The organism is Paenibacillus radicis (ex Gao et al. 2016) (genome assembly GCF_014641555.1).
In the GTDB taxonomy this organism is placed as follows: Bacteria; Bacillota; Bacilli; order Paenibacillales; family Paenibacillaceae; genus Pristimantibacillus; species Pristimantibacillus radicis.
On sequence record NZ_BMHY01000011.1, the window covers coordinates 6711 to 64381 of the forward strand.

The 57671-nt window shown below is 49.1% G+C and carries 53 protein-coding genes and 1 pseudogene (1 of these 54 only partly in view); 49 read left to right on the plus strand and 5 right to left on the minus strand.

Translation table 11 applies throughout. The features are described from left to right. Window positions 1–40 precede the first annotated feature (40 nt). The 8 genes from rsmB (at window position 41) to spoVM (ending at window position 7971) form a co-directional block, all read left to right on the plus strand. Window positions 41–1636 carry a 16S rRNA (cytosine(967)-C(5))-methyltransferase RsmB gene (gene rsmB / locus IEX98_RS22550; protein ID WP_229692332.1) on the plus strand — a complete coding sequence of 532 codons (1596 nt, stop codon included), beginning with the start codon at window positions 41–43 and terminating at the stop codon, window positions 1634–1636. A 104-nt stretch (window positions 1637–1740) separates the two neighbouring features. Beyond that, window positions 1741–2787 carry a 23S rRNA (adenine(2503)-C(2))-methyltransferase RlmN gene (rlmN, locus tag IEX98_RS22555; protein ID WP_188891718.1) on the plus strand — a complete coding sequence of 349 codons (1047 nt, stop codon included), beginning with the start codon at window positions 1741–1743 and terminating at the stop codon, window positions 2785–2787. 6 nt (window positions 2788–2793) lie between these two features. Beyond that, entirely contained in the window at window positions 2794–3570 is a 777-nt protein-coding gene (locus IEX98_RS22560) for a Stp1/IreP family PP2C-type Ser/Thr phosphatase (protein WP_188891720.1), read from the plus strand. Continuing rightward, on the plus strand, window positions 3567–5732 hold the full coding sequence (pknB, locus tag IEX98_RS22565; RefSeq protein WP_188891722.1) for a Stk1 family PASTA domain-containing Ser/Thr kinase: 2166 nt from the start codon (window positions 3567–3569) through the stop codon (window positions 5730–5732). Before IEX98_RS22560 ends, pknB begins: the two co-directional genes overlap by 4 nt. After that, window positions 5719–6645, plus strand: coding sequence for a ribosome small subunit-dependent GTPase A (gene rsgA / locus IEX98_RS22570; RefSeq protein ID WP_188891731.1), 927 nt, complete (start codon window positions 5719–5721; stop codon window positions 6643–6645). The genes pknB and rsgA overlap by 14 nt, the downstream gene beginning before the upstream one ends. 4 nt (window positions 6646–6649) lie before the next feature. Further along, complete coding sequence (gene rpe, locus IEX98_RS22575; protein WP_188891733.1) at window positions 6650–7294, plus strand: ribulose-phosphate 3-epimerase; 645 nt, start codon at window positions 6650–6652, stop codon at window positions 7292–7294. Between the two features lie 11 nt (window positions 7295–7305). Continuing rightward, window positions 7306–7614, plus strand: coding sequence for a hypothetical protein (locus IEX98_RS22580; RefSeq protein ID WP_229692333.1), 309 nt, complete (start codon window positions 7306–7308; stop codon window positions 7612–7614). A gap of 276 nt (window positions 7615–7890) precedes the next feature. Then, window positions 7891–7971, plus strand: a complete 81-nt coding sequence (gene spoVM / locus IEX98_RS22585) for a stage V sporulation protein SpoVM (RefSeq protein WP_010345573.1) — start codon at window positions 7891–7893, stop codon at window positions 7969–7971. A gap of 109 nt (window positions 7972–8080) precedes the next feature. Here the strand turns inward: spoVM and rpmB are convergent, their stop codons facing one another. Further along, window positions 8081–8269: a 50S ribosomal protein L28 gene (gene rpmB, locus IEX98_RS22590; RefSeq protein WP_042160148.1), complete on the minus strand. Its 189-nt coding sequence runs from the start codon at window positions 8267–8269 to the stop codon at window positions 8081–8083. A 398-nt stretch (window positions 8270–8667) separates the two neighbouring features. On the opposite strand from rpmB, the gene IEX98_RS22595 reads away from it, so the two are divergent. From IEX98_RS22595 to IEX98_RS22615, 5 genes are all read left to right on the plus strand, one after another. Then, on the plus strand, window positions 8668–9027 hold the full coding sequence (locus IEX98_RS22595; RefSeq protein WP_042160150.1) for an Asp23/Gls24 family envelope stress response protein: 360 nt from the start codon (window positions 8668–8670) through the stop codon (window positions 9025–9027). Window positions 9028–9056: 29 nt separating this feature from the next. Continuing rightward, entirely contained in the window at window positions 9057–10862 is a 1806-nt protein-coding gene (locus IEX98_RS22600) for a DAK2 domain-containing protein (protein WP_229692334.1), read from the plus strand. A 34-nt stretch (window positions 10863–10896) separates the two neighbouring features. Next, the gene (locus IEX98_RS22605; RefSeq protein WP_188891735.1) at window positions 10897–11751 is read left to right on the plus strand and encodes a DegV family protein; all 855 of its coding nucleotides are present in this window, start codon (window positions 10897–10899) and stop codon (window positions 11749–11751) included. Between the two features lie 11 nt (window positions 11752–11762). Continuing rightward, window positions 11763–13814, plus strand: a complete 2052-nt coding sequence (gene recG, locus IEX98_RS22610; RefSeq protein ID WP_188891981.1) for an ATP-dependent DNA helicase RecG — start codon at window positions 11763–11765, stop codon at window positions 13812–13814. A 71-nt stretch (window positions 13815–13885) separates the two neighbouring features. Next, window positions 13886–14173 (plus strand): stage VI sporulation protein F, encoded by a 288-nt coding sequence (locus IEX98_RS22615; protein ID WP_188891737.1) that lies wholly within the window; start codon window positions 13886–13888, stop codon window positions 14171–14173. Window positions 14174–14278: 105 nt separating this feature from the next. Here the strand turns inward: IEX98_RS22615 and IEX98_RS22620 are convergent, their stop codons facing one another. After that, window positions 14279–14995, minus strand: coding sequence for an SOS response-associated peptidase (locus tag IEX98_RS22620; protein ID WP_188891739.1), 717 nt, complete (start codon window positions 14993–14995; stop codon window positions 14279–14281). 256 nt (window positions 14996–15251) lie between these two features. Between IEX98_RS22620 and IEX98_RS22625 the strand changes: the two genes are divergently transcribed. Both IEX98_RS22625 and IEX98_RS22630 read left to right on the plus strand, forming a co-directional pair. Beyond that, on the plus strand, window positions 15252–15581 hold the full coding sequence (locus tag IEX98_RS22625) for a hypothetical protein (protein WP_188891741.1): 330 nt from the start codon (window positions 15252–15254) through the stop codon (window positions 15579–15581). 289 nt (window positions 15582–15870) lie between these two features. After that, window positions 15871–16785, plus strand: a complete 915-nt coding sequence (locus tag IEX98_RS22630; protein WP_188891743.1) for a serine/threonine protein kinase — start codon at window positions 15871–15873, stop codon at window positions 16783–16785. A 142-nt stretch (window positions 16786–16927) separates the two neighbouring features. On the opposite strand, the gene IEX98_RS22635 is transcribed toward IEX98_RS22630, so the two are convergent. After that, a complete protein-coding gene (locus IEX98_RS22635; RefSeq protein ID WP_188891745.1) occupies window positions 16928–18979 on the minus strand; it encodes a VWA domain-containing protein in 2052 nt (683 codons plus the stop codon). 429 nt (window positions 18980–19408) lie between these two features. Here IEX98_RS22635 and IEX98_RS22640 point away from each other — a divergent pair, with 429 nt between their 5' ends. The 27 genes and pseudogenes from IEX98_RS22640 (at window position 19409) to IEX98_RS22770 (ending at window position 48050) form a co-directional block, all read left to right on the plus strand. After that, a complete protein-coding gene (locus tag IEX98_RS22640; RefSeq protein WP_188891747.1) occupies window positions 19409–21577 on the plus strand; it encodes a transcriptional regulator in 2169 nt (722 codons plus the stop codon). Window positions 21578–21693: 116 nt separating this feature from the next. Next, window positions 21694–22119, plus strand: a complete 426-nt coding sequence (locus IEX98_RS22645) for a hypothetical protein (protein WP_042160167.1) — start codon at window positions 21694–21696, stop codon at window positions 22117–22119. A gap of 96 nt (window positions 22120–22215) precedes the next feature. After that, entirely contained in the window at window positions 22216–22662 is a 447-nt protein-coding gene (locus IEX98_RS22650) for a J domain-containing protein (RefSeq protein WP_188891749.1), read from the plus strand. A gap of 15 nt (window positions 22663–22677) precedes the next feature. After that, window positions 22678–23253, plus strand: coding sequence for an FHA domain-containing protein (locus IEX98_RS22655; protein WP_188891752.1), 576 nt, complete (start codon window positions 22678–22680; stop codon window positions 23251–23253). Window positions 23254–23323: 70 nt separating this feature from the next. Then, window positions 23324–23851, plus strand: coding sequence for an FHA domain-containing protein (locus tag IEX98_RS22660; RefSeq protein WP_188891754.1), 528 nt, complete (start codon window positions 23324–23326; stop codon window positions 23849–23851). Between the two features lie 13 nt (window positions 23852–23864). After that, on the plus strand, window positions 23865–24722 hold the full coding sequence (locus IEX98_RS22665; protein ID WP_188891756.1) for a PP2C family protein-serine/threonine phosphatase: 858 nt from the start codon (window positions 23865–23867) through the stop codon (window positions 24720–24722). A gap of 50 nt (window positions 24723–24772) precedes the next feature. Further along, a complete protein-coding gene (locus IEX98_RS22670; protein ID WP_188891758.1) occupies window positions 24773–26428 on the plus strand; it encodes a PP2C family protein-serine/threonine phosphatase in 1656 nt (551 codons plus the stop codon). Between the two features lie 32 nt (window positions 26429–26460). Further along, window positions 26461–27753 carry a normocyte-binding protein gene (locus tag IEX98_RS22675; protein ID WP_188891760.1) on the plus strand — a complete coding sequence of 431 codons (1293 nt, stop codon included), beginning with the start codon at window positions 26461–26463 and terminating at the stop codon, window positions 27751–27753. Beyond that, complete coding sequence (locus IEX98_RS22680) at window positions 27744–28439, plus strand: iron-dependent peroxidase (protein WP_188891762.1); 696 nt, start codon at window positions 27744–27746, stop codon at window positions 28437–28439. Before IEX98_RS22675 ends, IEX98_RS22680 begins: the two co-directional genes overlap by 10 nt. A 233-nt stretch (window positions 28440–28672) precedes the next feature. Further along, window positions 28673–31246: a molecular chaperone gene (locus IEX98_RS22685; protein WP_229692344.1), complete on the plus strand. Its 2574-nt coding sequence runs from the start codon at window positions 28673–28675 to the stop codon at window positions 31244–31246. A gap of 16 nt (window positions 31247–31262) precedes the next feature. Beyond that, on the plus strand, window positions 31263–32054 hold the full coding sequence (locus tag IEX98_RS22690; protein ID WP_188891765.1) for a DNA and RNA helicase: 792 nt from the start codon (window positions 31263–31265) through the stop codon (window positions 32052–32054). Window positions 32055–32229: 175 nt separating this feature from the next. Then, complete coding sequence (locus IEX98_RS22695) at window positions 32230–32820, plus strand: hypothetical protein (protein ID WP_188891768.1); 591 nt, start codon at window positions 32230–32232, stop codon at window positions 32818–32820. Then, a complete protein-coding gene (locus IEX98_RS22700) occupies window positions 32817–34232 on the plus strand; it encodes a contractile injection system protein, VgrG/Pvc8 family (RefSeq protein ID WP_188891770.1) in 1416 nt (471 codons plus the stop codon). Before IEX98_RS22695 ends, IEX98_RS22700 begins: the two co-directional genes overlap by 4 nt. Then, window positions 34229–34837 (plus strand): hypothetical protein, encoded by a 609-nt coding sequence (locus tag IEX98_RS22705; protein WP_229692335.1) that lies wholly within the window; start codon window positions 34229–34231, stop codon window positions 34835–34837. Before IEX98_RS22700 ends, IEX98_RS22705 begins: the two co-directional genes overlap by 4 nt. A gap of 2 nt (window positions 34838–34839) precedes the next feature. Continuing rightward, window positions 34840–35364 carry an imm11 family protein gene (locus IEX98_RS22710; protein ID WP_188891772.1) on the plus strand — a complete coding sequence of 175 codons (525 nt, stop codon included), beginning with the start codon at window positions 34840–34842 and terminating at the stop codon, window positions 35362–35364. 16 nt (window positions 35365–35380) lie between these two features. Continuing rightward, window positions 35381–35776 (plus strand): DUF4280 domain-containing protein, encoded by a 396-nt coding sequence (locus IEX98_RS22715; protein WP_188891774.1) that lies wholly within the window; start codon window positions 35381–35383, stop codon window positions 35774–35776. A 202-nt stretch (window positions 35777–35978) separates the two neighbouring features. Beyond that, on the plus strand, window positions 35979–38369 hold the full coding sequence (locus IEX98_RS22720; protein WP_188891776.1) for a hypothetical protein: 2391 nt from the start codon (window positions 35979–35981) through the stop codon (window positions 38367–38369). A 3-nt stretch (window positions 38370–38372) separates the two neighbouring features. Continuing rightward, entirely contained in the window at window positions 38373–38900 is a 528-nt protein-coding gene (locus IEX98_RS22725) for a hypothetical protein (RefSeq protein ID WP_188891778.1), read from the plus strand. Between the two features lie 275 nt (window positions 38901–39175). Further along, window positions 39176–39676 (plus strand): annotated as a pseudogene (locus IEX98_RS22730) (ankyrin repeat domain-containing protein); the annotation flags it as partial. Between the two features lie 271 nt (window positions 39677–39947). Further along, window positions 39948–40742: an Imm47 family immunity protein gene (imm47, locus tag IEX98_RS22735; protein ID WP_188891782.1), complete on the plus strand. Its 795-nt coding sequence runs from the start codon at window positions 39948–39950 to the stop codon at window positions 40740–40742. A 155-nt stretch (window positions 40743–40897) separates the two neighbouring features. Further along, window positions 40898–41164 carry an SMI1/KNR4 family protein gene (locus IEX98_RS22740; protein WP_188891784.1) on the plus strand — a complete coding sequence of 89 codons (267 nt, stop codon included), beginning with the start codon at window positions 40898–40900 and terminating at the stop codon, window positions 41162–41164. 148 nt (window positions 41165–41312) lie between these two features. Further along, the gene (locus IEX98_RS22745) at window positions 41313–41675 is read left to right on the plus strand and encodes a hypothetical protein (RefSeq protein ID WP_229692336.1); all 363 of its coding nucleotides are present in this window, start codon (window positions 41313–41315) and stop codon (window positions 41673–41675) included. A 119-nt stretch (window positions 41676–41794) separates the two neighbouring features. Further along, on the plus strand, window positions 41795–43294 hold the full coding sequence (locus IEX98_RS22750; RefSeq protein WP_188891786.1) for a hypothetical protein: 1500 nt from the start codon (window positions 41795–41797) through the stop codon (window positions 43292–43294). Between the two features lie 331 nt (window positions 43295–43625). Continuing rightward, window positions 43626–44636 (plus strand): DUF3829 domain-containing protein, encoded by a 1011-nt coding sequence (locus IEX98_RS22755; protein ID WP_188891788.1) that lies wholly within the window; start codon window positions 43626–43628, stop codon window positions 44634–44636. Window positions 44637–44689: 53 nt separating this feature from the next. After that, window positions 44690–45700, plus strand: a complete 1011-nt coding sequence (locus IEX98_RS22760; protein WP_229692345.1) for a DUF3829 domain-containing protein — start codon at window positions 44690–44692, stop codon at window positions 45698–45700. A 375-nt stretch (window positions 45701–46075) separates the two neighbouring features. Further along, window positions 46076–46681 carry a hypothetical protein gene (locus IEX98_RS22765; protein WP_188891792.1) on the plus strand — a complete coding sequence of 202 codons (606 nt, stop codon included), beginning with the start codon at window positions 46076–46078 and terminating at the stop codon, window positions 46679–46681. A gap of 94 nt (window positions 46682–46775) precedes the next feature. Next, window positions 46776–48050 carry a DUF2515 domain-containing protein gene (locus tag IEX98_RS22770; protein WP_229692337.1) on the plus strand — a complete coding sequence of 425 codons (1275 nt, stop codon included), beginning with the start codon at window positions 46776–46778 and terminating at the stop codon, window positions 48048–48050. 44 nt (window positions 48051–48094) lie between these two features. On the opposite strand, the gene IEX98_RS22775 is transcribed toward IEX98_RS22770, so the two are convergent. Together IEX98_RS22775 and IEX98_RS22780 are read right to left on the minus strand one after the other, a co-directional pair. Further along, window positions 48095–48568, minus strand: a complete 474-nt coding sequence (locus tag IEX98_RS22775; RefSeq protein WP_188891794.1) for a hypothetical protein — start codon at window positions 48566–48568, stop codon at window positions 48095–48097. Next, entirely contained in the window at window positions 48565–49818 is a 1254-nt protein-coding gene (locus tag IEX98_RS22780) for a DNA polymerase IV (protein WP_229692338.1), read from the minus strand. Before IEX98_RS22780 ends, IEX98_RS22775 begins: the two co-directional genes overlap by 4 nt. A gap of 942 nt (window positions 49819–50760) precedes the next feature. Between IEX98_RS22780 and IEX98_RS22785 the strand changes: the two genes are divergently transcribed. The 7 genes from IEX98_RS22785 to IEX98_RS22815 all read left to right on the plus strand — a co-directional run. Further along, window positions 50761–51498: a hypothetical protein gene (locus IEX98_RS22785; protein WP_188891796.1), complete on the plus strand. Its 738-nt coding sequence runs from the start codon at window positions 50761–50763 to the stop codon at window positions 51496–51498. A gap of 8 nt (window positions 51499–51506) precedes the next feature. Beyond that, window positions 51507–53192 (plus strand): vWA domain-containing protein, encoded by a 1686-nt coding sequence (locus IEX98_RS22790; RefSeq protein ID WP_188891798.1) that lies wholly within the window; start codon window positions 51507–51509, stop codon window positions 53190–53192. 27 nt (window positions 53193–53219) lie between these two features. Further along, window positions 53220–54359 (plus strand): toxic anion resistance protein, encoded by a 1140-nt coding sequence (locus IEX98_RS22795; protein WP_188891800.1) that lies wholly within the window; start codon window positions 53220–53222, stop codon window positions 54357–54359. A 765-nt stretch (window positions 54360–55124) separates the two neighbouring features. Next, the gene (locus IEX98_RS22800; protein WP_188891808.1) at window positions 55125–55880 is read left to right on the plus strand and encodes an ABC transporter ATP-binding protein; all 756 of its coding nucleotides are present in this window, start codon (window positions 55125–55127) and stop codon (window positions 55878–55880) included. A 42-nt stretch (window positions 55881–55922) separates the two neighbouring features. Then, on the plus strand, window positions 55923–56615 hold the full coding sequence (locus IEX98_RS22805; protein ID WP_188891810.1) for an ABC transporter permease: 693 nt from the start codon (window positions 55923–55925) through the stop codon (window positions 56613–56615). Beyond that, a complete protein-coding gene (locus IEX98_RS22810; RefSeq protein ID WP_188891813.1) occupies window positions 56612–57547 on the plus strand; it encodes an ABC transporter substrate-binding protein in 936 nt (311 codons plus the stop codon). Before IEX98_RS22805 ends, IEX98_RS22810 begins: the two co-directional genes overlap by 4 nt. Before the next feature lie 30 nt (window positions 57548–57577). Further along, a protein-coding gene (locus IEX98_RS22815) for a DUF427 domain-containing protein (RefSeq protein ID WP_188891815.1) crosses the window boundary here: on the plus strand, window positions 57578–57671 show its 5' portion. 734 nt of this gene lie beyond the right edge of the window; 94 of the gene's 828 nt are visible here — the first part of the coding sequence; its start codon is at window positions 57578–57580; the stop codon falls past the right edge of the window.

A 57671-nucleotide genomic window follows, 5' to 3' on the forward strand; every position in this document is an offset into this window, starting at 1 on the left:
CGAAACTGGCAGCCGGAACTGTATTTGGCGGTGAAGCGTAATGAGCAGCGGAGAGCAAATGAACGGTAACAAAGGCGGCGGCGCAAACGCTGCCCGTTCCGCAGGCGGCAAAGGCCGCTCCAGCTCCGGCCGTCATGCTGGTGCCGGACAAGGGCGCGGCGGACAAAGCCGCGGCAAAGGTCAAGGCAGAAACAATGGTCAAGGCAACGGCAATGCTCCTCGTGAGACTGCCGGAACCCGCGCCCCAGTTCTACGTGCCGGCAGAGCACCTCGCACGCCGAGGGAGCTGGCGCTGGATACGCTGGTTAAGGTCGCCGAGACCGGTGCGTATAGCAACCTGCAGTTGAATCGCGCCCTTCAGGACGCACAGCTGCAGCGTGCGGATGCGGCACTAGCAACAGAGCTTGTATACGGCACGATTCAGCGGCAGCTTACGCTGGACCATTGGCTGAGCAAATTTGCCGCCAAAGGTTTGCACAAGCTGGAGCCGTGGGTGCATCAACTGCTGCGCATGAGCGCTTATCAGCTGTTGTACCTCGATCGAATCCCGGCCCATGCAGCGGTGAATGAAGCGGTGACGATCGCCAAACGGCGCGGACACCAAGGCATCTCGGGAATGGTCAATGGCATTCTCCGCAGCATAGACCGTAATCGAGCTGAGCTGACAGTATCAGCGATTAACGATAAGGATCCGGTCGCGAGAATCGCGCTTCGCCACTCTTACCCGGAGTGGCTGGTGCAAAGATGGATAGAGGCTTATGGCGAGGAAGCAGCCGAAGCGATTTGTGCGGCAGGCAATGAGCCCCCTCACGCCAGCCTGCGGATCAACCCGCTGCGCGGAGCGAGGGAAGAGGCGCTCCGGCAATTGACGGAGCAAGGCTTCGACGCTTCGGCCTCGGTTATTGCCCCGGCAGGTATTGCGGTTCGCCGCGGCGGCAACTTGGCCGATACGGAAGGCTTCCGTCAGGGCAAATGGACGGTACAGGATGAGAGCTCCATGCTCGTGGCCGAGGTGGCTGCACCACAGCCGGGCATGCAAGTGCTGGACTGCTGTGCTGCGCCTGGCGGCAAATCGACGCACTTGGCTGAACTAATGGAAGGCAAAGGCAAAGTATGGGCCAATGATCTGCATCCGCATAAGCGGCCATTGATCGAGGCACAAGCAGAGCGGCTGGGGCTGAACAATATCGAGGTCATTACCGGCGATGCCGGGGCGCTCGATGAGCGGTTCCCGGAGTCTTCCATGGAAGTCGTATTGCTTGACGCGCCATGCTCCGGTTTTGGTGTCATTCGACGCAAGCCGGAGATCAAATGGACGAAGACAGCCGGCGATGTTGCGGAAATAGCGGCAATTCAGCGCAGGCTGCTCCGGGCTGCGGCCAATCTGGTCAAACCAGGCGGGACGCTCGTCTACAGCACTTGTACGATCGAGAAGGCGGAGAATGAGCAGCAAGTGGCAGCTTTTCTGTCGGAGCATTCCGAGTTCGAGCTGGACGCCGAATGGCCGGAAGCTGTGCTTCGTCCGTTACGGCAAGCAGGAGCGATCGATGAAAGCTTCGCCGGACAGGCGCAGCTGCTGCCCCAGCATTTTGACAGCGACGGCTTCTTCATCGCCCGCATGCGCAAGCGCGCTTAAGCCGTTTGTGGCTGTGCATGGGCGTTTGTGGTAAAATAAATCATCAGCGGAGCAGGCACTGCCTGCCATCCGCGCCAATTCAGAGTCAGGTGTGATAAAAAACGATGAAACCTATTATTTATGACTATACGCTGGAACAGCTTCAAGATTGGATGAAAGAGAACGGGGAGCCCGCATTCCGGGGCGGCCAGCTGTTCGATTGGCTGTACGTGAAGCGCGTCAATAGCTTCGAAGACATGTCGAATTTGCCAAAAGCGCTGCGCGATAAGCTGGAGAACCATTTCCAATTCGTGACGCTGACTGAAATTACGAAGTTCGAATCGAAGGACGGCACCGTTAAGTTTCTGTTCGGCCTGCATGACAATCACGCGATCGAGACCGTTATTATGCGCCATGATTACGGCAACAGCATATGTGTAACGACGCAGGTTGGCTGCCGGATCGGCTGTACGTTTTGCGCTTCGACGCTGGGCGGCTTGAAACGGAATTTGACGGCCGGCGAGATCGTCGCTCAGGTTGTAACGGCGCAACAAATGCTGGACGCAACGAATGAGCGCGTATCAAGTATCGTAATCATGGGCTCCGGCGAGCCGTTTGAGAATTATGACGCTACGATGGCTTTTCTGCGTATTATGATACACGAGAAGGGTCTGAACATCGGACAGCGCCATATTACCGTCTCGACGAGCGGCATTGTGCCAAGCATGTATAAATTTACGGAAGAAAACACGCAGATCAATCTGGCGATTTCGATTCATGCGCCGAATGACAAGCTGCGCTCGAAGCTGATGCCGGTTAACCGCCGCTTTCCTTTCGAGGATGTTATGGCCGCGTGCCGCAACCATATTGCGAAGACAGGTCGCCGTATTACGTTCGAATATGCGTTAATCGGAGGCGTAAATGACCGCCCAGAGCATGCACAGGAGCTGGCGGATGTGCTGCAAGGGATGCTGTGCCACGTTAACCTCATTCCGGTCAACCATGTACCGGAACGCAATTATGTACGTACGCCGCGCGAGGATATTTTCGAATTCCAGCGCATTCTGGAACGCAACAAGATCAACGCGACGATCCGCAGGGAGCAGGGCCATGATATTGCTGCCGCATGCGGTCAATTAAGGGCGAAACATATGGAGTCCACGACGGGGTGATGACGGTTGTTAATTACGGCAAGCCGAAGTGATATTGGACGTATTCGTCAAATTAATGAGGACCGCTCTTGGGTAGGGCAGCTGGCAAACGGCATTACGCTGGCGATCGTTGCCGATGGCATGGGCGGTCATCAGGCGGGTGACGTCGCCAGTCAGCTGGCGGTCAATTCATTCCGCGATTCGATGGAACAAAAAGCGGGTAAAGACGGATTGACGCTGCAAGAGGGGAAAATGCTCATTCGGCAAGCGATTGTCGGAGCCAATGACGTTGTCTACGATATGGCTTCCCGCAATGAGCAATATTACAATATGGGGACGACTGTCGTTGCGGCGATGCTTATTGGCATGGAGACGATTATCGGCCATATTGGCGACAGCCGCGTATATCAGATTGCCAAAGGGAAGATTATGCAGCTGACTGAGGATCATACGCTCGTTAACGAGCTGTTCAAATCCGGTCAGGTAAGCGCAGAGGAAGCCGCCAATCATCCCCGCCGCAACGTGATTACCCGCGCGGTAGGAACGGATGCTCAGGTGGAGGTTGATATTTTGACTACTGCTCTGGAGCCGGACGACGTTCTTCTGCTATGCAGCGACGGCTTGACCAATATGGTCAATGACGAGCAGATTTTGCAGGCCGTTCTGGAAGAGGGATCGGATCTGTCCGATAAAGCGGAGCGCCTCGTCCAAATGGCGCTAAGCGCGGGCGGAGACGACAATATTACCGTTGTGCTTATCCAGGATACCGCGGGCGCTTCGAACCAAGGGGGTGACAACGGATGATCGGACATGATCTTGGCGGACGCTACGAAATATTGACCCGGATCGGCGGAGGCGGGATGGCGCTGGTGTATAAAGCGCATGACGTCCTGCTGAACCGGAACGTCGCAGTCAAAGTGCTGCGGCAGCAATTCGTCCATGACGAGGAGTTTATTCGCCGTTTCCGGCGCGAGGCGCAATCAGCTGCGTCACTATCGCATCCCAACGTTGTCAGCATCTATGATGTCGGACAAGAGGACGATACGCATTATATCGTCATGGAATATATCGAAGGTCATAATTTAAATGAAATTATTCAAGAGCGAGCGCCGCTGCAAACCGATGAAGCGGTGCGAATTGCCGTGCAAATATGCGACGCGCTCGACCATGCGCATCAGAACCATATTATTCACCGCGACATTAAGCCGCATAATATATTGATCGGTAAGAACGGAAGAGTAAAGGTAACGGACTTCGGCATCGCGAGAGCTGCTACAGCATCGACGATTACGCAAACGGGCTCGGTTATTGGCTCCGTTCATTACTTCTCTCCCGAGCATGCCAAAGGCGTCAATACCGGAGAGAAATCCGATCTCTATTCGCTCGGCATCGTCATCTACCAGATGCTGACCGGCAAGCTGCCTTTTTTAGGAGAAAGCCCGATCAGTGTAGCGCTTAAGCATTTGCAGGAGGATTTCGAATCGCCGAGAGTCGTGAATCCGCATATTCCGCAAAGCGTGGAAAATATCATTCTGAAGGCTACGCGCAAAAATCAGTCAGAGCGTTACAACTCTGCGCATGAAATGCTGCTGGATCTGGACTCCTGTTTAAAGCCGGAGAGGCTGAATGAGCCAAAGGCAACGTTCGTAAGCGACAGTGACTTGGATGAGACGCGCGTCATGCCGGCAATACGGGGAGATTTCCGTCCTTCGCCGCCACCGCCATCTATGACTCCGCCGCCGGTTGAAAGGCTGGAGCGGGATCGGTCGTCGGCGCAGCCGAATGACAGCAAGCGGAAGGAAGAGTCCGCTGCGACTAAGAAGCCTATGAGCTGGAAGCGGACTACGTCTATTGTTGTCATTACGCTCGTTGCACTGGCTTTAATCGTCTGGGGCTTCACAGCCGTATTGAAAAAGCTGGATGTGGCAGAGGTGAAAGTTCCTTACGTAGTTGGCAAGCAGTTGAAAGAAGCTAGAGAAGAGCTCGAGGCTGCCGGATTGAGCGTCGAGGACCCGGTTACGGAAGAATTTAAGGCGGACATTCCAGCCGGACAGGTCTATGAGCAGACGAAAGCCAATATGCTGGTGAAGAAAGGCTCATTTATCCACCTTTCCGTCAGCAAAGGTGCAGAGCTGGAGAAGCTTTCTGAATATAAAGGCCAAAAGCTGCAGGTCGCTAAAGACGAGCTTTCTGCGCTTGGCGTCGACGTAGAAGATCGTTCCGTATTTAAAGTTGAGGAATTGTACAGCGATCAGGATGCCGGCACGATTATCAACCAGACTCCTGCAGCGGGTACTGAATTTAATCCCAAAGATGTTCAGTTTACCTTTATGGTCAGCAAGGGCCGTGAGACGTTCCCTATGCCGAACTTGGTCGGAAAGACGGTTGCTGAGGCGAAAGATGAAATAAGGGCGTATGAGCTTGTGCTGAACAATGACGACATATTGTATGAGCCGAGCTACGACGTGAAGAAAGGAATCGTCATCGATTCCGACCCGTACAAATACAAGGACCCGGTGTCGAAAGGCAAGCGAATATCCATCCGGGTCAGCTCCGGTCCTCCTGCGGATGCGAAGGAGCATCAGTTCAACATTACGATCTCGCCAACGCTGGCAGGTAAGACGAGTGAAATCCGAATCGTTTATTCCGATGCTCAAGGAGAGACAGTGGAGTGGGGCAAACGACAGATTTCAGATACGCAGACTTTCCCGGTTAAGGTGCTCGTGAGGCCGGACGGAGAAGCGACGGTATTCGTATATCGGGATGGGCAATATGTCGATAAGAAAACGATCACCTATGCAGAAATTACGAAAGGCTCTGGTTCGACGACGGTGACAATACCGGGAGCGGACCCGACTCCACCTCCAGTAATAGAAGTGCCTACGGATACTGATCCTGTAGAAACGCAAGGGCTGCAAACCGGCAATAACGGCGGAGATGGAGAACACACAGATGAGCAGCACTAAGCAGTTGAAAGGTCGCATTGTAAAAGCGCTAAGCGGTTATTATTACGTGCTGCCGGTCGAGGAAGGTCCTTCCGGCCAGACAGTGCAGTGCCGAGGCCGAGGCGTTTTTAAGAAAAAGGGGATTAACCCCCTCGTCGGCGACGAGGTCTATTACAGCCTTACGGAGAACGGCGAAGGAACGGTGGAGGAGATTTTGCCCCGTTCCTCCGAGCTCATTCGCCCGCCTGTCTCCAACATTGATCTGGCGATTCTGGTCTTCTCCGTTACGGAGCCGACCTTGAATCTGCAATTGCTGGACAAGTTTCTTGTTCATATCGAGCATACGGGAATTGAAGCCGTGCTTTGTCTCAGCAAGCAGGATCTGGAGAAGGACGGCAGCGAGACGAAAGAGGCATCGGAGGCAGCTGCCGCCGTTAACCGGATTTATTCGGCAATCGGCTATGAAGTATATGGCACGAGCTCGCGGCTTGGCGAAGGCGTTGAGGCGCTGCATGAACGGCTGCAAGGCCACCTTGCCGTATTCGCCGGTCAATCCGGCGTCGGCAAATCCTCGCTGCTTAACGCAATCGTACCGGGACTTGAGCTGGAGACGAACGCGATCAGCAATCGGCTGGGCCGGGGCAAGCATACGACCCGCCATGTGGAGCTCATCGATATCGGCGGCGCATATGTAGCCGATACGCCGGGCTTTAGCCAGCTGGACTTTGCCGAGCTTGGCATCGAGGATCTCGGTTATTGCTTCCGCGAGATGCGGGAGCTGTCGCCGGATTGCAAATTCCGGGCTTGCAACCATGTACATGAGCCGGGCTGTGCCGTGCTGAAAGCGGTCGAGGAAGGGCGGATCGAACAAAGCCGCCACCAGCATTACTTGCTGTTTATGGCGGAAATGAAAGAGAAAAAACGGAGGTACTAACCTAATGGCATTAATCGCACCTTCTATTTTGTCGGCGGATTTCTCCCGCCTGGGCGAGGAAATCAAGGAAGCAGAGCGGGCAGGAGCCGATTGGATTCATGTTGACGTCATGGACGGCTTGTTCGTTCCGAATTTGACTTTTGGTCCTCCTGTAATTGGCGCCGTACGTTCGGCAACGAAGCTGCCGTTCGATGTGCATCTGATGATTGAACGCCCGGAGCTGTCTATTGCGAGCTATGCGGCTGCTGGAGCGAATCGGATTACGGTACACGCGGAAGCTTGCCTTCATTTGCATAGAACGATTCATCAAATTAAAGAGCTGGGCTTGCCGGCAGGCGTGGCGCTTAATCCAGCGACACCGATATCGGTTCTTGACTGCATCATCGATGATGTAGATCTCGTATTGATTATGACAGTCAATCCGGGCTTTGGCGGCCAATCCTTCATTCCTCATTCGCTGCAAAAGCTGCGCCAGCTGCGCAAGCTGCTGAGCGAGCGCGGTTTGGATCATGTGCATGTACAGGTAGACGGAGGCATTAACAGCGAAACTTCTAAGCTGGTTACGGAAGCCGGGGCGAATGTCCTCGTTGCAGGAAATGCCGTGTTTGGCGAAAGTGACCGCGCTGCAGCAATTGCGGCACTGCGTTAGGAGGCGGACCTGTGACAGAGCCTATGGATTTGGACTTGGATGAGTACGAAGAGCCGAGATGGAAGAGCATCCTTTGGATTTTGCTTTATTCACTGGTATGCGGTTTACTGCTTATGGCCTTTTCGCTCATCGCGTCGATCGTAAAGTTTGTCTTTTCGCTTGCGGCGTTATTTCTAATTATCCGGTTTTTCAAACGTTATGAGCGTTGGGGCGCGAGGGGTGCCTTCATTGCACTGACGGTTGTCTTTTATTTCTTATCCGCGGTTATAGCGGCTTTCTTCATTTATATGCAGCAATACGGCCCGGCTGCTTCGGGCTAATAGAGAAGGGCTAATGCGGGCGTCTTGCAATGGAATAGGACGACTGTACGCCGCATAGGATGGTTACATGAACGAAGGTTCGTGTAGCCATTTTTTTTATGGAGATAAGCAAGCTTGAATTCCGGCACAGCTGCTTGTTTTTCGCAGGCTGCACCTAGCTTCGCTGCCAAAGGACGACGCATAGCGGATACAATCGGCTAATCAGGCAATTGCCGATGAAGGAAGGGAACTAAGCTTAAATCAACGTTTCGACGAGTGTCTGGGGAGGGATGGGGCATGAAATTTTACACGATCAAGCTGCCGAAATTTTTGGGCGGATTCGTCAAAGCCATATTGAATACGTTCCAAAAAAACTAGGTTCGCAGTAGCAGCCTCCATCGAATGATCGTGGTTATACGAAAAAAAAGCACCTGGGTTCAGGTGCTTTTTGTCTACCGCCGGAAAACTCCATGCGGATGTTGTTATACTATACACGAGTGATTTTGCCGGATTTCAGCGCGCGTGTGCTGACGTAAACGCGTTTCGGTTTACCATCAACCAAGATGCGAACTTTCTGCACGTTTACACCCCAAGAACGACGGTTTTTGTTATTCGCGTGGGAAACGTGGTTACCTGTACCAGGCGATTTGCCTGTAATGAAACATTTGCGGGACATGAGTACACCTCCTTCAAAAGCCTACTTCGTTAGCATGCGCTTTAAGTTTTGCTTCTCATAGCTTGCAATCATCGTCCAGGACGACTGAAGCAGCTGTCTGCAGCAAAAATGCTTGGTTGCATAAGCGGTAAGTCCGTGCGTGCTGCATTCCAATCTAAAGCAACCATGGCTTGTATTAGCCGTAATAAAGCCTACACATAAACACACTTGAATATCGTATCACAATTATGATGGCTCAGCAACTTAAAAGTACGCAAATAGCGAACATTTTCCGAGGCCAGTATCGACTTTTTCAGATGATAGATGTCATGGTTTTACACGCTGCCCTTCTATATCCGTGCCGTTTATAGTACAATGGTTTATAGTCCATAATATATACCGTAAAGGAGTGTATTTCCATGCCACTGCAGCTTAGCACTGAACTTGGCCAAATATCCGTAACCGATAACACCATCGCCGTCATAGCAGGCTCCGCAGCCATGGATTGTTATGGACTTGTCGGGATGGCGTCCCGCAAGCAACTGAAAGACGGCATTGCCGAGCTGCTCGGCCGCGAGAATATGTCGAGAGGCGTCGAAGTACGAAGAGACAACGACAGTCTGCAGATTGATCTGCACATTATTGTGAGCTACGGAACGAAAATTTCCGAGGTGGCCCACAATATTCAAACTAAAGTTAAATATGTTCTAAATGAGGTTATTGGTTTACAAGTGGATCAGGTTCATATATTTGTACAAGATGTTAGGGTAATAACTTAGTAGCATAGTAGCAGGAAGGGGAATTTTCGTTGAGTAAGCGCTCCATTAACGGATCTGATTTTACCGCCATGGCACTGCTCGGTGCGGAAATGTTGCAACAAAACGTAGACCGGGTAAATGCATTGAATGTGTTTCCGGTGCCAGACGGGGATACGGGAACGAATATGAATCTTACGATTGCATCGGGGGTTCGCGAGCTGCGGAGCAAGCCTTCCGATCAGCTAGGCAAGGCGACGGAGGCCATGTCCAAAGGACTTCTCATGGGAGCAAGGGGCAACTCCGGGGTCATTCTATCCCAGCTGTTCCGCGGCTTTTCCAAAGCGCTCGCTAATCTGGACGAAGCAGGCACGACGCAAGTGGCTGCCGCATTCCAGCAGGGTGTAGACATGGCTTACAAAGCGGTGGTCAAGCCGGTAGAGGGCACCATTCTGACGGTTGCCAAAGAAGCTGCCAAGCATGCGGTTCAGCATGCCCGCCGTACGAATGATGTTGTCGAGCTGATGCGCGAGGTACATGCCAAGGCGCATGAGGCGCTGCAGCGCACGCCGGATTTGCTGCCGATATTAAAGCAGGTTGGCGTCGTTGATTCCGGCGGACAAGGGCTTGTCTTCATTTATGAAGGGTTTGTCCGCAGCTTGACTGAAGGCAGCCATTCGCAAGATGCATATGCGTTTCAATCAGAGGCGGCAGCGCCTGAGGAAGTTGCAGTTGCCCAGCCGGTCGTGGAGCCAAGACGTACCTCTTCACCGTCCGCGACATCAGCGCAATCGCGCCTGTCTACGGAAGACATTGAGTTTCTATACGATATGGAATTCTTTATTAAAAGGAATGTGAGCGGGAATCGTGTGCCGTTTTTTGATGAATACGCTTTCAAGAAAGCGTTGGAAAAAGACGGCGATTCCATCCTTGTCATCGTCGAGGACGATATCATTAAAGTGCATGTCCATTCCCGCAAGCCGGGAGATGTGTTTAATTTGGCATTGCCTTACGGTGAGCTTACCGATATGCACATTCTGAACATGCGCGAGCAGCACCGCGAGCTCCTGATTCAAGAGGGGGATACTCCGGCATTTGCGGCGGTTCCTGAATATGCGCTCAGCGGCGACATCTCGTCGGCGCAGCTGCTGGCAGGTACCGATTCACAGCAGGTCGTGCCGCCGGGACAGGTTCATGAATGGGCGCCTTTTGGCATCATTGCGGTTGCGATGGGAGAAGGCATTACGAATATTTTCCTCGGCAACGAGGTGGATATCGTCCTCTCCGGCGGGCAGACGATGAATCCAAGTACGGAAGATTTTCTAAAGGCGATTGAATCATTGCCTGCTGAGCATATTTATTTGCTGCCTAATAACGGCAACATCATTCTTGCCGCCGAGCAAGCGGCTGAGCTGAGCGAACGGAACGTGACCGTGATTCCGACCAAGACAATTCCGCAAGGGTTGTCGGCTATTCTGGCCTTCAAGGAAGAGGAGTCGGCGGAACGCAATGCCGCCTGGATGAAGAACGCGGCCGAGCAAGTGCTCTCCGGCCAAGTCACTCATGCTGTGCGTGACACTTCAATTGACGGTGTGGACATCCGGGAGGGCGATTATATCGCCATTAAGGAAAAAGGAATTATTGCCGCATCGAAGGAATTGCAGCAGGCATGTCAGCTGCTGATTGCCAGCATGATGGAGCAGGGCGGCGATCTGCTGACGGTGTTGACCGGCGAGGATGCAGAGGATACCGACATTGGTGCGCTTAGCGCTTGGATGGAAGAAACATATCCGGATGTCGAACTGGAGCTGCTTGAGGGCGGGCAGCCGCTGTATCCGTATTTATTTGCATTAGAGTAATGTTTTTGTTGTTGATTAAGAAGGGGGATGGCTTATGGGGAAGATTCGAATCGTTGTCGACAGCACATGCGATATTCCGCTGCCAGTTCGGGAAGAGCTGGGGATTGAAATGGTGCCGTTAAAGGTGCTGTTCGGCGAGGAGACGTATTTGGATTATGTGACCATCGGCTCTGAGCAATTCTACGAGAAGCTGGCCGCATCGTCGGCGCTGCCGACAACCTCCCAACCGTCTCCGTCGGAATTTCAAGCCGTCTATGAACGCGTGCTTCAGGAAGATCCCGGTGCATCCATCATTTCGATACATTTATCGGGCGCGGTCAGCGGTACTTATCAGTCTGCAGTTATTGGCAAGTCCATGCTGGAGGAAGAAGCGGACATTACGGTCTATGACAGCAAGTCGGCTTCTTACGGAGCTGGTATGCGTGCGGTAGCAGCAGCGAGATTGGCGGCAGCAGGCCGTTCGAAAGAAGAGATCATTGCGGAGATCGAGCGTCTGGAGCGGGAGACTCAGCTTTATTTTCTCGTCGATTCGCTGGAATATTTGCATAAGGGCGGCCGGATAGGCCGAGCTTCGGCGTTGATTGGTTCGCTGTTGAACATCAAGCCGATTCTATCGCTGGATAAAGAAGGTGCAGTCTACTCGGTAGACAAGCAGCGGGGGACGAAAAAAGCGATACAGCGTATTATCGAGATGCTGGATCAGTCTTTTGGCAGTGATCCTGTGGCGATTACCATTGCCTGGACGCAAGGAAATGCCATCGCGATGGATTTGTGCGAGCAGGTGAAGAGCAAGTTTAATGTGCAGTCGGTTGATTTTACGACGATTGGGGCGGTTATCGGGACGCATGTGGGTCCGGGTACCTCTGCCGTGTTCATGTATAGAGTGTGAGGTTGATAATGATGACGCTGGATCAAATTTCCGTCCGGCAAATTAAAGGCGTGAGCGCTCCTAAAGAGGAAGAGCTTCACGCCTTTGGCGTTCAGACTGTCGCCGATTTGCTGGACTACTTTCCCTATCGATATGAGGATTATCGCATTCGCGAGCTGTCCGAAGTGAAGGACGGCGAAAAAGTAACGGTGCAAGGCACGATTCGCGGCAACGGCATACTGCAGCGTTACGGCCGCAGTAAATCGAGGCTGACGTGCAAAATTGAAATCGAGCATATGCTGGTGACCGCGGTATGGTTCAACCGGCATTTTCTGCAAAGCCAGCTTGTGCCCGGCCGAGAAATCGTACTGACCGGCAAGTGGGAGCAGCAGCGGCTGCAAATGACGATCTCCGAGTCCGAGTTTCCCGACAAGGCGGGAGCTCCGAAGTCGGGGACCCTGCAGCCGGTCTATTCCGTGGGAGGCGGTATTACACAGCCCTGGATGCGCAAGACGGTTGGACAGGCATTGGCGCAGTATGGCGCAATGATTGAAGAGGTGCTGCCGCATTCACTTGTGGAACAGCATGGACTGATGTCGCGGCGTGATGCCGTGCTGCACATTCATCAGCCTGGCGATGTGCGGGAAGGGCAGGAAGCGCGGCGGCGGATGGTCTATGAGGAGCTGTTCCTGTTTCAGCTCAAGCTGCAGGCTTACCGTTCGCTGAACCGCAAACGCGGAGACGGCATCGCTCATAAGGTAAATGGAGAGACGATCCGGTTATTCGCTCAAACGCTGCCCTTCGAGCTGACAGACGGGCAGAAGAAGGTCGTAAACGAAATTATGTCGGATATGCGCCAGCCTGCCGCGATGAACCGATTGCTGCAAGGCGACGTTGGCTCCGGCAAAACGGTAGTGGCCGCAATCGCTCTATACTGCACGGTCAAGGCGGGACATCAAGGTGCGCTAATGGTGCCAACGGAAATTTTGGCGGATCAGCATTTGCGGTCGCTGCAGAAGCTGTTTGCGGATGCGGGTATTGAGGTCGGGCTGCTGACCGGCAGCATGACGGAGCGCCGCCGCCGTGATGTGCTTGCAGGCTTGCAGATGGGGATGATCGACATCATCGTCGGGACGCATGCGCTTATTCAGGACGGCGTGTTTTTCCGCAGTCTGGGACTTGTCGTGACGGATGAGCAGCATCGGTTTGGCGTTAACCAGCGGAGCGTGCTACGCCGCAAAGGGCTGAATCCCGATGTGCTGACGATGACAGCGACACCGATCCCACGAACGCTGGCGATTACGGCGTTTGGCGATATGGACGTGTCGACGATTCGCGAGCGTCCGCATGGGCGGAAGCCGATCAAGACGTATTGGGTGAAGCATGGCATGATGGACCGCGTGCTGGGCTTTATCCGCAAAGAGGTGGATGAAGGCCGGCAGGCTTACGTCATTTGTCCGCTGATTGAAGAATCGGACAAGCTGGATGTGCAGAATGCGATCGACGTATTCGTGCAGATGCAGCAGGCTTTCCCGGATTTGAAGGTCGGGCTGCTGCATGGACGGTTGACCGCCTCGGATAAAGATGAGGTCATGAGCAGCTTCAGCGAGAATGAGACGCAGCTGCTTATCGCGACGACGGTAGTCGAGGTTGGCGTTGACGTGCCGAATGCAACGCTCATGATTATTATGGACTCGGAGCGGTTTGGGCTGTCGCAGCTTCATCAGCTTCGCGGCCGTGTCGGGCGCGGCGAGCATCAATCGCATTGCATTCTTGTCGCCGATCCGAAGTCAGAGACGGGCCGTGAGCGGATGAAGGTAATGACGGAGACGGACGATGGCTTTGAGGTGGCGCGTCGAGATCTCGAGCTGCGCGGGCCGGGCGACTTCTTCGGAACGAAGCAAAGCGGACTGCCGGAGTTCCGGGTTGCGGATATGGCCGCCGATTTCGAGACGCTGGAATTAGCCCGGGACGATGCAGCTGAGCTGTGCGCGAAGGAGGAATTTTGGACTGAATCCGCTTATGCGCGGGTTCGGGCTTACTTGCAGAAGGATCAAATTTTTCAGGGCGAACAGCTGGATTAAGCAACATCTCCTCCATTGCGGCATATAGTTTAACGATTAGATTGGAATGCCGGATGGAGGTGTCCTAGCTCGTGAGTTACCAAAAGTACGGCATTCGGCCGCAACTGGTCGAACGCGTCAAGATCAAGATGAAAAATCCGGTCGTCAAGGACCGGATACGTCTGTTGTTGGGTAATGTGACGAAGTATGATTTGCAGGACCGCGTCAAGGTGAGAAAGCTGGTCAAATCGGCGGCCGTTATTTTGCAGGAGCAGTTGACGGAAACGCAAGAGGAGCAAGTCATCGCATTTGTACTGGGTCAAAAAATAGATCCGAACAACACGTTTCACCTGCTCAAGCTGTGGAGCATGTTCCGATAACGGATCGGATCATTGGTGGAGAAAAAGGGCAGCACCTTGCAAAATTTGCAGGGTGTTGCCCTTTTTCGATATTAGCCATGCAACACATCTGCACTTGTCTGCCGCCTACCACAGTCCCAGCTGTTCGTCTTGCGGGCTGGGCTCCAGTGAAATTGGCTCGATGCAATTCGGCTCGTCATGGCGCACATTGCCGACTGCAGCTGCGACGGGATAGGCCTCCAGCTCGTCCGCTGGAAAAGGCTGCAGCAGCTGATACAGCTCCTGCGGCTCTTGAATGCTGCGGTCTAGCCAAAGCCTCTCGTCGTCTTGATGCAAAATGACCGGCATTCGGTCGTGAATGGGTGCCATCAGCGTATTGGGGGCAGTCGTCATGATCGTACAGCTGTTGACCGTCGTTCCGTCGGGCGCAGTCCATGTCTCATACAAACCTGCCATACTGAAGATCGAGCGGTCCCTGCGGACGATGCGCATCGGCTGCTTGCCTTTGCCTGCTGCGTCTTTCTTCCATTCATAAAAGCCGTCTGCCGGGATGAGGCAGCGCTTGCGGCGCAGCGGTGTCTGGAACGCGGGCTTGGCGGCCGCCGTCTCGGAGCGGGCGTTCAGCATCATATAGCCGACCTTGGGGCTGTCAGCCCATGGCGGGATCAGGCCCCATTTCAGCTCGCCCAGCCGGTTCTGTTTGCCGTCATTGACGATGGCAAGCACCATCTGTCCCGGTGCTACATTATATTTCGGCTGATGATAAGGGACAGTTACCGCTCCGATCATATAGCGGATCATCAGCTCCTCCAGCGTCACTGCGATCGTATATCTTCCGCACATGGCAGTCGCCTCGCTTTCCTTCCGTTTAGAATAAATAGTTATACCTATTATGCATGGATACTGGGTGATCGGCAAATCCGTGATGGCTATTATACAAACTAAACTCCAGGATAGTAGTCGTACCCTAATCTATATATTTATTTAGTTGTTTTTTCGTATGGATTCGATCGAACTGCAGGAACATTTTTTTATAATATAGAATTAGTTCAATTAAGAAATAATCCAGATGTCACCCATATTAATATAAGGCAGGTGCATGATGCAAAATAGCTATACCTCATTTTTTACTATACAATCCAATGGTATAAACGAAATGAGTTATGAGGACCCTGCTTGTGTCGCTCTCATTCATATAGCTGATTTCCGTGATCCGGTTTGGTGGGCAGCCATAACCAAGGTGATAAGTAAAAGTGAAAATGAAAATAGTATAGTAAAGCCTACTCTTGAACAAAAAAGGGAAATTTATAAGAGGATATGCGCGCATAAAATGTTGGACAGCATGAATGGGATATTTACTTCTGAATTTGATTTTATTGAAGTCAGTATCAATGATATTGATTATAAGAAAAGTATATTAGATTTGTAGGAGGCTTAAGAGCAGCGGAAACGTTAGCCGGTTTTAAGTTGGAGATGTTTAAGTTTGTTACGATAATGGACGATATAGTATTTCATAGAATCGTAATTCCCGCATTTACAGGAAATTCAAAAGCGGTATTGAATTTCGTAAGAACTTAGAAAGATTTGTGAAAATAGGGATTGATCTAATACCACTAGAATATCTTGTCGGTCATACAAATATAGGGTATGATTTCAATATTATACTCCGGCCGGTCTGCTTCCAGCATCTACCGTTGCCGATACAGCGAGGTAGCGATGTGAAGGCTGAGACGATAAACACTTCATTAATGGATATGGATGAACTAGGCCGCAATACACGGATAGGGAACAAGTACCAGATTAAGAGGACGATTCATCAAAGCGAGCTGTCCATCGTCTATAAGGCAAGGGAGACGGATACAGGCGAGACGAAGCTGATCAAGGAGTTTTTCCCTCGTCGATTGGCGGTGCGCGGAGATAACCGGACTTCGGTTATGACGAGAAAGCTTCATGCTGAAGCTTTCGAGGAGCTGAGACTGCTGTTCGAACGCGAGGCAGCAATTCTGAAAGCGCTCAATCATCCAGGCGTTATAGCCTATTCAGATTATATCGAGATGAATGGCACCGCCTATATTGTGATGGAATATTGCAGGGGCATAACGCTGGAGCAATATATTAAGCAGTCTGAAGTGTCCCAAGCTGAGATTGCTGTTATCCTGCGCGCCGTCGTGGACGCGCTCGCTCATGTTCATGAGCGCGGCTTCCTGCATCGGGACATCAAGCCTGCCAATATTATGTTGGAACCAAATACTGGTGTGACCAAGCTAATCGATTTCGGTTCAGCTATTCCGAGCGGCAGTTTGAATAAACAAGCGATATTGACTTCTACCGGTTACTCGCCGCTGGAGTTTTATTCCGAGACTTCCCGGCAAGGTGTAACATCTGATATTTACAGCTTGGCGGCTACGGTTTATTTTACTTATACCGGACAGGCGCCGGTTGATGTGAAAAGGCGATTGTTCGAGGATGAATTACAATCGCTTCGTACGCAGAATCGGCGCGCAGGCTTTGTTCTAAGCCAGCTCATTCATTGGGGGCTCCGAATGTCCCCTGAGAAGCGCTGCAGCTCGCTCCGCTGGATTGAAGCGGGCTTGCGATGGGAGAGTATGACAGGCAGCTGGAAAAAAGGCTGAAACGGCGTTAGCCGGCCCAATGGGATGGCTGCCGCACATAAAAGTAGTAAATAAGGAATTGAAACACAACAATAGCTGTAACAATACAACAGGGGCTGTCTCTCTGGTCGTAACCGACCTTTGAGATAGCCCCTGTTCCGTTTTATTCTGGCCTTGTGAAAATATTAGTCGATGGTTTGATCGGTTTGTACCGAAGCTCAAGCTCGGTCACCCCGTCCTCAAACGTAATATAAAGCTTGTCCCCGTACTGCATAAGCTCCGTACGATCCTTGCGCAGCATCGTTTTGCCGCGAATGAGTGTTGCACGGGAGCTGTTCTTCACATAAAGCGTCTCGTTCTTTCCGGCCTGGAAGGAGATTTGAGCTGCTTCCGGCAGCGGTTCGTTGATCTGCAAAGCCCGGAACAGCTGCAACAGCGTTACATTACTGTTCGAGAATGAGGTTAATGGCCAATAGGTTACTGGTATTTCGTTTCCGCTTGCCGTATTCAAGAAGTACCCTTCCAGTCTGCCGGTGAAAGCAGGCTTAGGCTTCAGGTAATAGAAGAGAGCGATGCCTATTATAATAACGCCAAGAACAATTAGCCCGATACGGATAACCGGGGTCCAGGTGGAATGAACGTTAACGGTGAACTCACGCGTAACGCTGCCGCCTTCCGGATCGATAGCGCGAATTTTGAATGTTGTGCTGCCGGTTTTGACAAGCGAAAGGGCAAGCGCATCTTCTGTGAGGCTGGCCTTCACGGCTTTGCCCTCTGAATCCGGCAGTATTTCATACGTTAATGGATCATTGTTCGGATCGGTGAACAACGTATCCAGCTTGATTGCTGCGGTTTTATCTTCTTTCCTTAAAGCGACGCTGTCCGGTGCGTTTCCTTTCACTGGAGGCAGATTGCCTAGTTCCAGCTTGGTTCCGGGCAGAATACGGTAAAAATCGCTGCCTTCGACCCGAACGCTCCAGCTGTAGGAGGCAGATGCGGGGAAGGTATATTCGGTTTGCAATTTGCCGTCACGATATGCCATTTCCGTCTGGACGCTTTGTCCGTCGCTATCGTTGGTTACCGTTAAAGTCGCTTTGACCGATTGATAGACGTCGGTATCCTTCAGCGGGGATCCGTCAGGCAGAAACAGCTCCGCTTCGAAATGAGCAGGCTGTCCTTTGATCGCCTCGGCTTTAGCATCCTTTGGCGGCACGATCTTTGCCTGTCCATGAAACTCGTAATTGGATAAGATATAGATTTTGACCAGATCGCCAGAGGAGCCGCGGAACTTCATGTTGAATTTGCCCTTCTCCGGAGAAGCGATTTTTAGAATCGTATATTTATTCGAGTTGTACATGCGAACGTTGGTTGATTGATAGAACAGCTGCGTTTCGGTGATCGGATGCTCAGATATAAGAATAATATTGGCTTCGCTCATACTGCCGTTGGTCATGGTCACCGGTATTTCCTGCAGCGATCCCGATGCGGTCAATGCGGCTACCGGTACTAATATCGATTGTGCCTGATCTGCGTAAATTTGATTGAATAACTCCGGCAAATCTTCCGCGCTGCTCGTCATATAGGACTTGCCTCCGGTCTCGGCGGCGATTCGTCTCAGCTCTTTCTCATTTACTGTGCCATCGTGGTTCAAGCCGATTGTATAAATCGGGAATTGCTTTTTCTTCGCGAGTGCAATTGCAGCCGATACATCCTTATCGGAATCGCGGTTCGTTCGTTTGGAGTTGGAGCCGATATCGGTCGCACCGTCAGAGAGCAGAACGACGTAGCCGCGGCTGCCCTCCCGCTGCTGCTCAGCCAGCATATTCGTCCCCTTTAACAGCCCCAGGCCAACATCGGTCGAGCCCCGGCGGCGCAGCGATTCCAGATCGGACTTGAGCCTGTTGCGCTTATCCTTCACCGAAATGTCGGTTAGCGGCTGGGCCGCAACGATGCTGTGATTGTAAGCAACATAGCCAATTCGGGTTCGTTCCGCCTCGCTCATATCCATCAGCATATGAATGACCTCGGCCGACGTATTGTCGGGGTCGGTTGTTGTCATCGAGAAACTTGTATCCAGCACAAACATCGTATCGAAACGCGGTGCGGGAGGAGGAGCTTCCGCCGCTGCAACAGGAGACGACAGGGAGAGCATGCTCGATAAATAGATAGAAAGTAAAGAAGTTAACAGTAATAGCTTCGTCGTATATATTTTCATTTATTGCATTCATTTCCTTTCTGTAATCGCAATAGATATTGATTTTATTGGATATTATGGGTCAACATGTTTAAGGCATTCAGCATGTACTAGGACGTAGTTCATACTAGCGGTCATAGGCGTTTAGGTCATTCGAGACATTCCGCTATGAATATCGTCGGAAGAAGCAAGGGAAAAAGTAATAGTTTGTTGTAAAAAGAGGTCTTTTGGTCTAGTAATGACTTAAAAATGAGAAAAAAGGAGCAGTTTCAAATTATTGACAAGGAAATATATAACTGTTTAAGATTATCCGTGTACTGATAAATATTTGTAAGTTTATGTATTTTAATTTTGCATTCATAGAAAGGAGGGGCGTGCGATTGCATCCGTTAAGGCGACTTTAGGTCTCTGTTCTCAGAAGCCTTGCGATGCAGCTTGCCGCCATGCCGAATGGACATTATTAACCAGACGAACCGCACGATTCTGTTCGAGGAGATCAATCCGGAGAAGCTCGATTTGATCACGCTCGTAGGAGACGTGAAAGGAATCGACAGCTTAAGCGATGACAAAATCAAAGAAATCAACAAACAATTGCTAGTCCGCAGCTTTGACGAATTCCTCGACAAATTTTCGCCAAGCGTATATTCGTTTTTTAACGCCGCGAATCAAAAGGTCGTATATGCACTGAAAAGGCCGGAAGGCCTTGAGGAGAATGCCGTTTCGGAAATCAAGATCGATCAGCACAATGATTTCTTGAAAATGCTGTTTACCCTCATCGATACGAAAAGAAGTCAAGGCATCTCTAATGTCGATTTCAAATTCGAGCATTTGCTGGACATGATCTCACCGAAGAAAGTGATGGACGATATCCGCCAAGTGCGTAAGGAAATTCATTACTTGTACAGCCAGTATGAGAAGCTCGACGAGGGCGATCCTAAGAAGCTGGATATGGGGGACAAGCTGAACGTATTGTTCGAAGAGGCAAGCAAAAACTATAACAACGTAATGGCGATGCTGCCGCTTGCGATCGAAGACATTAAGACGAGACTGCTGCTTGGCGGCTCCCAGGAAGAGAATCAGGCGGAAGCCATTCAAATCGGGATGCTGACGATCGGCGAGAGCGGCGAGCTCAAAATCATCGAAGCGCCGAAGAGCGACAGCACGGAATTGATGCTGCTTGACGATCAAGCAGGCAGCGGGCTGCCGGAAGTGTTCGCCGACGATTACGGCTCGATCACGGATACCCCTTCTGCCTACGTAAAAGATCTCGTTGTACGCACGTTCTCGCCGCTGCCAGCGGTACAGAGCGATGTCGACACCTCGACGGAAGTAAGCAATTACAACACGTACCTCGAGTTCTATAAGAATGCGAAGGACGATTTCGTCAAAACGGTAAAGCCGCTCGTGGAAAAAATATTGGGCGTCAAAATGTTCTTTGACCAATACGCGAGTAAAAACAAAGGCATGTCGCCAACGCTGCTCATTACGAACAGTAAGCTGGATATGACCGTTAAGAGCGGCAATATTCCGCGCCTGGAGACTTATCTGAATACGGTCAACTCGAAAAATGACTTTGCCGATACGATCTGGTACGGCATCGTGCCATCGGTTGAGCTGGAGACGGCGGGCAAAGTGAAAGTTTCCCGCGAGCGCTTCAGAGGCAACGAGAAGCAAGTGAAGGAAGACGGCAACAGCATGGAGTCGCTTTCGATGCTGCTGCAGGTTGTCAGCGAGTACAAGGTGCAGGTATTCTTCAGCTTCGAATCCGGCGAGGAGACGACGTTCAGCAGTATCGCGACGGCGGGTATCGACAAGTATGTTGATAAATGCTCCGTTCTCGTCCGCAAAGGCTTCAGCGAGTTTGCCATCCCTTGTGTACCTAACTTCACGATTATTCCGAAGGACAAGTCGGGCGTCGTCATCGACAGCCGGATGCTGCAGACCGAACACGGCGTGCAGCTGTCTCAGGAGAAGGAAGATATTTTGAAGCTGTGGATCGAAGGCGTTTATGTCGGAGCCTCGTATGTAGCGGCGGGTATCGTAGCGGCTTATCAATGTCCGGAATATTTGCGGGAGCAGTTCAAGACAGTCAGTAAAGATTATCCGGGCGTACGCTTCGATATTGAAGCGGGCGACAACGGCCTGCGCGTCGTAACCTCGATGGCGAAGGAAATTTCCGGCTTTACGAACAACATCAAAGATTCTATCAACCGTAAAAACTTTGGCTTCGTCTTCTCCTCGGAGAATGCTCAGCTGCAGGACAAAGACATTCGTCGAATCACGGTGTATAAGGCAAGAAGTCTGGCGATGTCGGAGGATGGCTTCGACTCCATCTACAAGACGCTGGTCAGCACGTATATCGAGCGTATTCTTCGCTTCCAGACGGGCGACTTCAAGCATGAGAACATCGTGAAGTTCTTCAGCAACAATCCGAGCAGCCAGAAGAGCAAGTGGCTTGGCGCGCGCGGATATATCAACTCCGTCATTCAAGACGGCGACGATATGAGCTACATCATCGATGAGAAGAGCAATATGTGCCATATCGACCTCGTATTCAACGGCAACGTGAAAAATCTCGAGGTCATGATTACCAAAGGAACAACGCCGGTTAAGGCGTAGTCCAGGCAATAACCCATTCCGGGTGTTAAAGGTTTAAGCTCCATCCGGGGCTTGCCTTTCAACATATATAATTCACACAGCCATTGGCTGAAACAAATTCGAGGAGGCAATTATTCATGGGATTCAGATTGAAAGTAGAAGGCGCAGAAACAATCGAGCTGGGATTGGACAATATTCAAAAGGTTAAGTACGACACGGATACGCCGGATGATTCCAACGCGCGTTCCACAGACGTTGGCGCTACGCTGCTCTTGAGCGGCAAAATTATTACAGCTACGGACGGCGACAGCGCTGACGACACGCTGAAGCTTGCGACTTGGTCGCTTGTACCAGCTGAGAAAGCTGATGCTTACCGTAAAGTGACGCTGGAAGTTATCGCAGCTGATCAAGTGGTGCGCAAAGTGTACTTCCCGAACGCCTTCGTGGTGGATTACACCGAAGAGTTCGGCGATACGGAAGGCGTCGGCACGTTCAGCCTGTACATCAAGCAGAAGAAAGACAAAACCGAGTTTACGAAAATCGAAGGCGGCTACTCCGTTTAACCGTTGACAGCCAACGAATGAATGGACGGAGTGCCTTGCAAAAGGCACTCCGTCTGTTATATTTACCAATCCAACGTAAAGAGTTGATTTCAAGCGATGGCTACTTATTACGATCTATTGGAGATTCCGCGGCAAGCGACGCCGGATCAGATAAAGCAAGCTTACCGGAAGCTCGCCAAGCGGCATCATCCCGATGCAAACGGCGGCAGCCGAGAGGCGGAGAAACGATTTAAAGAAGTGCAGGAAGCCTATGAAACGCTGGGCGATCCGGGCAAAAGAAGCGCTTATGACGAGCAGCTGTCTGCCGGAACCCATCGGGCGTCAGGAGGTGGACCGCAAAAGACGGGAAGAACGGCCGATGCTGGAGCAGGTGCAGGCAACAAGGCTGGGGCGGACTTCGATATCAATCAAATGTCGCAGCAGTTCGAGCAGTTTTTCGGTTTCCATCCGAAGAACAAAGCGGACGGAATCGGCAAACCGCTGAACAAGAAGAGCAATCCGCTGGATACGACCGATTTGTTCAATCGTTTTTTCGGCAAATAAGGAGTGAACTATGGGATGACGGCGCAGGCAACGACGGCGGATAAAGGTCATGACCGGGGCGGCAAATCGAAAGGGATCATTATTATCGACATCCTTATTCTGATAACTGCGATAGAGGCACTATATTACGCTTTTTTTATTAATACAGACGAGCAGGTCATGTGGGCGGCTGCTATTGCCGCATTAACGGCGCTGCTTATCTTTTTGGGAATCAAGCTAAGCAAGAGGAACGGAATGAAGCGCAAGACAGAACCCATAGCAAAGCTCGTGCTGCTGGACGAAGAGGGCGAGCGAATGAAGGAATGGTACATAAACGGGGAAACTTCCTTGCTGATCGGCAAAAGCTCAGGCCGCAGCGAGGTTGACATAGACTTATCCGATGCGGAGTACGCATCGATTATCAGTCCCCAGCATGCGGTGCTGAACTATGCGCAGGGCGCCTGGTATGTCGAGGATCTTGATTCTCGCAACGGCGTCGGCCTGAGAAAGTTCAATCGCAGCGCGGTCACAAGGCTGGACAACGAGCAGCCGTACAGGCTGGACGCGGGGGATTTGCTCCTGATCGCGAACACAAGATTGCTGGTGAAATAATAACGATGAATTTGCCGCGGATCGCCGCTTGAAAGGCGATGACGCTCAAATAGATGGAGGATCGATCACGATGAGTTTGACGAGATGCCCAAACGGCCACATGTTCAGTACGCGAAAGCATGGCAACGTTTGCCCTTATTGCAGCTCCAGCGTTGAATTCCAGGGGGCAAAAGGCGGAGAGAAGAGACCGGTGCAGCAGGTGGAAGAGGATGAGAAAACGATGCCGTATATGGGCGAAGTGAAGGGGATCGATCCGGTTACCGGATGGCTCGTCTGTATCGAGGGTCCTCAGCTTGGCCAAGATTACCGCATTATGGCGGAGAAAAACTTTATCGGCCGCTCTGAGGAAATGCATATCCGCATAATTGGCGACAATTCCGTCTCCAGGCGCAATCATGCCGTTATCGTCTACGATCCGAAGAAACGGAATTTCTATCTGCTGCCTGGCGATGCTTCGGGGCTTGCATACCATAACAATGAAGCGGTCTATTCCCCTGTCGAGCTGACCGCTTACGACGTTGTGCAGCTGGGAAGGAGCAAGTTTATATTCATTCCGCTCTGCGGCACGCACTTTGAATGGGAAGACAGCGGGGCTTAACGGGATGATGCTTATGCAGATTGTCCAACTTCCTCCGCTTGTCATTCTGCTCGCTTTTATCCTTGTTATTGTCGTTCTGTTGTTGATTCGCCGGCGTTTGGCGGCCAGGGGAGGCCCCGTCGTCCGGCAACAACCGCCTGCCGTGCAGATCGGTAACGGTCAGACAATTGGCGCACGGGAGGAGCAGGATGATTATTTCGCAACAGCGGAGACACCGGCAGGAACGATAGCCGTGCTAGCAGACGGCATTAGCGGACTGGCAAACGGCAGAATGGCAAGTACAACCGCCGTATCGACGTTCATCAGGCAGTTCATGAACGTGAATAGCGAGCGGGAAATCGCGCCTTTTCTGAGTCAAGCTGCACGACAGGCGAATGGCGATATATTGCGCCAGCTTAGCGGCTCGAACGGCGGGACAACCGCCGTCGCCGCCATCATCTGCGGCGACGCTCTTCATTGGGGAGCGGTCGGCGACAGCGTCATTATCATCTACCGGAAAGGTGAATTCATCCCGGTGAACCGAAAGCATATATTAGCGACGGTGCTGGAGGAACGCTGCCTTTCAGGTGAAATAACAGCGGATCAGGCGCGGGGCAACCCGATGCGCAAACGGCTTATCAATTACTTGGGCTATGAAAGCTTCGAGAGTATGGATATTTGCGAGGAGCCGTTCCGCTTGAAGCCAAAGGATAAAATATTGCTTTGCAGCGACGGGCTTTACAACGGCCTGACAGAAATTGAGATGGATGAGGTTCTTGGCAAGGGAATGCCGCCGTATGAAGCCGCGGAGCAGCTGATCGAAGCTATTGAACGGAAAAGACTGAAGAATCAGGACAATGCGACGATTGTTATTTTGGAGCCGGCTTTGTAACGGTATGAAGATCAGCCAAGCGAGGAACGGCATGTAAGCGGAGGTCAACGATGAGAAAGGACAACAGCAACTTTAAGACAGAATTTCTGTCCGAAGCAGGCAATTTTATGGAGAACAGAGATTACTTCGCTTACGTCGAGCTGGACGATATGGCCTGCTGGGTCGCTGTGGACGGCTGCGATACGGACACAGAGGTCAACAGTGCGGAGATGGCTGTGCAGTGCGTGCTGGAGAACTTTTCCGAGCAGCCGACAATGTCCCGCAGGAAGCTGAGAGAGTATGTGCTTGAGGCGCATGAATGGCTGCGGTATGAGAGCCGCCGCGTTCGGCTTAAGGCGAGCATCATCGTCGTTGTGACGGATTATACCCGCACTGTATGGGCAGTTGCGGGCAATGCGAGACTGTATCACTTTCGCGGGGGACGGCTGCTGGCCAGAAGCAAAGATACTTCGCTGGCGCAGACGATGGCTGACAGAGGGAATTTATCGGAATCCGCAATTGACCGTCATGAAGAGCGGCATAACCTGCTGCAATACTTGGGCAACCCCGAGGGGTGCGAGCCATTCCTATCCAAGAAGACGCCGCTTCACGATGGAGATGTGCTGCTGCTTGCTACACAGGGGCTTTGGGAGGGTGTTGACGTTCCGGAAATGCTCGACGCCCTTGAGGAAGCGCAAGAACCGTCCCAATTGGTCGATTTGCTGGAGGATGTACTGCTTAGCAAGCAGCGGGCGTCGATCGGCAACTATACAGTGGCTGCTGTCTACGCGGACAAGGTGTATAAGGAAGACAAGAAAAAACGGAGCAAGTGGATTAAACGGATTGCGATCGCGATGATCCCGGTCCTTATCGCAGGCGGTATGGCGATTTACTTCAAAGGACGCGCCGCTGCAAGGGTCGCGGAGAGCGTCGTCAATATGCAGGAATACGGAAGCAATGGAGATACCTATGTCGAGGAGCAGAATTACGCGCAGGCGATGAAGTCGTATAGCGAAGCGCGTAATGAAGCGAAGAAGATTAAAGATAAACTGCATGTTGCATTGTATGGAAAAAGCTACAAAAAAGCCGAGCTGATTGTGGCGGGTGACGACTTTCTGCGCGACGGCAAGTACGATAAGGCGCTCACGCAATATAAGAAGGCGAAGGAAGAGACGAAGGGCGATGACAAGTATGATCCCAAGCAGCTGGATCAAAGAATCGCCAGTATCGATGAATATATTCGGATCGGGGAAACGGTGCAGAAGGCGGATTTGCAGGCCGAGTCGCGTGATTACCAAGCGGCCCTTTTGCTCTACAGGGACGCTCATAAGGCTGCGCTTAATGTCTCCTATTCCGGGGTGAAGGACATTAAGACGAAGCTGGACGATATGGAAGCAAAGATTGCGGAGCTGGAGAAGGAGCAGAAGAAGCTGCAGGCTGAAAGTCTGGAGAAGCAAGGCAACCGGAATCTGGCAGCGGGGAAATATGCAGCTGCCATCGATGCTTTTTCCCAGTCGCAGGCGGTGTATCAGGAGATCGGGATGCTGGAGTCTGTGCTTAAGCTGGAGAGGAGCATTACCAAGGCGGAAGACAAGCTGAATCCGATTCCTCCGGCAAGCGCTGCCGGGGCAGGCGGCTCCGGGCAGGAAAGTTCGAATGGTGATTTGCCGGCTTCTGTCAATGACAGCGGCAATACAGAGAAGAACGAATCTGCAAGCAATGGCTGAGGAACGGGCGAGAGAGGGGAAGACGGAAACGGATGAAGGATATCGTAGCGGACCGGCTCAGCCGGATGGAAGATTTGGAACAGCGCAAGCAATTGAAGCAGCTTATGAACGGGCTCTTCCTCGGGATGGTCGATTACCAGGAGAAGATGAACGCCGCGCTGGAGCGAAGGGTATTCGAGGAGCTGGAGGACGGCGAGGACAAGCATGATATTTTTGTAACCGTGTGCGCTCGCGACGACTTTGATCCCATTCATGATTTCCTGTACCCGATGCTCCCTGAAGATGTGAAGCTGCCCTCCATTGCACTCAACCGGATTGTAGAGAGCTTAAGTCGAGGTGAAGAGACGAAGCTGTATACGTTGTTCATGCAATGCGGCAATCCGGAGCTAAATGAGCTGCTGACTGGGAAACGGACATTCGGCGGCGTTCTGGAGACGACAGGCGGCCGTTACGCCATCGAAGCAAGAGTGGAGCGAAGCAGCCGGTATACGTCGCAGATCGAGCGTCTTTATGATGTTTTTCAGAAAAACGGGGTAGCTTGGAAGACAGTCAATCATCCGTATGCCTACAAGTTCATCGATGTCATACTGACCGGCAGCGACCGAATGCCGGCAGTAGCAGAGGAAGTGCTGGAGCTCAGCGTCGACTTGGAACAATACGAGCATTACAAGCGGACGGATATTATTCCGCTATGGAATATTGAGCAGCTTGAGCTGAAGAACAGCGGGTTTCCGGTGCCTGCAGCGGACCGAATCAACTTCGAGCATGTCATGTCTCTGCGCAAGACCGGTTCCGAACATGGCTATCTCGTCGACGGGGATGAGGAAAATATCCGTTATATTAAACGCTCTGCCGAAGAGCTGACGATTGTCAGCCCGCAGGAGCGGTCGGGCGTGTGGAATGTATGGAAGCTGACGCAGCCGGTGCTGACACAGCAGGGCAAGCTGGAATACCCGCTCTATTCGAACCGCCGCAAGGATGGTTTTATTGGAAAATATGCACGTAAGCAAACGATGGTCGTACGTGCGACAGGCGAACTGATGCGAATCGTCCATTCCTTCGAAGCGGCCCAGTGGCTGGAGCTGGCGGAAGCGGCGGTGGACAGCGTTCCCTCAGGCGGAGCAAAAGGCCGGACGTATGGCATGAATCCGTTCATCAGCGACAATATCCGCTCGGAAGCGGGGAAGAAGCGGCTTAAGCTGACGTTCCGCCCGAGGGGCGGGCAAGACCAGCATGATTATATGCTGTGCGATCTGATGAGCTTTCTCGTGTCCGAGATCCAGATGTATTTTCCGGAATACAGATGCGAAGGGGAATGGGCTTGAATTACATATGGGACTTAATGGTCAAGGCTCAGCGTTCGGGCAAGAGCAAGAAAGGTATTTACTTTCAGCCTGCCAAGGTGTACTCGCCGTACATGGAGCTGAGCCTTGTCGACATCAATGCCATGCATATCGAGCGGGAAGTCGAAGTGAATCCTTACTATCGGTTTTACGATATTTTTCTCGACATGTTCACGCTCGACAACGAGGAATCTGAAGAGCTGCGCAACGCGCTGTTCGATATTATGATTCATTTTTTGGCGGACATCGATCTGATGCAGGGAATGAACAGGCGGGAGTATTGTATCCGGTTTGTTCTTAAGGATATGGAGGAATGTCTGTTCGGGGAGGATGTGAAACGCGGTCTGGCATTGTTTAACCGGGATGAAAGGGAAATCATTGCTGTCAATGTGCTGCGTCTTTACGAGACTGGCGAAGCCGTCTATCTGCTCAAGGATACGATGAGGAAGCTGTTCCGCCGTTCGACGATCTATGTGAACTGTGAGGAGAAGGATGAGCTGGTCTTCTATGTCGGGCAGAAGGAATCGGCGGAGACGAAAGCGCGAATCGAGCTGGTGCGGCGAATTTTTCTGCCGATCCGCTTCGATACGGAAATTTACTGGGAGCATCATTTCGGCATACAGGGCTATGAAGAAACGATGCGGATTGATCGTATCGCCTTGTATTAGGCAGGGAAGGAGGGGGAGCGACATTGCGAGGCTATACATACAAAATTTATAAACCAGGCGTTGATGAGCAAGGCAGAAGCGGGCAGGGCAACGCTTCGGATGGCGCTTCACAGCAGTTCGGTTCTGCATTCGGCAATGGCATAGTTCATGGCGAATCCGGTTCTTCTAGTTCCGGGTTCGGGTCCGGTTCCGATGCCGGCTCTAGGCGATACGGGCGGGATGAGCTAGAGGAGATGACGACGCATCAGCTGCGCCGCATCTGCCACGAGGAGCGGCTGGTCAAAGGCGTTGTGGAGTCGCAGGATCGCGGCGAGCTGATTCGGACGGTATTGAAATATCGGGGAGCTGCCGACCGCCTATTCATCCGCAGCCTGCGGGATGGCGGTATCCAGCGCATCGAGCATGCGCTGCGAAGCTATTTGAACAGTCCGCAGCTTGGGGCGGAAACGATTCAGGTGCCGGCCAAGCTGACCCTATATGCCGGTCTAAGATTGGACGGGAGCGACGGCTACCGCGTTCGGACGGGGCAGGCGTCGGGTATTGGCGAATCGAATGTGCTGATCGTCAATGAGCGGGATGAGCTATGCGGCATTATGAATCTGGTCAAGGACGAGAAGGAACCGGGCGCATATACGCTTCAGTTCGATAAGCAGACGGAGCTGAGCCGGACGTCCAACCGCAATTATAGCCTGTTGTTTTTCCGCAAGCAGGATTCGGATTATTTGTATAAAGCGTATTACAGCGAAAGACCGATGCCGCCGACCAATCTTCATTATTGGCGATTGCCGGTAGCCGAGCTGGATATCCGTCAATTGGAGGCTACGCAAGCGGTATTGGCGATTGACTTCGGCACATCCAATACTACGGCTGGCGCTTATCTGGACCATGGGTATATCGCATCGCCCAACAGGCATGATTTGCTGAATGGGAGCTTGAAGCTTGGTGCAATCAATTATGTGTCATTCGCTAGTGAAAGCGGCAATTGGATCGAAATGCTGCCGACGGCAATCGGTGTGACGGATTGTTCCGATTCTTCGGCAATTGTCTATTGTTACGGCTATGAGGCGTTACGCCAATTAAAGAAAAACGGCTACGCCAGCCGGGCATCCGTCTTTCTGGGCATGAAACGCTGGGTGAACGGAAGGGACAAGCTGGAGGAAGTAACCGACGTTCACGGCAATACGGCAACGGTTAAGCGCGGCGATATTATTCGAGCGTATTTGCTGCATGTGATCGAGACGGCCGAGCATCGCTTCAAGTGCCGGTTCAATCAGCTGCATTTCACGACGCCGGTTAAGCTGAAGGAATCATTCCTGGAAATGTTCTCCGCTATCCTGCCGGAATATGAGATTGAACGGGAGCATGCGGTAGATGAAGGAATGGCGGTGCTGTACAACACCATCGCCGATCAGATCGAGCAGAACCGTTATATCGACGGTGAAACGTATGATGCTCTCGTCATCGATTGCGGCGGCGGAACGACGGATTTGTCTTCCTGCCGGTTCCAGATCGAGGAGGGGCGTATTTCCTATAAAATCGATATCCGCACCGCCTATGAGAATGGCGATACCAACTTCGGAGGCAATAATCTCACCTATCGGGTGATGCAATATATGAAAATCGCATTCGCCGACTATTACTTAGGAATCCGTTCCGGGGGGGATATCGACGAACTAATTGAAGTAGCCGGCGTTGATCTGTTCCGGTATGTCGATGATCAGGGAACAGCCAAGGTCTACGAGCAGCTGGAACGCCGCTATGCCGAAGCGGAGCGAGTGTTGCCTACAAGATTTAGAGAATACGAGAATCGTACGGGTGACGAATATTGGCGAGTGCGCCGCAACTTTTATTTTTTGTGGGAGCTGGCCGAGGCGATGAAGGTTGAGTTTTTCCGCCGGACGGGCATCGTTCGCAGAAGATTCGAAGCCGAGCGGACTTCGCGCTCTTCAGGCGTACTGGACAATGATCTGCATGTGACACCGGTCGAGCGATGGAGCTTGTCGCTTCGGGGGGAGGACGGGCGCTTGGCTGATCGTCACGACAGTCCGGATATCGTCTTCACGGTCAATGAAATGACCAAGCTGCTGAAATCGGATATTTATGCGGTCATAAGCAAGTTTCTCGAAGGCTTCTATCTGGACGGAAGGCTGCAGCAGTATCAAATCTTGAAGCTGACGGGGCAATCCTGCCGGATTGACGTTTTCCGCGAGGCGCTTAAGGAATTTGTACCGGGACGAAGCATCGAGTTCCGGCAACGGTCAGAGGACGCAGATAAGGTGCCTGATTTGAAGCTAAGCTGCTTGAGAGGCTCGATTCGGTATTTGACTGCGCGCAAGCTCGGGCAGATTGAAGCGAATATAACACGGGTCGCGCCGGTTGTTCCATACACCGTAACCGCGTTTACTCATCAAGGCGGCGAGAAGGTGCTCATTAACAGCATGGAGCGGTTGAGCGGGTTGCGAGGCGGCGTTTCGAGGCCGAAAGCGGTGTCCGAAGTGGAGTTCTACTTGAAAGGCGGGGATGAACGCATGCTTCGCAAGTATGTATACGCCAATCATCCAGAGGGCTATAAGCCAGCGCTGTATGAGGAGATTGCCGGCTTGTATGGCGATCAAATTCCGCAGGAGGAGACGGATACGATCGTCAATGGGGAGTCGAAGTTTTTCGTTGTGACGGGTGACAATCAGTGGGGCTTCTTCATTGTGCCGGTCGCACGGGTGAACGAGCAGCTGCAGCTGGGCGAGAAACGGCTGTTCACGTTCGAAGATGACCTGTCAGAGCTGGACTTCTTCGACGGAATGAAATAGAGAGGAGGCTGCATCCATGTTCATTGATCGGTATCCGAGTTTTACGAAGGGACGGATTCTGAAGACGGAGATGCTCGACAGTCTTCGGGATTATCCGCGTCATATGCTGGATATTTATTATGCCGGTTATTCGGACGGTATTCTGACAGGCGCAGATATATCGGTCGGAGAGCATACGCTAACGATTAGCCGGGGAATTGTCAAATATGGCGGCAGGCTATACGTGCTGGAACAGGAGCAGGAGCTGCGCTATGAATCGACGGGCAGGGAAACGGTCATCAAGATCCGTTTCGCCGAAGAGCCGGTTGTCCGAAGCGATATGACCGCTTATACGGCGGATATTGTGCTGGATGAGAATGTCGTCTTGCAGCAAGGCGAGCTTGAGCTTGGAAGATTCAAGCTTAAGCAAGGGGCCAGGCTGCGGATGAATTATGAAAGCTTCCGCGACATGTCGACGGAGTTCAACACGCTGCAGTTCGTCCACGTACGTTATTCGGGATATGCTCAGAGCACGATGGCTCCTATTATTATGCGCAGGTACGCCGACGAGCTGCTGCGCAGCGGCAGCAGCGATCCGCATGACATCACTTTCGCGATGCTGATCTTGAACGAGGGGACGGCGGCCTTTTCGGTCATTGAGCATTATGTTGCCGTTCGTCTGGGAGCCGAACGCAGGCCTATGGAAAATACGCAGCTTTATGAGAGCTTGCGCCGCATATTGGATCATGCCGCTTCTCGAAGCGGGGATCGTTTCGGTCGGGGCGGTGATTTGCGGCCAGGGGGCATGCAGCGGGTGCTGGTGGATTAGAGCTAGAAACGTATTTGCAACATTATCGAAGAGGATGAGTGGCTGTCAGTGAACTGCCACAAACTGGAGATTGGAACAGTATCAGCCGATTAATACGAAGCCTGTCGAGGCTGTACACTGCTAATGAAGAATAGGGATAGTTGCTAGCTACGAAGCCTACGAAGGAGGAATAGAAATGGAATTTGCAGATGAGAAAATAGCAGCTCTATTAAATGAAGCAGAGAAGTTGGAGGTATCCAATGATATTCTGGCGGGGCCCGTTCAGATCGGCAACCAATACTACGAATTCGAAGAAAGAGCTTTCTACGATGATAGAGTGAAGATTTACATGCCCAAAGACTTCGACGAGCTGCCTGAATCGTATAAAAAAATTAAATATCCGTCTAGTGAACGTCCGGAAATTATTAAGTCCGATGAGCATGGGGTTGTCAACATTACGCTCAATCGGGTGGACAATGACCTGGAGGAAGAATGGGTTGCAGAGCTGACGGATGGGATGAAAGCGATGATGAAGAAGCTTAATCCTGCCTATGTTTTCTATTCCGATGGGGTGGAGGCTGTCGGGGAGAAAAATATCGGCTACCTGGAATTTAAAAGTCCCGCGCTCGACGGATTTATGTACAATCTCATGTTTCTGTTCGAATTTGACGGTCAAACGGTAATGGGAACCTTTTGTTGCATGTACAAGGAATATACCAATTGGAGAGACATCGCTTTTCAAATTGTGAAAACAATTCGCGTAGTCAAAGGGGAGGAACAGACATGAACCAAGCCCTGCACACTTTTGCCGATTTAATCATAGCGCCTTACAAGTTCGAATCGGTTACGGAGCTCAAAATTACGAAGCAATTGAATGAGCATGCCAAGCTGTATATCCGCGGAATGATTGCCGAGGAACGAATGGATCATGATGTGGAAAGTGCCGATGAGAACGAGCGGATCGATATTTCGTTGAGAGACGGCGACCGGCAGCTAAGGCTGTTTCAAGGCGTCGTCACCAGCATTGCGGTGGAGACGGTACGGAATGTTCGAAGTATTGTGATTGAAGCGCTCAGCGCGACCAGCTTAATGGATATGAAGAAGGAAAGCCGTTCCTATCAGAATAAAGCGATGAAGTATAGTGAAATCTTTAATTCGGCAACAGAAGCATATCCTGGCTCTGAAGTGATTGATCAGGCGTCCAATGGAAAGAGCATTGGCGGTTTCCTCGTGCAGTATAAAGAGACGGACTGGGACTTCATTAAGCGTCTGGCCTCTCACTTCCATGCCGCACTCGCTCCGATATGCAGTGTTGAAGGGGTTAAATACTATATCGGACTGCCCAATCATCCGGCAAAACGGAGTCTGAACGAGTTTAATTACTCCATTACCAATAATCTGAAGGAATATCGGCTGAAATCCGCCGTTGGCGAAGGGCTGGATATTCAAGCGCAGGACTTCATCCGTTATGAAGTGACGACGAATGAAGTATTCGAGCTGTGCGATGCCGTTGAATTCAAAAAAAGACGGCTGTATGTCTATAACGCTGTTACCGAATTCAGAAATGGCGTTCTGACTCATACCTATCAATTTATGGATGCCAAAGGGTTCAGCTTCGGTAAAATGCACAATCGTGCATTAGCGGGAACGTCGTTGTTCGGCAAGGTTGTTGGCATATCCAACGACACCGTCAAAGTGTTCCTCGATATTGACAAAGACCAGGACGATGCCACTGCGAGCTGGTTTCCTTACTCCACAATCTATTCCTCACCTGATGGAAGCGGCTGGTACTGCATGCCGGAAACCGGCGACCAAATCCGAGTCTACTTTCCCGACGAGCAGGATGGCAACGCATTTGCCGCGAGCTCTGTTAACTTGTCATCATCCGATTCAAAGAAACGAAGCGATCCATCGGTTAAAAGTATCAGCACCAAATACGGTAAACAGATTGTTTTCCAGCCCGGCGCTGTTGAAATCATCGGAAGCGGGCAGCTGCTCATGCGCTTGACCGACGATGGTGGTATCGAAATTAACAGCGATAAGAAAATAGCGTTGAACGCCGAGGATGACATCGAAATTAACGGCGGGACCAAGGTCATCATTCAAGGGGAAGAAGGAGTAGATCTGAAGCAAGCAAGCGCCACCTTAAGCATTCTGGATGATGTCACGATGAGCGGAGGGAAGGTGAACATCGTATGATTCCGGTTATGGATCGCACGGCGGCATTGGAAGACTTGCTCGTGAATCATTTGGCGGGGGAGTGGCAGCAGGATTTCGTTACGATTAACGAGCGGTACATGGCGGACAAAGATCGTATTGACCGCACCTTGACTGCGGCCTTTGAAACAGCGTGCTTACATGCAGCTCAGCTGCAGTTGCAAGGGCGCAAACGGGATATTCAATATATCCATTTTTCCTATTTGCGGACGAGCTTCATGGAGCAGAGAGCGGAATATCGAATCGACCTTTATGATGCCGACTGGTATATGGATAAAGAGGAATGCTGCAGCCTGTGGCAGGCTGACTTCTTATTCAATCCGGTGTTCGAGCGGCAGCGGGAGCTGGAGAAGCAGAGAGTGAATTACGCGCGGAAGATCAACCCGATGGACATTGAGCATATCATCCATCAGGAAGCGATGAAATATCATCTGCTTGCTATTGAATATATTCGAGACAGAGTGCCGGCGCTAATTGAGAGTGAAGGGTATGCAGCGATGAGGAAAAGCGAGGATTTGACCATTCTGGCTGGGGAGTACAGAGATCAGCATGAGCTTCTGTATCCCGATAGCGGATCGGATGAATAAGGATGGATTATTTTATTTTGAAGCAAGACGAGCGATATGCCAATACGCCAACGCTGCTGGAGGTTAGACAGAAGATCGACTCCAGGAATGTGAACAGATTTCACGCTGGGAAAATACCGGATACGGTCGTATTTCGAGTTGCGGCCGATGCAGATAGCAGCTTTCTCGATATTCTCGATCGCCAGCTCTATCTCGTATCGGACAAGCTTAAGCGAGTGATCGAAATGTATGCACCGGGAACGCTGTTCAAAATGATTCCGCTCATTGATGCGCGGAATAGAAAGCAGCAAATCTACTATTTGCCGATTTTTGAAGAGGTGGAAGCGCTAAGTTCAAGCAGCGAGTTCAATCTGGATCGCAGCGTCATTAAGAAATTGGTGCTGCAGAGGGAAAACGTGCAAGGGAAGAAAATTTTCGCGTTAAAAGAAGGCGAGCGTACACTCGTTATCGTTCGATTGGATGTAGCGGAAAGCATTATGCGCAGAGGCTTCATGGGTACGAAGCTAGTACGGGCAGCAATGGAATAGAGGGGGAGGATGAACAATGGGAGACGAGAGCGGGTATGTGGTTAGAGGTGCAAAAATGCAATGCAGCTTTGGAAGCAATTTCCGGCGGATCAATCTGCCGCAAAGTCATGGCGCTTATGTTAACGATAAGCCGATGATGAATGAGTCCGACCGGATGCCAGTTGAAAATATCGCTTATTTTGGAGTATGCAGCAGCGTAGAGAATGACAATACGGAAGTTTTATATTTATTTGGCAAGGATGGAGCGCCCGTAAATGGAAAACGGTGCTGCCCCGTTTTTCTTGATGATTGGTTGCTTACCAAAGCGGATGCGCTGGTTGATGGAAAGCCGGCGTTAACGACGAAATCACAGCTCATTTGCATGCATGATGGAGTCATTACGTTTGTAGATGACGGACAGCATTCCGATTAAGGCGGACGGAGGCGTGGGGATGAACGGGTTTCATAATCTTAAAGTGAATTCACCTTATTCAATCAAGAGAATCGAAGATTTGACGATGGAAAGCAAATTTAATGAGCATGCACGGTTTTATTTGCGGGGGATGCTGGACGATAGTGTTCATTTTACGCCGGTGCTGAATGCTTCGTTTCATGACGAGATTCAATTGCTTCGTATGGACGGGGACAAGGAAGAAACGTTGTTTAAGGGTCTGGTGTCCTCGGTGCAAACAACGAATCGCAATGGTATCTATACAATCGAAATTGAAGGGATATCCGGAAGCTTTCATCTGGATACGGAGAAGAAAAGCCGTTCCTTTCAAGATAGCGGGATGAGCTATTCCGCATTGTTGGACATTGTCGTGAGAGGCCATTCAAGCGCTAATGTCATTGCCACAGAAGGGAATGGCGTCAAGTTGGGCAAGGCAGCCATTCAATATAAAGAAACGGACTGGGCGTTTATTAAGCGATTATCCAGTGAATTACAAACGATCGTGAGCTGTGATATATTGGATAGTAGTCCCCGCTTTTACTTCGGTCTTCCGGAAGGAAAGAGCTACAAGCTGGCGGATGATACGGCTTATACGGCCAAAAAAGATTTGCTAGCGTTCAAGAAGGCAAGAGAGCAAAAGGCCGATGCGCAAAGCACGGATTTTTTCTATTACGAGATTGAGAGCAGCGTCCAGTATGCGCTGGGAGACGAAATTCAGTTTCGGAACAAGAAGCTTTACGTTAGCAGTATGCAAGCTTATATGGATGGAAGCGGGCTAAGATATAAGTACCGCCTATCGAGGCGGGAAGGTATTCTGCAGCAGCCTCGCGAGAATGTCGCTCTAAAAGGGTTGTCGCTTGAGGGCATGGTGTTGGAGGTAAAGGGGGAGCAGGTTAAGCTCCATCTGGACATCGACAAAGAGGCAGGTGCCAAGTCGGAATGGTTTCCGTTCGCGCCTCCTACCGGAAATGCGATGTACAGCATGCCTCAGATAGGCACGCATGCCAGTCTGTATTTTCCCGATGGATCGGCAGCCAACGCTATAGTGGTAGGTGCTGTGCGGAAAAACGGCAGCAGCAGCCCGAAGACGAGCAATCCAAACAACCGGTATTTCGGCACCGAGCACGGCAGCGAGCTGGAGATGACGCCAACGGCCCTCAACCTTACGGGCGGGAGCAAAGAGCCGCTGAGGATCAGCTTCGACGATAACTACGGCATTACCTTGACCAGTCACAAGAAGCTGACGCTGAATGCGGCGGATGAGATCTCTCTTTTCACGCCCAAGCGCATCCTTATTAACGCTCAAAGCCAGATTCTGGCACGCAAAGGGCAGCTATCGAACGGGCTGATTATAGAGAGCGAGTATCATCTTGTAGCGAACAATGTCATAGCCGTAGGCAGCGATAGGACAAGCTATATCGTTTATAATGACGAACCAACAGTTGATGCTGCTAGCCAAGAGGCGGCAGCTAAAGAAGCGGAAGCTGCAACAAAGAAGAAGTTTAGTTGGGGTAAGTTGGCTGCAGTGGTTGGTGCAGCGGTTGCTATTGTAGTCGTAGCTGCGGTCATTGTTGGAACTGGCGGCGCGGCGGCTCCGTTTATTGCTATGGCTGCAGTGGGCATGGTGGGAGCACTTGCAACGACTTATGCATCCGATTTGCAAAGTGGAGAGGATAGTAGTTTAGGCAAATATATATGGAATACGACATTAGGTGGGATAATTGGGGCTGTAACCGGCGGAATATTTGGTCCAGTTGTAACATCGGCATCTTTGATTCCCATGGCCACGTCACAATTGGTAAAAATGCAGGTGACGTCAATGCTTGCAGGCGGTGCAGCGACTGCATCAGACTATGTATTAACTGAAACTTTTAATGGAAGAATGCCTCGATTGGATACCGCACTGAAATCATTTAGATCTGGAGTTTTGTTTGCAGGCTTTTTGGGACCGCTTGCTCCTTATGTTTCAAAAGCAGTGGCACGTATTTCTACTAGTCTGGGGAATAAATGGAGACCAAAACCGATTGAACCACAGACCTCTGCGAATAATGGTCTTGAAAAGAAAGGATATGAACCGAAGCCTGGAGAAAGAAGCACTACAAGAGAGACTGAGGGGATGGGAAATCCTAAGTTACCTTCTGATAAAGAATTAAGCGATTCCATTAATGAATGGTCAAACATGCAGAAAAAATTAGCGCCTTCGAAAACAAAAAGGAATGATTTCAACACTGCTTCTTTAGTTTATGACGCAAGAACAGGGAAGTATTACTATGGGATGAACAAGGGCGTGAGACTTAGTGGAGATGCTCAGAATCCAGTGTTATTTGGAAGTAAAGATAAAGCAGGATTATTGCCGAAGGATTCTCTAAATGATTATCCATTAGGAAATTGTGCAGAGGTAGATGGAGTGAATCAGGCTTTGAATGATGGGGCAAAAATAGGTGATTTGTACTTGTACACTACTAAAACAACCCCTGCCGAGTTTGGAGCAGCAAAGGAAGCTTGTCAAAATTGTACGTTTACTTTTAAAGGAAATGTTCTTGATGCACTTACTGGGTGGTATAAAGGAGACTAATAAATGATGAATATGGAAAAATTTAAGCAAATCTCTTTGAGAGGTAGAGTTGCTTATGGAGTTAGCTGTTTTGAAAATGCCCTTCTAGCTTTAAAATATAATCTCGATGACTGGAAGATAGTTTTGAACTACTTATGGGAATTCACTAATTCCAACAATTTAGAAGAATGTCATACAATTGCAAATGAATTGATTCCTGAGAATTTGCTAGAGTTTAAAACATATGAAAAGCATGGATTTGAACGATTGAGCAAAGAGGAATTTCTGCACTTGTACAAATTGTATCAAGATATTGATGAATCCATTAACTCATTACTTTATGGTATTCATGAGCTTGGTGCTAGCCACGCGTACGGTACGGTTAGTGGATATGGTGAAAGTAGCTTGAAATCTTTGGAAAGACTTATAAGTTTAATGTTAAATAACAAATATCCATTGCCAAGCGTAGAACAGTTCTTAATATTTTCTATTAATGAAAATAAAGGATGGGGAAATAAGTTCGATGGTACAAAATTTTCCGAAATTCTGTAACATAGAAATTGAGGGCTAGCCAGTGCCGAATGAACCCATCATTCAACCAAGAACACATATAACCCATGTAATACCCGTATAAAGATTTCGTCATTTTGTTTGTACGCACATCAAATGCTTTAATTTTATAACCTAAATAACGCTATTCCATTACATTAAACAGGTCTATTATGGTCAGCTACAACCATGATTGACCTGTTTTTTATGAACTTCGTTTTCTTGGTGAAAATACATAAAAGCTAGAGGATAATGCTAATCGAAGGAGACAATCATTTATGGATAATGTACAAACTGCCAAAGAAATTCGTATAGCTATTAAGCAAGGTAATACTGCAAGAGTTACTGAACTAATCGGCAACAATATTGAATTATTAAATATGATGACACCTTTTGGAACGTGGCTTCATGTAGCTGCTTCGAAAGGCCAACTTGATATCGTTAAGAAACTTATACAATTAGAAGCTGATGTTAATAAGCTTGGTGGTGCATATGGTGGTGGAGCAATCAACGAGGCTGCTTCAGGAGGACACATAGATGTGGTGAAGTATTTATTGTCCTGTGGTGCAAAATTGAATATCAGTGAGCCTGAAAGAAATCCGTTGTTTGGTGCGATTAGTAATGGACATGTAGATATTGCAGAGTTTTTAATCAAGAGTGGTATTGATATAAGTATTAAGTACAGTGGTGATTATATGACAAATATGGATGCTTTGGCTTTTGCTCAAGAACAGGGACAAACTGCAGTAGTAAAATTATTGGAACCTCTGAGTGATAGTGCCTTTAACAGAAAGGAGATTTATCAAAGTGAGTAGGGAAACTGCCATTTAATTTTGTGGAAAAGAAGTCGATATAACTTTAATGGTAGATGGTGATGATGATGGTGATTTTAGTGAAAAACAGTATGCTTCGTATCAAACTTTAATAGAAAACTGGTGAAGGATATTATTGATACTTGCTTTGTTATAAATGATTTTAAAAAGACAAAAGAATGGCCGGGAAAAATTTATTTTACAGGATTTGCACGAAAAAATAAAAGGATTGTGAAAAATGGCACACTATACGAATCTTATGAACAGCAGCTGGTACGGTGAGATATCAAATTCCAACATTTCGAATATTAAGGAAAGCATTTTACTTTCAAAGACGGAACAAGATGTTACACTCCAACTCGTAGAACTTTTCAAATTAGGAGATTTTACTCAAAAAACACTCTTAATTCACTTGTTAAATCATTCTGAAGATGAAGCAGTATTAAATCTTTGTATTCGGATATTTTGCTCAATTTGCACTCATGAAGATTTAAGAGATTCCGACAATTTTCGGTTTTTAGAAAAAGCTGCTGAAGATGCGGTTAATACATTTGCGTCAGCGGCAGTTACAACGCTTTCTCTCGAAGTAGTTCCATATCTTTTAACGTTACTTGAAGATTGGGATGAAATTCATGATACATCGACCATTATAAGGGATGCTATAGATGCATTTATTGATTTTACAGAGCATTTAGGTGAAGATTCATCCGTGGAAGAGATTGGTCAATATTATTTGGCATACATTAACGGCCGTGATCCTGAAAAATATTACTATAATCAGAAACTTTCATTTCCTGGTGAACTAGCCAAAAAGTTAATTGAAAGAGTTATGAATGCTGCTAGCAACGGACATGCACTTGAAATGGAGTTAATTCCTTCCCTATTATCGATTTGGTCTGGAAAGAAAGTGCCAGGCGATTATTACACTGTAATAAATTCAGACAACTATAAAGGGTTTATTCATTATGTCGAAGGACTTTCAAAGAAAAATTGGGAGAAGGGACAGAAGTATTTTTACGGACATAAAATATAGCAGAGAACGGATATTCCTATATTAAATGAAGATGGAAAAGGGCTATAAAACATACAGAACTGATCTTAAATGAAATTCTAAGAAACACTTAAATAGTAGTTAAGGATATCCCATTTAATCAAATGAGATAATTAAAATAATTTAGAGGTATAACTATGGTACAAATGGATGGTTCACATCAACCTATTACAATAGAAGAAATTAATGAATTTCAGCAGAGGCTTAATTTGAGTTTTCCTGAACAGTATATAAATTTCCTATTAGAATCGAATGGGGGCGATCCTTCACCAAGTATGTTCAAAATTTCTGATGAGCAAGGTGAAGGAGTACTAAATATTCTTTATGGTATTGGGGACATGTACAGTAACTTAGAAGAGTATATAGATATTTATGAAGGTAGAACAATATCAAGAGTGGGATGAAAACGGAAATTTAATCAAAGTAAAACAAGAGGCAACTGCTTTTGAAAAAGAAATGATTGCTAAATATGACTTGAAAGCTTAGAGGTTTTAGAAATAATACACAAGATTTGAGTATTGAGTTTAAAATAGATGAATCCTGAGGTTGACTATGAATAGCTATATATTATCTTTCACAAAAAAGTTTGCTTATTTTTTTGAACATATAGAAATTTCTAATATTATTTATTTACATGATGAGGATGATAATGAGAGATTAGACCACGTTATCTTCCTTGAAAAAAATGATGGTGATGTTATAGGCATATATTTGAGAGGCATGAATCCATTAATCTCAGCGAATAGAATTTATGATTTGGATGATTTTAATTTATTTGCTAATTATGATGAGTTAATTGAATGCAAAGAAAATAAATTAGTTCTGAATACAATGAATTATTGGGCTTTTATTTATCGAATAACGATGGATCTGCTTCCTTATTTATATTATTTTCACACGATGAGATTGATGTAAAAACGGATTGTAGTAAGTCAGACGCTAATAAGATATTTGAAAATAACTATTGCAAATAATATTGAGGAATTGATTACACAATTGCGGCTTGCAAAAGAGAGAATGTGAGGGAAGAAACATTGAATTACAGCGTGTTAACTTACATAGAAAATCTAGAACCGAAGTATATGAACGAATCGACTCTATTTGATGAAGTAACCGTGATCTTATTTGACTACTATGATGAGAAGATAGATAGCTTTCGTATTGGCGGCAGATTAAAGGATATGTTCGTGCTAAAGGATGGAACCCGTGCCCCTTATGCAAGAATAAAAGATATTGACTTTGCAGTAATGCCTAGATTTTGCAGTCATGTCGTTATTAATAGAGAGTGGAATGAGATAAAGTTTCGAGAGGATTCTAATTTTTTTACGAGCTATTATCAACAGTTCATTGAGTCGGAGAGCGACCCAGAGACGGTTCTTATTATCCTGGATTGCTATAAAACAGAAGGTCGAGATTCCATGGCAGACTGTATATTGTCAATCGCCCAAGGATATAGTCAAGGTGCTGAAGATCTGCTGCTGTTATTGACAGAAGGTGCATATTTGGGGGAACAAGCTGAAGTTGTAGAAAAGTTGTATAACGAAAATTCGAATCAAAAGCTATCTGAAATTTGGGCGTTTCACTGTATCCAAGTTGGAAATTTAGATGCCATTCAAGAGATTCAAGATCCGATGAATGTGATCAATCTGTTTCATCCAACCCTCATGTCTGACCGTACACTTAAGCTCTTACAAATACCAGATGGGCTTCATATGATTATTCTTCGCTGGTTGGAATACGAGGATCCAGTGATACGTATAGATACAGCACGAACTATATCTCGGTTCGCCGAAAACTCCCATAACATTGCGCCATATATGAATTCATTGGAAGCTAGGCTTCATGACCATGAGCAACTAAGGTGGCATGGGCAGGTGTCTGCGTACGCAGCTAGTGCTTTGTATTATTCGACTGTGTCCAAAGAAACAAGAGCAAGAGCCTTGAACATATTACTAGATAAATTAGTTGACAAAGATAAAAAGACTTCTGTTAACTGTTCGGCTGCTTACACACGCTATTTAATAGATGAAAGTGATTATGATGCAATCGATAGGCTAATGAAACATAAGTCCAAGCATGTTCGAACCGGAGTCATGAGAGGGTTTTACGCAAAAGTGCTATCAACGGATGATGTTATGGAACGTATGCGAAAACAAAATAAGAATATCCCTTTGGAACCATTCGATTTTTCTCCAGTGTGTGAAAGATTGTTGGAAGGTCTCCAAGATGACTGCCTGGAGGCACGGAAGTTTGCATCGGAAGCTCTTCGGGATGCCGCATGTAAGAGGGGTTTGGACGTAACAGCAGCCATGCCAATGATGATAGAAATACTTTCTTGTGGTGATTCGATTATTGTACAAAATGCAATGGCAGCTCTTAAAAATAGTATGTGGAAAATAGACTCTGATCTGATTAAAAAAGCACTCTTTGCTACCGAGAGACTTCTTCAGGATAACAACAAAAACGTCCGTCAGGAGGCCGGGATTGCTGCTAGAGAAGCGAAAAATATTCTTATGGAAAGAGAAAATGGATGACACGATGATGTGATCAATCTGAAGGGAAATTAAATATAGAATATGATTATACAAAATATAGCCTAAATAACGTAATAGTGTTAAATCAAACAGGTCGATTATGGTCAGATACCACCATGATGGACCTGTTTTTTGTTATCTTATTTTCTTGTGATTTTCAAATTTACTCGTAATGTAGTATGGCATAAAACGAAAATCGTACCGCCATGATGAATATCACCAGAATTATAGTAAATCCAAAGTTTTCCTAAATAGAACTAAAAATTCAGTATGATTCTGCCGATATAGAATATTCAGTGGAAAATATACACAAATGAAGGAGAGTTCTGTTTTGAAGAAGCTATTGTCTATTACCATCAGTGTCGTACTAATCGTTCTGCTCAGCGCCTGCAATGTGGTCGGGGATGCCACAAAGAAAACATCACAAACAAAAAATAATGGAGCGCCTACGGATTTGGCTAAATCCAACGCTTATGTAGAGCTAATTAATTATATGTCAGGATGGCTGAATTTAGCTGAAGGTAATTATACTAGCAAATTTGGTCTTGAAGAAGAGATGCAGTTTCCGAAAAATTTTGATCCTGCCAAGTTTGACGGCAGCGTACTGAACCCAATTACCCAAGCCAGTTTCGACGAAGCAGATAAACTGATAGCTATGGCGTCTGAGAAGCCATCCATTGGGCCAGCGGATGAGACGATGAAGCTGCTTGCGCCAAAGTTAAAAGAGTTTTATGCTATCGTGAATGAAATGGATACTTACTACCGTTCCAAAGAATTTTTACAAGATAAATTCGAGAAAGGCAAGGAGTTGCACAAAAAATATCATACTCTGTATGTAGAGTATTCCGAGCTTGGCGAGAAACTTTACTTGGAAATGTCTGAAGTTACAAAGAAAAATGAACTGGAACAAATGAAGAGATTGAAGGAAGAAGGATATCTGATCGGGTACTACGCTAGAAGTGTTGTAATCAGGAGCAAAGAAATTCAGGAAGACTTCTATGAAGCGGGGATAGATGACAGCAATCTGGGTGACTATGACGCATCTAAATTTAGAGAAAAGTATGATTTGTTAACTGCTGACATTGAACAGTTCCTGAAATATTCCACGGATGAAGATCAAATGGCCAAGGAAGGTATTAAGTACCTCGGCATGTTCGGGGATGCGATGGCCAGGACAAAAGGTGCCGCCACCGATATTGTGCAGTTCCTTGAGAAGACTGAGCCAAGCGAGAGCAGCTCTGCTGGCTCAGGCAGAGTTACTACTGGCGAGCGTATCGGGCTGATTGAAAACTTCGACAAGCGTGTGTCGGATATGATCGGCCGGTACAATCAAATTCGATAAGGCAGCTCCCCAAGCTGGCTTGCTCTCTAGAGGAGGACTTCATACCTGTGAAAATGTTAACAGCCTTGCTAATCACTTGCTTCTTGCTTGCTGCATGCAGCACTATAGGGGAGCCGCAAAAACAACAAGAAAAGAAAGCGGCTGTACAAGCTGACCCCAGCATTGCAGCAGCTATTAAATATTCCGCCTATATGGAGCTTGATCTCTTCATTGCGTCTAAGCTGAATGAGACGGAGAGCTTTTATTTCCGAAATTTCGGCGCTGGCGAAGAGCTGGATGTTATCGGCAAGTCCGTAGCCTATACAGGCATTTTCTTGAAAATCAATAACTACGCATTAAAAGGAATTGAGGAGTTGGCGAAAAGCGAGCCGAGAATCGAAAAGGTGGATGCGTTGGCAGCAGAGCTCGCCCCTAATTTGAATGAACTTATTGGTTTATATGGAGAAGCGGATACCTATTACCTGATGAAAAACTACGCCGATGATGATTATTCCAAAGGTAAGACGCTTCATCAGCAAATTTTAACACTTCATAAGGAGACAGCGCCGCTCTTAGCTGAGTTCTCAGATGCACTCGGTGAGCAGCTTGTCCCATGGCTCAAAACGACAATGGAGTCATTGGATAGTAATCACGACGTGGAAGCCGCTGCTATTCAAACCTTGCTGAGCGCTTTAGCCTTGGATTCACTACTTGCGAAGCAGGGTCAAGGCGCAGGTATCGATCAACTTGATGCAGCCCAGGTTAAGACGCTATATGATCAATTGGATGAGCATATCAAGGCTTTGCTTCATCTAACTAAGGATGCCGAATTGCTTGAGAAGGAAAAGCTGGATGAATGGCTGGTTGGCGATAATAAGCTAATGCTCGCTGTCATAGAAGGAAAAGCTGCCGCCACTGACATCAATCAATCTCTTCTGCAAAAGAAGAAAGCGTCAGGCACGGGGAATAAAGATAAGGATGATATCGCTAAGGCCACTGCAGAAATACGAAAGTATCGCATTTCGGTCAAGAAGATGTTCACTGCCTATATGGAATATTTCAATAAAGCTGATAAAAGGCAGTGATTATAAGTTAGGCTGCTTTCTTGCTCATTAGCAAGCCATGTAACAGATTGATTATGATGAGATATTCATGATCAATCTGTTTTTTTGTTATCTGACTCAACTTTCGCAGCTCAAATCTCCAAATAAACTTGGAGTAACCAAAGGATTTGGAAATGCTGCATGCCTTAAAGCTTTTCCGATGTGGATTGTAGCAAAGCATTAGAAAAGCGAGACTGGCTAGACAAAGAAGGTTGTTGTAACATATAGGGATAGGCACCTTTCTTGTTGGCATGGTAGATTGACACTTCCGTGATACCAAACAATTAAGGTGTTTTTTTGTCAATATGATTTATTATATTGTATTCTTCTTACGTCCTCATAGGAAGGAATGGTCTAATGAATGCCCAACAACTAATGAAAATCGTTCAGGATCAAAAAAAGGAAGTCATCATTGATGGTGATGTGATTAAAGAGAAAACCAATGAGTTCGAGAACTTTTACCAATTGATAAAGAACAATGGTGTATGGGAATTTTCCGAGATGAACTTCGAGAGGAAGCCGAGTCCAGAAAAACAGGATGAGATAATCTTTTTGGATGAGAGCAAAGCAATTAATTATTTCTTTATAAGGGTATATAAAAAGCTCGTTTTCACAACGGTTTTTTCAGCAAACAATCCTATTTATGAGATTAGTGATATAAATGCGCTTCAACAGCTTTTCGATAAATTAGGGATAACGAGCGAATATTACAGCTTTCAAACGATAAAGCCCCAAATCGTATTCGGTGAAGCCGATCGCGACCAGTTGATCATTAGTTACATAGATCGAAATCAACAAAAACGCTTTACAACTAATCGTTTGAAACTTGAGCGTGGAGTATTTGTTATGTATAGACTCACTTACTCCCTATATTTATTGAAATCATTAGAGGACAGGATGATGAAAGAGCATGTTCTGATTGATCGTTTTCATGACGATGAGATTGAACTGTTTCTGAAATGATATCGTCGAAAAGAGAACATAACTGACGCCATGTATGTTTGCAGCCCGGCTGCCCAATACTGGAATTTATACAAATTCCCTGAGGGAGTGTGGCGTGATCAACAAGCCAACTAGTTCTACTATTAATAAAAGCTCCCGCTGGCTAAAGCAGCTCCTCGGCTTGCCGCTCGCTGCGCTGCGCATGGTAGTAAGCCGGCGGAAGGAGCATGCGGAATCGCAATGGATGGCAGAGGCAGCCGAGCCTCTGCGGCTGCAGCCGGAACTCGTCGCGGAGCTTGTTGACGAGTGGTCAGGGCTGTCGCACGTATCTGCTTTGTCGTTTCAGACATATACGCAGGCGGAGCAGGCGCTCGTGACTGAAATTCTCACCGAGACGACAAGGTGTAACCGAAACAATCGTTTGCGGACGGAGGCCTACGGCGGAGTCTTCACCCGTACGCCTGAACTGCACTGGGCGCTATTAGCGCACTCTGTCTCGCGCAATGGCGGGTGGAATATGACGGATTTGCAGGGAGAATGGCTTCCCCGACTGCTCCTTGATGAGCAGAGGGAAGCCGTATTTGCTTTTCTGGAACGTGCCAATGCATTGATTTTCCAGGACGCATATCCGCAACTGCTGCTTTATGAGCAGAGCGTGAAGCAGGGGCGTCCGTTGTTTCATCTGCTGCCAGCGTTTGGCGTATCCCGGTTCATGAGGCCGGTCTGGGACTGCTTCTGGAAGGAACGGGACTCGGCTGTTCTGACGACAGCGCTGATCGTCAATGAACAGCATTATATTGAGGAAAGGTTAGTGCGGCATCCCTACTTCCGCAAAGAGGTGCTTGATACGTTGTTCTTCGGTATGCAGCCTTTGCTGCAGCTAAACGCGCTCCTCATTCCTTATCGGGCGGAAGGGGAACTCCGACTAGCAGGACTTGTGCTGGAGAGTTTCAATAGCATTTACGAAAGAATTGAATTCGGCAAGCGGCTGTACGCTATGCTTTTTGGCGTCCCGCGTATCCGTGCGGGCGCGCTTTCGTTTGTTGGGAGCGTACCGCATTCCGGCTCACGTGCCGACTATGCGCCCCGCTTGTTCACTCGGATGAGGGAAGGTGCGCCTGAGGAGCCCTATGAAGCGAGGCTGAAGTCCGGAAGCCTTCTCCCCGGCGCACATCCGATGTACAGTCCCGAACTGGAGGCGGCATGGCCTGATCGGCCTGTAGAGCCGCCGGAGCCGGGCGACTGGTTTCAAGGCGTGACGGACGTCGAGCCTTTCTTCCATGAGCTGCCGATTCCGCCCTCGTTCGAGCTGACGGAGGAATACGGCCTGCTGCTGGAGCGAATCGAGCTGGGAGTGCAGGCCGCCGAACATGTAAATGTGAAGCTGTAGCAGTCTGCTGCGGTATTAGCTAATCTTAGCGTTTGAAGGAATCATCAGCTGCACACCTTGGCGATATACCTTGCGATGCGCACACTGATTTCGGCGCGGGCGGCGTCTCGAATCATGGAGAAGCGGTCTTCATAACCGCGGCAGACGAACCGGTAGTGGATGGCACCGCCCTCGCTTGCCAGTTCGTCCTGAAACACCCGGATGTTCCGATCTCTCAGCTCCTTGCGAACGATGGTCAGGTCGCTTTCAATAAGCTTCATGAGAGTGTAGGAAGCTTTGATGAACAGCGTCTTCATCGTATAGAAGGATAACTCGATGTCTCTGCGGTTTTTCTCGACGATGTCCAGCATCATTGGCAGCAGCACAAAGTCGCGAATGAGCTCAAGCTCCTCTTTCACGGGAACTTGAACCGGCTTACCGTCTTGCGGCGCACGGCGCTGCAAATATTGCTCCCTGTGCTCGGGCAGCATCATGCGGCTGGATTCCCAGCGGCCGTTTCCTTCAAGTTTTTTGCTCATTTGTAATGCCCTCCAATTTTAACGCTGCGTTCACGGGCTTGTGCGGCCTCCAGCAGCGAAGAGGCACGTAAAATCGAAGTCGTTCCGAACTTGTTGCGAATTGCGTCGGTCGTGCGCTCCAGACGCCGCTCCTTTTCTCGGTTGCCGAATAACGTCAACTGATATTGATCATCCGGTACGAGGCTGGACAGTGTGACGCCAAGCTTACGGACCGGGAGCCGATCCCAATGCGCATAGAACAGCGACCGTGCGGCGGCAAATACCTCTTTCGTAATATTTGTCGGGTCCGGCACCTTCATCTGGCGGAAAAAGCCTGTCGGCTGGTCGAAATCTGCGCCTTGCGCTCCGGCCGCAACGACATGGGCCATGTAGCCCTTGGCACGGCTTCGGCGGCAAACCTCCTCGCTTAATTCGAGCAGCACGACATCGATCTCATGGGGATTGGCGTAGTCACGCGGCAACGTCATTTGATGGCCGACCGCCTGCTGCGCATCATGGGTGCCTGGTTTGACAGGACTGGGGTCAATGCCGTTGGCTGTCTGCCAGTATAACTCGGCTTGGATGTCGCTGTTTCTGCCCATGCGGGCATGAAGCCGCCGCTTCAGCTCTGCAAGCGGCATCCGGCCGAGATCGCCGATCGTATGGATGCCCATCCGTTGGAAATGGGCGATCATACGCGATCCTACGCCAAACATCTTGCCCACCGGAAGCGGCCATAACAGCTGCTGCACATCCGGCTTCTGCAGCGTAAAAATGCCGGATTCATTCTTTTTCGCCCAAATATCCGTTGCCATCTTCGCCAGCATCTTATTCGGACCGATGCCGACTCGCGCCCATACGCCTGTGTAGAGCATAATTCTCGTCTGAATCAGGGCGGCGATCTGCTCTGGCGGACCGAAATAAGCGATGGAGCCGGTCACGTCGAGAAATTGCTCATCGATGGAGAAGGGCTCTACTAAATCGGTGTACCGTCCGAAAATATCGGTAATTAACAGCGACACGTCAATGTAGAGCTGCATGCGAGGTTTGACGACGACGAGATTGGGACATTTGCCAAGCGCTTCGCCTAGTGTCTCTGCCGTGACTACGCCGTAGCTTTTGGCGATCGGGCATGCGGCGAGAATAATGCCGGAGCGGCGGGAAGGATCGCCGGCCACAACGATCGGGTCATCATGATATTCGGGATGAGAAGCCTTTTCAACAGAGGCATAAAACGACTGGCAGTCGATCAGCATGATGGTACGTTCCACTATTCCCACCTTCTATATACGAATGTATGTTCTTATCCTTATTATATACTGAATGAAGCCAGGTGATGCAAGGGATAAACGGGAGGTAATTTTAGACAGTTGGGCAGTTAGGCAGTATGCCGCTAAGCTGCTGGCTTGCGAAGCTTTTTTCCTTGTTAGCGAAGCGGATTTCGCTATCGGCGGGCAGAATGGAGAGAACAGACAGGTTTCGGTGCATATAAGAGCAGTTTTTTCTCAAGAAGGAAATCGATATACGCAATAATGAAGAAACATGCCTTATACCGATGTGGAGCCTGAAAACCGCCTGAAATAGCGAAAAAATGTGCATAAGCAGAGCAATGATTGTGCTACTCGATCTGTAGCGGTCATGTGCCGTGTGAAGATCGGTCGATGCGAGGCACAGGGCCAAGGTACAGGCAAAGGCACAGGCACAAAGAGGTACAAGGAGCATAAGGCGCATACCGCGTATGACGTGCATAAAGCATAAACAAATTAACGGAAACGATTAGGCCATCCGCTTCAGGCCGCTTGAGCAATCAAGCGGTCTTTCTCTTGCTTTCATCAGCTATTGTTTACCGGCGGTCCTAGACAGTGCGCCCGGTCTCCATCCGCCGCAAAAGCTCGCAGCGACGCGCTTTGGACAGGCATGAGGGGGAGAATTAGCCGCCTAAATTTCAAGGGCTGTTCATTTTTTTAGCAGGACATCTTCATATCTAGTTCAATTGGTACAAATTTCATGTTAAAGTGTCATTATATGAAAAAAGTAATTGGCCGGACGAAAGTGGGTAATGAGGGGCCGGATTGTAACCGATTCAGGAAATGCAACGTAATGATTAGTATTAGTTATGAAGAACGTTGAATGGGCCCCATTCTTTTTTCACGATTGCAGGAATAATCCAATAGAAAAATGTGTATTCCGTATGGGCAGGGGAGGTGTAAGTTTTGTCGACGAGCAAATATATCAAGCTGCTGGTAATCATCGCTGCGGTGGCAGCACTAGATATTTACGTGCTATCGCCCGGTTTACTGGGAATCACAATTGGCGGGACGGCACTTTCGACGGCCATTGGGGTCACGCTGCTGCTGGCAAGCGCGCTTGTCATCATTTACGGCAGTTATGCCTTGCTGTTCAAGCAGCCGGTTGTATTGCCTGTTAAGGAGATCGCTACGCACGAGGAATATGTAGAATCGCTGGCTGCCTATAAGCGGATCAAGGTGCTTGAGGAAGATGTTGACGTTTCCTTGGAGCAGCTGGACCGGATCCGGAAGAAAAAGGATACGCTGCTGAACGTCCTGGACCAAAGATTCGATGCGTCTGAGCTCAGCTACAAAAAATTCGCTTCCGTCACGTACGAGGTGGAGAAGTTGTTTTATCTCAATATCCGCAGCATGCTGAGCCGGCTTCAGTTGTTTGATGAGACGGAATTCAAGCGGGTAATGACTCAGAAACCGGCAACGTTTTCACGGGAACTCATCCAGGCGAAGGTGGACGTATACAACGACTACTTGTCCTACATAAAAAGCTCCATCGGCACTAACGAGGAAATTTTATTGAAGCTGGATAAGCTGCTGCTGGAAATATCCCGACTGGACAGCTTTGAGCCCGGGGATATCGAGAATATGCCTTGCATACAGGAGATCGATTCGTTGATTAAGCAAACTAAATTTTATAAACAGTGAGGTGCAGCATGAAAAAGAGCAAATTTCTTCTGCTATCCGGCATTATGTTGGTTGTTGTATTCATAATTGTTTTTGTGGGGGTCAATCTGACTTCTAATCTGGGAAAAACCAAGACGGAGGTAGCCTCCGAGGATGCGGGCAAACGTTTAAACAAGCTGTATTCCAATATTTCGGTATCAACCGATACGCCGGTTAAAGGGCAAATCGACCTGAACCCGGCCGATATTGCGGAGTCGCTTCCGGATATATCGAAGTTTCCGATTACGGTGAACAACACGACTGATCAGTTCGTCGAAATTTTCTCATCGATTGAGAAAGGCGGTACGGGCGTCGACGGGTGGCTGACCGATGTAGCGACGGAGTTCAATAAAGCGAACATAACGATTGACGGCAAAAAGGTGTCGGTCAAATTGCGGAATATCGCTTCCGGGACGGCGACCGACTTTATTAAATCAGGCAAATACGTACCGGACGCGTTCACTCCTTCCAATGAGCTGTGGGGGGAAATGGTCAAGGCGAGCGGAGTAAAGACACAGCTTGTTTCCAAGCGTCTTGTCGGCAATGTGCCGGGGATCGTCATCTCCAAGGTCAAATACGATGCGTTAATCGATAAGTATGGCGCGGTAAACGTCAAGACGGTTACGGAGGCGATCTCGAACAATGAGTTCTCTATGGGTTATACAGACCCATTTGCCAGCTCTACGGGATTGAACTTTCTCGTAACGGCCCTTAATACGTTCGACAGCAATGATCTATTGGGCGCGAAAGCCGTTCAAGGATTTGAACAGTTCCAGGCGAACGTGCCGTTCATCGCATCGACGACGATTCAAATGCGGGATGCAGCGAAGTCCGGTATGCTCGATGGGTTTGTATTGGAATACCAGACGTATTTCAACGCAGACGATTTGAAGAACGGCTATGTGTTTACACCTTTTGGCGTAAGGCATGACAGTCCGTTGTACGCGCTGGGCGACTTGCCGAAGGCGAAGCAGAATATTATTAAGAAGTTTGCCGAATTTGTTGAGCAGGAGAAGTATCAAACGGATGCTAAGACGAAGGGATTCAATCTTCTTAATGATTACCAATCGGAGCTGGCGACGGTGAACGGCAGTCTCTTGTCCTCAGCCCAGAAGCTGTGGAAAGAGAAGAAAAACGGCGGCAAACCAATCACGGCCGTCTTCGTAACCGACGTCTCCGGCAGTATGGCCGGCGAACCGCTTAACCGCCTGAAAGAGTCGCTGATCAAAGGCCAGAAATATTTGGGCAAAGACAACAGCATAGGCCTTGTTTCCTATTCGAGCAGCGTTACGGTCAATCTTCCTATTGCGAAGTACGATACGAACCAGCAGTCCATGTTCGTCGGCGCAGTGAACAGTCTGCAAGCAAGCGGGGGGACCGCTACGTTTGACGGCATCGTTGTGGCGATGAAAATGCTGGAGGATGAGCTGGCTATCAACCCAAATACGAAGCCGATCATTTTCGTCCTGAGCGACGGTGAGACGAATGAAGGCTATTCGCTCAAGGATATTAAGGGTCTGATTGAGACGTACAAGGTGCCGATCTACACGATCGGATACAATGCCAACATTAAGGCGCTTCAAAGCATTTCCAGCATCAATGAGGCGGCTAGCATTAATGCCGATACCGATGATGTCGTCTACAAAATCGGCAACTTATTCAACGTACAAATGTAGTTCATAACTAGAATGGGGGATGGCAGGATGTCATTTACAATGGAATTGCCAAGCGAAGCAGAAATTAAGACAGCGATAGAGGAGCAGGTGAAGCCTGTTCCTGAGGAAGTATTAAAGCTGAAAGAAGCAGCTGAGACGAATGTAGCAGCTATTATGGCGCTTGATATCGAATCGTTGGAGAAGCGCAGAGACATTCTGAAATCGATTGATACCTTTGGCCTAAATACGATGCGTACTTCCTCGGATAAGAATGCTTTGCTGCAAGTCTCGGTAGGCAATCTTGCCAAAACCGGAGAAGATGGCGGTCAGGTCGCGCGAGGTTTGGCGGAACTTCACATTCAACTGAAGGATCTTGACCCGAGTGCGATCGATTTCACCAAGACTGGAATTCTGGGCAAGCTGTTCAACCCGCTGCGCGCTTATTTCCTCAAGTATCAAAAAGCTGACGGCATTATCGCGGATATCGTTATCTCGCTCGACAAAGGCAAGTCAACACTTAAGAATGACAATACAACACTCGAAATTGAGCAGCAGCTGCTTCGGGATTTGACGAAAAAGCTGCAAAAGGAAATTCAGCTTGGCGTCATGATGGACGAATCGATTGAATCCCAGATTGAAGCGGCAAAATTGCGCAGCGAGGAACCGGAGAAAATCCGCTTCATTACGGAAGAAGTATTGTTCCCGATGCGTCAGCGGGTGATGGATATGCAGCAGATGCTGGTCGTCAACCAGCAAGGCATTATGGCGATCGAAGTTGTCATTCGGAACAACAAAGAGCTGATTCGCGGTGTGGACCGGGCGAAAAACGTCACGGTATCGGCGCTGAAAATTTCCGTAACGGTAGCCGGCGCGCTGTATAATCAGAAGATTGTGCTGAAAAAGATTGAGATGCTGAATCAAACGACGAATGAACTAATAGCGAATACGTCTAAAATGCTTAGCTCGCAAGGGGCTGCGATTCATAAGCAAGCGCTGGAAGCCAGCATCTCCGTCGATACGTTGAAGCAAGCCTTCACGGATGTACTGTCCGCGTTGGATTCCATTAGCGCCTATAAGCAGGAAGCTTTGCCGAAAATGCGGGATACAATCGACCAGTTCCGGGAACTGGCCGATAAAGGCGAGAAGCAAATTGTACGCCTCGAGCGGGGACATCGGCTTGGGCTGTAATCGAAGAAGAAGGGAAGCCGCGCATAGCGCGGCTTTTTCTTTTTTCTGCGTGTGGCCTTCGGTACTCTTAATAAGACCCCGTGAGGGTCTTAATAACCTCCCGTCAGGGCAAATACAACACGATAAGACCCTCTGAGGGTCTTATGCGCAAATAAACCCTGCTTTAAATGGCTGTTTGGCCGTCGGGTCCACTCGATAAGACCCCGCGAGGGTCTTAATGACCTCCTGTCAGGGCAAATACAACGCGATAAGACCCTTTGAGGGTCTTATGCGCAAACAAACCCTGCTCAAGGAATCGCCGAATGGCGCAGGAAAAGCCATTTGCAAAAAAAAGAAGCCCCGAAGCGGCATAAGCCGCTCGAGGCTTCTTCAACCAGGAGGTCTCACTATCAACCTCCTTTATTAGCCTTGTCCTTGCTTGGCCGTCCCCAGCACTTCCTGTACATGGTCATCCACGCTGATTTCCGCCCGCCATTCCTTCGCCCGCTCGCCTTTGTCGTCAATCAGAGCCGCGCATAGCGCGGCTTTTTCTTATTGAATTAATTCCGATAGAAATAGTTGAAAATTGCTGTTGACAAAGCAAACGATCCGATATAATATTGCGTTACAGGAATTCATTATCACAATATAATAAAAATTAAGACTCACTTGACAAAAAGAGGTCTTATTTTCCCTTTAGGGAGAATAAGGCCTTTTTATTTTATAACTATACCAACTATTCGCATGTGTATAGTTCTATTTAACTATGGAAGGCAGTGTGATCGTATGGGCCAAGCAGCAGTCGAGTTTCAACAGGTAACGAAAAACTATGGTTCGGGCAACGTGCTTGAAAATTTCAATCTGGTCATTCCGAAGGAGAAGATTGTAACGATTATCGGCCCGTCCGGCTGCGGCAAAACAACGCTGCTGAAGATGATTAACCGGCTGATCGAGCCGGAAGCAGGAAGCGTGCTGCTGGGCCAGCAAGACATTGGCGAGCTTAACCCGGTGGAGCTGAGGAGGAGCATCGGCTATGTCATTCAGCAGATTGGATTGTTTCCCCATATGACGGTGGAGCAGAACATTTCAATCGTTCCCCGGCTGAAGGGAGAGAAGAAAGAGCATCTTGTCGCGAGAACAGCAGAACTGCTGCAATTGATCGGACTCGAACCCGAGCAATACCGCGGGCGTTACCCTCATGAACTGAGCGGCGGGCAGCAGCAAAGGATCGGCGTTGCGCGAGCACTTGCCGCTAATCCATCTATCATTTTGATGGACGAACCATTCAGCGCTCTTGATCCGATCAGCCGCGTTCAGCTCCAAAAAGAGCTGATCAAGCTTAATGAGCAGGTGCGGAAGACAATCGTATTCGTCACCCACGACATTGACGAGGCGCTTAAAATCGCAGATGTCGTCGTCCTGTTGAAGGCAGGGCAAGTGATCCAGCAAGGCTCGCCGAAGGAGCTGCTGGAGAGGCCAGCGCATGAATTCGTCAGGGAGTTTCTGGGGCAGGAAAGGTTCCCGCTCGCTTACAGCATTTAGAACGGACGCTCCGCTATTAATCTCATTGAAGGAGAGAAGCACATGCATCAACTATGGACGACCTTTCAGGCGAGCTGGGAAGTGATATTGGAAAAAACCCAGGAACACATTTACTTATCGCTTGTGTCCGTCGTATTGGCTTGCCTGATCGCCATCCCGCTCGGCATCTACCTGTCGGCTCACCGGCGGCTCGCAAATTCCGTCATCACAACCGTATCGGTGATCCAGACGATACCGAGCCTGGCGTTATTCGGCTTTATGATCCCGCTGCTGGGCATCGGTCCAAAGCCTGCGATTTTCGCATTAACGCTGTACGCACTCATGCCGATTTTACAAAACACGTATGTAGGCATTAACGGCGTGAACCCGGCGCTGATTGAAGCGGGGAAGGGTCTTGGCATGACGCGCTGGCAGCTGCTATGGATCGTCCAGCTTCCGATTGCAAGAGTCGTTATTATGGCAGGCGTCCGGCTCGTTGCGGTACAGACCATCAGTATGGCGACCATCGCCACTTATATCGCAGCAGGCGGTCTTGGGGACATCATTACCAACGGAATGAGCATGATGGACACGCCGACGATTATGCTGGGCGCGATCCCAGTGTCACTGCTGGTCATTCTGATTAACATTTTGCTGCTGCAATTGAACCGCTGGCTGACTCCCAAAGGTTTAAGCGATAAGAAAACAACTGTCAGTATTAACACCCACGCCAAAAAAAGGAGAGCTGCACTATGAAAAAATGGTTATCTGCACGATTGATAAGAAAATCAGCGTTACTGTCTTTGCTAATTGCCTTAATGGCGGTGACTGCCGCTTGCTCCAGCTCAGGCTCGGGTTCCGGCTCCTCCAAGATTGTGATCGCGACGAAAGGCTTTACGGAATCTGACATTCTGCAGCAGGTGCTGAAGCTGGTCGTTGAGAATGATACGGACCTGAAGGTCGAGACGATTAAGCTGGACAACAACCTGCTCTGGGAGGCAACGAAAAAAGGCGACGTAGATCTGTTTGTGGAGTACACCGGAACTGCCCTTATCAACATTCTGAAGCAACAACCGGAATACGATCCGCAGGTCGTATACGACAAAGTGAAGCAGCAATTGCAAGAAAAAGAAAATTTGTCGCTGCTTGAGCCGCTTGGCTTCAATAATACATATGCGCTCGCAGTGCGCCGTGAAATATCAGAACAGTACGGCATTACCAACATCACGCAGCTTGCTGAGCATGCGGGCGAGCTTATCTTCACCGCAGTTCCGCTCGTCGAGAGCGAGACGCGCCCGGACGGCTACGTACAGGCGAAGAAAGCTTACGGCATTAAGTTCAAGCAGCTGAAAGGCATCTCGGACCGTTCGCTTCAAGTCCAGACGATCAAGCGAAAAGAAGCGGATGCGATTCTCGTCTACTCGACGGATGGAAGCATCGCGGCGAATGATCTGGTTGTTCTGGATGACGACAAGCGGATTTTCGTACCGTATTACGCTGCACCGCTTATCCGCAGTGAGGTGTTGAAGGCTCATCCGGAGCTAAAGGAGGTGTTGAATAAGCTAAGCGGACAAATCTCGGAGAGCACGATGCAGAAGCTCAACGATGAGGTCGAAAGCGGGAAGAAAAAACCGGTAGACGTAGCGAGAGCCTGGCTCGAGGAAAAAGGACTTATTAAACAAAAATAAGAAATTCCAAATCGAAAAGGAGTGTTTCTCATGAGTGATCAAGTTGTAGAAAACAAACCGGCAGCAGAACCAGCAATCCGTACTGTGCGCGTACTTATTCAACCCACCCCGCGAAAAATTCGCG

What these genes read in the sequence shown, in the direction of transcription:
- rsmB (WP_229692332.1), top strand. Translation starts at nt 41, where the DNA reads ATGAGCAGCGGAGAGCAAATGAACGGTAACAAAGGCGGCGGCGCAAAC.
- rlmN (WP_188891718.1), top strand. Translation starts at nt 1,741, where the DNA reads ATGAAACCTATTATTTATGACTATACGCTGGAACAGCTTCAAGATTGG.
- pknB (WP_188891722.1), top strand. Translation starts at nt 3,567, where the DNA reads ATGATCGGACATGATCTTGGCGGACGCTACGAAATATTGACCCGGATC.
- rsgA (WP_188891731.1), top strand. Translation starts at nt 5,719, where the DNA reads ATGAGCAGCACTAAGCAGTTGAAAGGTCGCATTGTAAAAGCGCTAAGC.
- rpe (WP_188891733.1), top strand. Translation starts at nt 6,650, where the DNA reads ATGGCATTAATCGCACCTTCTATTTTGTCGGCGGATTTCTCCCGCCTG.
- spoVM (WP_010345573.1), top strand. Translation starts at nt 7,891, where the DNA reads ATGAAATTTTACACGATCAAGCTGCCGAAATTTTTGGGCGGATTCGTC.
- rpmB (WP_042160148.1), bottom strand. Translation starts at nt 8,269, where the DNA reads ATGTCCCGCAAATGTTTCATTACAGGCAAATCGCCTGGTACAGGTAAC.
- IEX98_RS22595 (WP_042160150.1), top strand. Translation starts at nt 8,668, where the DNA reads ATGCCACTGCAGCTTAGCACTGAACTTGGCCAAATATCCGTAACCGAT.
- IEX98_RS22605 (WP_188891735.1), top strand. Translation starts at nt 10,897, where the DNA reads ATGGGGAAGATTCGAATCGTTGTCGACAGCACATGCGATATTCCGCTG.
- recG (WP_188891981.1), top strand. Translation starts at nt 11,763, where the DNA reads ATGACGCTGGATCAAATTTCCGTCCGGCAAATTAAAGGCGTGAGCGCT.
- IEX98_RS22620 (WP_188891739.1), bottom strand. Translation starts at nt 14,995, where the DNA reads ATGTGCGGAAGATATACGATCGCAGTGACGCTGGAGGAGCTGATGATC.
- IEX98_RS22625 (WP_188891741.1), top strand. Translation starts at nt 15,252, where the DNA reads ATGATGCAAAATAGCTATACCTCATTTTTTACTATACAATCCAATGGT.
- IEX98_RS22635 (WP_188891745.1), bottom strand. Translation starts at nt 18,979, where the DNA reads ATGAAAATATATACGACGAAGCTATTACTGTTAACTTCTTTACTTTCT.
- IEX98_RS22640 (WP_188891747.1), top strand. Translation starts at nt 19,409, where the DNA reads ATGGACATTATTAACCAGACGAACCGCACGATTCTGTTCGAGGAGATC.
- IEX98_RS22645 (WP_042160167.1), top strand. Translation starts at nt 21,694, where the DNA reads ATGGGATTCAGATTGAAAGTAGAAGGCGCAGAAACAATCGAGCTGGGA.
- IEX98_RS22650 (WP_188891749.1), top strand. Translation starts at nt 22,216, where the DNA reads ATGGCTACTTATTACGATCTATTGGAGATTCCGCGGCAAGCGACGCCG.
- IEX98_RS22655 (WP_188891752.1), top strand. Translation starts at nt 22,678, where the DNA reads ATGACGGCGCAGGCAACGACGGCGGATAAAGGTCATGACCGGGGCGGC.
- IEX98_RS22660 (WP_188891754.1), top strand. Translation starts at nt 23,324, where the DNA reads ATGAGTTTGACGAGATGCCCAAACGGCCACATGTTCAGTACGCGAAAG.
- IEX98_RS22665 (WP_188891756.1), top strand. Translation starts at nt 23,865, where the DNA reads ATGCAGATTGTCCAACTTCCTCCGCTTGTCATTCTGCTCGCTTTTATC.
- IEX98_RS22670 (WP_188891758.1), top strand. Translation starts at nt 24,773, where the DNA reads ATGAGAAAGGACAACAGCAACTTTAAGACAGAATTTCTGTCCGAAGCA.
- IEX98_RS22675 (WP_188891760.1), top strand. Translation starts at nt 26,461, where the DNA reads ATGAAGGATATCGTAGCGGACCGGCTCAGCCGGATGGAAGATTTGGAA.
- IEX98_RS22680 (WP_188891762.1), top strand. Translation starts at nt 27,744, where the DNA reads ATGGGCTTGAATTACATATGGGACTTAATGGTCAAGGCTCAGCGTTCG.
- IEX98_RS22685 (WP_229692344.1), top strand. Translation starts at nt 28,673, where the DNA reads ATGACGACGCATCAGCTGCGCCGCATCTGCCACGAGGAGCGGCTGGTC.
- IEX98_RS22690 (WP_188891765.1), top strand. Translation starts at nt 31,263, where the DNA reads ATGTTCATTGATCGGTATCCGAGTTTTACGAAGGGACGGATTCTGAAG.
- IEX98_RS22695 (WP_188891768.1), top strand. Translation starts at nt 32,230, where the DNA reads ATGGAATTTGCAGATGAGAAAATAGCAGCTCTATTAAATGAAGCAGAG.
- IEX98_RS22700 (WP_188891770.1), top strand. Translation starts at nt 32,817, where the DNA reads ATGAACCAAGCCCTGCACACTTTTGCCGATTTAATCATAGCGCCTTAC.
- IEX98_RS22705 (WP_229692335.1), top strand. Translation starts at nt 34,229, where the DNA reads ATGATTCCGGTTATGGATCGCACGGCGGCATTGGAAGACTTGCTCGTG.
- IEX98_RS22710 (WP_188891772.1), top strand. Translation starts at nt 34,840, where the DNA reads ATGGATTATTTTATTTTGAAGCAAGACGAGCGATATGCCAATACGCCA.
- IEX98_RS22715 (WP_188891774.1), top strand. Translation starts at nt 35,381, where the DNA reads ATGGGAGACGAGAGCGGGTATGTGGTTAGAGGTGCAAAAATGCAATGC.
- IEX98_RS22720 (WP_188891776.1), top strand. Translation starts at nt 35,979, where the DNA reads ATGGACGGGGACAAGGAAGAAACGTTGTTTAAGGGTCTGGTGTCCTCG.
- IEX98_RS22725 (WP_188891778.1), top strand. Translation starts at nt 38,373, where the DNA reads ATGATGAATATGGAAAAATTTAAGCAAATCTCTTTGAGAGGTAGAGTT.
- imm47 (WP_188891782.1), top strand. Translation starts at nt 39,948, where the DNA reads ATGGCACACTATACGAATCTTATGAACAGCAGCTGGTACGGTGAGATA.
- IEX98_RS22740 (WP_188891784.1), top strand. Translation starts at nt 40,898, where the DNA reads ATGGTACAAATGGATGGTTCACATCAACCTATTACAATAGAAGAAATT.
- IEX98_RS22745 (WP_229692336.1), top strand. Translation starts at nt 41,313, where the DNA reads ATGAATAGCTATATATTATCTTTCACAAAAAAGTTTGCTTATTTTTTT.
- IEX98_RS22760 (WP_229692345.1), top strand. Translation starts at nt 44,690, where the DNA reads ATGTTAACAGCCTTGCTAATCACTTGCTTCTTGCTTGCTGCATGCAGC.
- IEX98_RS22765 (WP_188891792.1), top strand. Translation starts at nt 46,076, where the DNA reads ATGAATGCCCAACAACTAATGAAAATCGTTCAGGATCAAAAAAAGGAA.
- IEX98_RS22775 (WP_188891794.1), bottom strand. Translation starts at nt 48,568, where the DNA reads ATGAGCAAAAAACTTGAAGGAAACGGCCGCTGGGAATCCAGCCGCATG.
- IEX98_RS22790 (WP_188891798.1), top strand. Translation starts at nt 51,507, where the DNA reads ATGAAAAAGAGCAAATTTCTTCTGCTATCCGGCATTATGTTGGTTGTT.
- IEX98_RS22795 (WP_188891800.1), top strand. Translation starts at nt 53,220, where the DNA reads ATGTCATTTACAATGGAATTGCCAAGCGAAGCAGAAATTAAGACAGCG.
- IEX98_RS22800 (WP_188891808.1), top strand. Translation starts at nt 55,125, where the DNA reads ATGGGCCAAGCAGCAGTCGAGTTTCAACAGGTAACGAAAAACTATGGT.
- IEX98_RS22805 (WP_188891810.1), top strand. Translation starts at nt 55,923, where the DNA reads ATGCATCAACTATGGACGACCTTTCAGGCGAGCTGGGAAGTGATATTG.
- IEX98_RS22810 (WP_188891813.1), top strand. Translation starts at nt 56,612, where the DNA reads ATGAAAAAATGGTTATCTGCACGATTGATAAGAAAATCAGCGTTACTG.